The following is a 57671-nucleotide window of genomic DNA, read 5'->3' on the forward strand; positions in this document are numbered from 1 at the left end:
CATCGACTCGGTATAGCCGTCCGCTCCGCGCATCGCTTCAGTCTCAGTGTTGTCCGAATCTTTGTTTCAACGTTTACCCCTCCCGCCCGGATGACGTATGCGGGAGGTATTTCAACAGCCTGCTAGATCAAGGTGCTGGCGCCGTGACCCTCGCAAACGCGTGGGCGCGACGAGGTTTCTGACCCGATGAAAAGACCATCGTTGTCAGCGCCCTTAAGGTTGACCCAGAGCACATTGTCGGACCTCAGGTATAGCATCTCCATTTTCACACTATCGGCACAACTATCCATAGCCCGCTTCCAGATTGCTACAGACATCAATTTTACTTGCTTGATTTCGCTACAGCAGATTGCTATCGTCGATTGCATAGACATTCCGGCGCGGCATTTTCTACTGACGAGCAACACGTTATCGGCAACGAAATATAGGATCTCGCCCCGTTCTATCGAGATGCGTGCGTCACTTCCCGCCATCATCGTCTTTCGCGTCGATGCATTGCCATTACAGGAGAGGAATTCATGAAAAACTGCGTCGCTTCTTCAAAAGTACCATCGACGACCGTCGATCTACTGTATGACTATGCTCCGTTTTTGGACCGGGGCGAATCTGTAGGGGCCATCGGAACTCTCTCCTCGAATATCGCAAGTCCACGCGTTGCTATTGTGGGAGCTGGCATCAGCGGCCTTCTGGCCGCGAACGAACTGATGCGAGCAGGTGTATGCGACGTCACTGTGTTTGAAGCTCGCGATCGTATTGGCGGCAGGTTGTGGTCACAGGCGTTTGATTCAGAGCACCCACATCTCATCGCCGAAATGGGCGCAATGCGGTTTCCCCCAAGTTCGACCGGTCTTTTTCATTACCTCGACCGGTATGATATTCCCACCACAGCATCGTTCCCCGATCCTGGAGTCGTTGATACGGAACTGCATTATCGCGGCGTCCGCCATATCTGGCCGGCCGGAAATCCACCACCGCCTCTATTCAGGCGTGTACACGAAGGGTGGAGAGCTCTTTTGCAGGATGGATGCGTGATCAATGGCACATCTCTCGTCGCGCCAGCCGAAATTACTGCCATGTTAAAATCGCAGCGCTTGAACGAAGCACGCACCGCGTGGCAAACATGGCTGGATTTATTTCGCGACAGCTCGTTCTATGCCGCCATCGTCACCATTTTCACGGGTCCTTGCCCGCCTGGAGGTACCGCTTGGGAAAGGCCGTACGACTTCGAACTGTTTGGGTCACTTGGGATTGGCTCAGGTGGTTTTCTCCCTGTCTATCAGGCCGGATTCACTGAAATTTTGCGTCTCGTCATTAACGGTTACATGGACGATCAACGCCTCATCTCGTGCGGAATTTCAACACTGGCTGAACGCATTGCAGGCGAGAATATTTATGGCAACACCGTTTCCGAACGAGTTCGCTTCAGCGGCGTCGGTCGCATCTACAAAGAAGGTTCAGAGATCAAGATCGTGACCGACGATAACGAAATTTCGACCTTTGACCGGGTGATCGTCACCAGCAACAACAGGGCGATGCAGATGGTTCATTGCTTGACAGATGATGAAACGTTTCTCAGCCGCGACGTATCCAGAGCAGTCAGAGAAACTCATCTGACCGGATCGTCAAAACTCTTCATGCTCACCCGAGACAAGTTCTGGATAAACAAGAAACTGCCCATAACCATCCAGTCTGACAGCTTCGCACGAGGCGTATACTGCCTTGACTACGAACCTCACAACCCAGATGGTCGGGGTGTGGTTTTGCTCAGCTACACTTGGGAGGACGACGCTCATAAGTTGCTGAGCGTTTCGGACAAAAAAGAGCGATGCGAGTGCTTCGTCGACGACCTGTCAACCTTCCATCCAGAACTTGCGCGTCACCTCGTCCCTGCAGATAAGGACTATGAACGCTGCGTCCTCCATCATGACTGGCTGACCGACCCGCATTCGTCCGGCGCCTTCAAGCTCAACTACCCCGGCGAGGACGTCTATTCGCAGCGTCTCTTTTTTCAATTTCAGACGGCAAACGATCCAGCAAGCGATACAGGACTCTACTTGGCAGGATGCGGCTGTTCTTTCACCGGTGGGTGGGTTGAGGGAGCCGTGCAGACAGCGATCAACAGCGCATGCGCCGTTATACGTAGCGTCGGGGGTGATCTTTTGCCTGGCAACCCTCTTGACGATATACGCAGTGCCTACAGCTACTAATATCGCACTCCCCGACCTCCCACTTGCAAAATTTCATGCATTTTCACAACACTCTTGAATCACTTCGCGACGTCATAAGGTCTGGAGCAGTTACAGCGGAAGAGATCCGGGATCGCGCACTGAACGCAGACGCTAACCAGACACATCTAAACTGCTTCATACGTGCTCGCAGTCCGGAGGCTCACTTCGCGAGGGCGAGGGACAATCTGCGAGGCGCGCCACTCTACGGCATTCCTTTTTCTACAAAAGACAATATTTGCGTCAAGGGACTCCCTGTAACCGCCGGGACACCGGGCATGGTAGATTGTATAGCCACACGCGACGCACTTGTGGTCAGAAAGCTCAAATCCCTCGGTGCCGTCGTCGCCGGCAAGAACAACATGCATGAACTGAGCTTTGGAATCACGTCCGTCAATCCCCATTGGGGAACCGTGGGCAATCCGGCGGCTCCGGGCCATTTGGCCGGCGGAAGCAGCGGCGGCTCCGCCGCAGCTGTGGCAGCCGGTATTGTCCCGATGGCGATCGGAACCGACACTGGCGGCTCGGTGAGGATACCCGCAGCCTTTTGCGGCATAGTCGGTTTCAGACCAACAAGTGGCCGGTGGTCTTCATCCGGGATCATTCCGGTTTCACGCACGAAGGATTCACCGGGCCTCCTGACGCGTTCGGCAAAAGACGCATTGTTTCTATACGACTTGCTGAGCTCCGATAGCCAAAGCCCGTCAAAACAAACAAATACTCGCTGTCGAATCGGTCTTCCAAGCTCCATGTGGAACGACTTGGATGATGATGTTCGGAAGCATTCCTGGCAGGCGATCAGGCGCCTCACTCGTGCAGGCTTTCAGTGCGTCGACCTCGATGACGCTGTTGTTTCAGAATTAAATAAGTTCGGCACTTTTACTATTCCAGTTTACGAATTTTTTACGGACTTTCCGCGCGCACTGCTCTCGTTTGGATGGGGAAGCAGGGTTAATGCTGTGTTCGACAACATCCATGACAAGTGCGTGAGGAGCATCATTCATCAACACCTTGACGGAAGTCTGATTTCCGCGAAAGACTATTCCGCCGCAGTGCAGAACATTAACGACTTGCGGCTACAAATGAATGCGCTGCTCAACGCTCGATGGATCGATTTTCTAGCTTATCCCACTGTCCCGCGCAGCACTCCTCACGTTAGCGATGCACAGCGTCCGGGACTGTTCGCAGACGTAATACGCAACACCGACCTCGCAAGCAATGTCGCAATGCCCTCCATTACCTTGCCTGTGGCGCCGAACGATGCATTACCCGTGGGATTGAGCCTTGATGCCGCACGTGGCCAAGACCGCCGGCTCCTTCTGATGGCGGCCGCTGTGGAGGAGATTCTTGCTTCGTAGCGTACGCGACTCTCAACCGCGCTGGCGCTGGACTTCCAAACGCTCACGCACTGCCAGGAGGTAAACAGTTCATGCAGATTTCGTTGCAAAGAGTTGGCATGCTTTTTGATGCGGGTAGCTTTGTCGAACATGATCCAAGAGCGGACGCCCACTTCCTCTGCGGCGAGGGACTAATCAATTCGGTCAAGTCATTTCTGGTCATGAATCGTGGACAAGACTGTATGTTCAATGGAACCGGACAATGGCGTACTGCCGAGCAAATCATAAGCACTGTGAATCAGGCCCGGGACCAGCGGGCTCCGTTGATATACATTCAGGATCATCCGGGAGAGGTGGGCAGTTTCGATACAACGAAAGTAATTTCATCAGATATGTCGAGATTGCTTTTGTCTCCAGCAGGGATGGGCAGGGTCAGCGCGTCGCTCGCAGAGTTAGCAGAAGCCAATCTGCTCATCTCAGCAATACTAGGACCGACGTCAGGCCCGTTGGCTCTTCCGATCATGCTCGCCGATCTGGTTTTGATGACTGAGAAAGGGGCTCTATGTATGGGCCGTCCGGATATGGTGAAGGCGATGCTGGCTGAGCAGTCGGATCTTCATTCGCTTGGCGGAACAGACGTTCACTGCCGGGGCTCGGGGTCAGTTCAGCTCGCGTTCAAAGATGAACGCCATTTGTTTGAATGCGTAAGAGATTTTCTACGCTGCCTCGTCAAAGGCACACCGTCGACCACGCTTGAATATGAGGAACCCGACGCAGTCGATTTTGAAAATTTGATTCCGTCCAATCATCGCACCCCCTATGACATGCATCATTTGCTGCTTTCTTTTGTGGACAAAGGCAGCTTCACTGAAACAAACGCCGAATACGCACGAGAAGCATTGACGGGCTATGCGCGCATTAAGGGACATTTCGCGGCAATCGTGGCAAACAACCCGCGATTCAACAGCGGCGCCATCCACCGGAAATCCGCGGCCAAGATGGTAAAAATGATAAACATAGCTGCAAAGACCAGCATGCCAATCATCTTCCTTGCCGACGTTCCCGGGTTCATGATAGGCAGGGAAGCTGAAAGTAGCGGCATATTTTTGGCAGCAGCGGAGTTGTTCAGAGCACATGTCAGATGCCACGTACCTAAGCTACTCCTTGTCGTCCGAAAAGCCTACACCGGCGGTGTGTATGCGATGAGCGGCCCCGGATTCGATCCAATAGCCGTGCTGGCGTATCCGCACGCACACATCGGCGTTTTTAGCCCGGACACGATGGGCAAACTGATGTCTGGTGCTGAAGGCGCTATTAAAGACACGATGCGGAAGCTATCTGACGAGATCCAGAATCCTAATCTTTTAAAGGCTGATGGACTGATTACTGACGTAATAGGAGTGGAAGAGACTAGACAAGAGGTTGTCAGATATCTGTTTCCGACGTGACACGGTCCGTTCCTCACGGAAGATTTGAGCGGACGGTCGCGCGCAATGGCGCCTCGAAGAGGACCGTTCTGCGCCATCAAAATCCCTCAGAAAGTTTTAGTAAAATCGGGGCATCTGACGATGCGCAATTAGCCAGACCTGATCGCTTACGCGCACATAGAACCAGACTGCACTATCAGCCGCTAATCGTCGGCGTTGTCACGTTGTCAGTCCGGCACCGGGACTTTGGACATTTCCGCCCCGAGGACACCACGTCGCTGGACCATACAGGCCCCTTCACCGAACGGCCGTTGGCTCTTCCGCACTTGCCCATCCGCTCAACTATGATGTAGGGCGATATCGGTGCATCAGGCAGGGAAGTCAAATCGTTGAATGCCAGCTGTGGTTTCTCGCGTCTCCTAGTGCCCAGATGTCCTTGAGAGACGGACTCGCTGCTGTGGGTTTCGTGCCGCGCCAACCCAACTGTGACGGCATAGGAAGGACGGTCGGCCGCGATGAGATTGCCGTCCTATCCGCAGAAGAGCAGGATCGGTGAACAGTGTGGCAATCAACTCCTGCGGCAAGTCAGCTGTGGCTGAATGCCGCCAGTACTTACGACGGAAGCGAAAACGGCATTTAGAATACGAATGTTTCCTATCCAAACAATTGATTTTCGCAATGGCGCGAAGCGATGCATACTAAAACTTACCGTGCAGTCGTCACGGTTATAGTTTGATATGGTTTGAAGTACTACGGTACTGATGTTGCTTGATCTGCTAGGTGCAACCCGCGCACTACCACCCTCACATCGAATGGCATGCCGAATCGGTATTTATAGGACGCGCCGGACCAAATAGCTTCGGACCGGTGAAGCGACAGCTGTAAGGCGGCTGCCTGACGATTACCGCTTTAATCTAGGCTCGCGCATAGAGCGCCGATTCGCCGGAGCAAATGAATGCACGTTGTCGATATTGATCAGATGGCCCGGTTCTTCGTGAGCTCATTAGAGCTCGTGATGGTGTTCGCTAACGTCTGCGTCGTACTCGAGCTGATCTATCCGGCCTACCGCTACAGTTTTGCGTCATACATTCGAGGCGTGCGGAACTGGATAATCCGCATTGGTTGTGGTGCATTAATCTGGCACCTTTACGCTATGGGGCTGCAGTGGCTAGGGGTGAAACCGCTCCTGACAGTCGATTTTGGGGCGTTGTTCCATTCCGGCAACACGATTGTCGGCGTGTTTATGGCGGTTCTTTCTGGCGTCCTGGTTGCAATTGCCGGCGACTTCTTTTACTACTGGATGCACCGCGCACAGCACGCAATTCCGCTCCTGTGGCGCTTGCATGCCACTCATCACTCGATCCGCGAGCTGACCGCGTGGAACTGTAATCATCACATTTCCGAACCGCTTGTTTACGCGGTGTTTGTAGCACTGCCACTCGCGCTAATCCACTTCAATTCCGGTGTCGTGCCCGCGATTGCCATGACGCTAATTAGTTTTCAGGCACATCTTTCTCACTCTAGCACGCGCGTGAATCTCGGGCCGCTCCGATACATCATCGGCGATAACCAGTTTCACCGCATTCACCACTCAATGGAGTCGCATCACCGGCACCGAAACTATGGGTTCTTCACCACCATCTGGGACACGGTTTTTCGCACGGCATACTGGCCGGATAAAGAGGAATGGCCGGAAGTGGGTCTTCGCAACCAACCGGAACCGCATACGGTTCGCGACTACGTTCTGTTCCCGTTTGACCAACGCCGCTGGTTCCGACCGGCGGTCAAAAGTGGCAAACAGGATGAGTGAATGATAGTTCCGCAAAGTTACCGCTCATATCCCCTAAAAGCCAAGAGAGACCAATCTCGACTGACATCATCCACTGTATAGGAGACAGCAACCTTATGCCGCGAACGCCATTCCTCGCCGGCTGTGCCGCCACAGCTTTGATGGTTTGCAGTGCAGAAGCACAGGCCGAGGGCTGGTCTGCAACTTCGCCCGAAGCCTCGTCCTGCTATCCGGCCGATTTCCTTTTTGCTTCTAGCTCCTACGGTAGCTATACGTTCAACAATGACGTTTGGGCGCCCTGCCAAGGTGTCGCCGCAGGCAAGCAGACGATCTGGGCCAAGAGCAACGTTGACTGGGGCGTCTCTTCAAAACAACCCGACACCGGCCACATCAAGTCTTATCCGCACATCGGATACGCGGTCAACAAGCCACTCAGTTCGCTTAACTCGCTGACCGCTGTCGTCTCAGCGACCACGCCTTACGGCGGCGCTTGGGAATCGACCTTCGATATCTGGGCCGGAAACAATGCGCACGAAATCATGGTCTGGCTCAACTATACCGGATTGCCTGATGGCTGCGGCAACGTCAAACCGATTTCCGCGAACTGGACGTTCTCCGGCTGTGCGATCCCAATTCAGAAAGATGTCCCGCTGTCGGGTGGTACCTGGAATGTCTACGTGGGCAGCAACGGCCGTAACACGGTCTATTCGTTTCTTCGCACAACAAAGACCGACCACACCACGCTCGACGTGCTGGCGTTCATGAATTACCTCAAGTCGCGGAATTATTTCGATGACGTCGTGCTTGGTGAGGTTCAGTACGGCTTCGAGATCACGTCGTCGCCTAGTGGTCTGTCTTTCGCGTCCAAAAACTTCGCCGTCACCACCGAGTGATGTGGCCGCCTCCCGTCCTCGCGTAAGCGTACGGTGCAGGCCGTTCTTGACACCGGTGAGTGCTTGAGGATTCTCAGGCGTGGTCGTTCTTGAGATGATCGGCAATTACCCACGGAAGCAGTTCGCCGACGCGACTGACTGGATGATCGGCGATACATGCAATGACGTAGCGCAGAGCTTCGGGGTCGAGGCCGTTCAGCTTGGCCGTGGTGACCAGCGCGTAGATTGCGGCAACCCTTTCGCCGCCACTGCCCGAGCCGAAGTGCAGGAAGTTCCGTTCCAGCGCTACCGTTTTGCGTCTTTGCCCTCATGCGATTTGCACGTTTTGATCAAACCATGCTAATCGCCCCCTTAGCGGGAGATGCCAGAATCGCTCGTGCGCTGGATCAAGTCATGCAGAAGATCGAGGTTTCTTTCCAGCGAACCCTTGACGGTGTCGAGACAAAAGGCGCGGCCCGCGGCCTCAGTGACCGTCTTGTTATAGCGGTCCGATTACCATTCGACGAAGCGGTTCCACACCGTCGTCGGCAGCGGGCCGTCGCGTTCGATGCCAAGATACAGTCGGCTGGCGTGGGCCTATGTCTGACGGCCACATCCGATGCTGGCCATCAAGCGCTGGCCGCCTGATCATGCCACCGACCCGCATACACCATTCTTGACGATTTCTCGCAGACCCGATCGGAAACACGAGCGCCACGAACCAGGGGACCTACATGCCGTCCTGCTGCGCAAGCGGCAGGACGCCGGCCAGCGCAAGCACGGGCCACACTGCATGCGGAACTTGCGGCTACCGACCGAAGGAGAGCGGCCCGAGAAAGCTGATGGCGACTGCAAGACCGAGTGACACGCACGCGCCGGACGGCTTCGAAGTAGCACAGCGTCATGCCCGCCATCGCACTACCGAGGACGATGGCGGCGATCCAGCGCCGCCGGAGAAGGTTGAAGCGGCGGTCGCACCACGATTGACGGTACCACGCCCGCGAAACAAAGGCGCACCCAAGTCGGGCTGAACGTACCATATTGTGCCATCACGGGCCGCGGCAACGCGGCACCAAGCTGTACGCTGCACATCGACGCGATGGCCATGATAGGCGCGGGCCCACTTGCACTACGATTTACGCGGACGGAATCCGATTCTTCGCTCATACACGGCTCAGTGACGATGAGGCACAAATCCTAGCAGCACCAATTCGCTTTATATAAATGGTTATTTCTTCTGGATACTTCAATCATATTGATGCCTCTTTTAGTCCATTGTATCGTTGAAAAAGCACCTTATTTGGTATCCAATGGAACACATGGAAAAGATGAACTTGACCACGCTTGGACGGTCGAGCGTCGCGCCAGGGAAGTTGCTGCGAGCCATGCTAGTCTGGATGCTTTACAGCGTTCGCTCGGAGCGCCAACTGATGGAGCAGGTGGCTACATACCGCGGAGAGTAATGCATGTTGCATGAGCACGCTGCGGGTTCGCGTGCCAAACGGCACCAAAACAAGACTTTTCATGTAGTCATGCAGAGCACTTTCCGAAATCTTAGTAGTCTTATGACCTCCGCAACTAAAAATCTGACAGATCCCTTCGGGCGTCGCTTGATTGTCTGCGCCGCCCTGTCGGTTATCCCTCGCCCAGTAGCCGGGGCCATTGAGCGTCTAACACGCTGTTGAAGCGTTTCGTCTTACCATAAATTGGCGTTGCAGATTATCTTGCAAAGGTTCACCCTACGACTGTCAAAAAATCTCACCGTCGATGGCCGGCTCTGCCTCGAACTAGCAGCTGCTTCATCCGCCACTTACGCTTCAGTCAAAAAGGACGCGATCATCCCTGCTCAGGATATCATCCTACCGCGCTCGGAATTCCGAGCGTCTCGCACAGTCCCTGCTCGACGCGTCGCAGCTCCGCGCGGCCCTTGATGGCCGTAGCGGGTTAGCTATTGTGCGTGACAGGACGGCGAATCAGGGAAACGGCCACAGGCACAAACCAAAACCGAGATGAACTCCGCGCGGCGGGCGCCTACGTGCGGCCGCACCTGGCCAGAGACTCGCAACGAGGCTCGACGTAGCGCAGGCCGAGAGAGTTAACCAGCGCGAACGGCCCGCAGCGTGCCGGCTGGTGCATCGTCGCTCTCGATGAGGAACAGACTGCGATCCCTGCCAGCGATCCAGGCCGGTTCACGGCCCCGGCCGCTCCACTCGCGGCCAGTGGCCGGGTCTCGGTACTTCGCGAGAACCGGCTTCATGTGGTACGTGCCACGTCGATATCGCCGGAGCTCGTTCGAAGTAATATCCCACTCGGTCATCTTCTCACGAATCTCCCGCAAAACGTTTTGCCGTTCGTCCTGCCTCGCACTCTCAATGCGCCGGTTCAACTTTTGCAACTCGGCGATGAGGTGCTTGTACGTATCGCCTTTCACCTGATTCTGTCCTCCGTGCTAGTCGATGCGATCAGTTCGAACCGGCCGCCTTCGGTGCGGTCGGCTTCCACGTCTGGAATGCCTTGTCTGGCTTTGTCAAGTTAAGCGATGAAGTTTGCCAAACCCCATTAACAATAGGCATCCTTATCAGATAACCATGCAGTTCGTACCAGTCCACTCAAACCAGCAGCGCAGGTGCGCCTGAAGTTCAGCTTTATGGCAGGCTGCGCTCATTTGATGCCGGGGCAACGCCGAAATGCTGACGGATCGGTCCGAAGCGCGTAAGAAACGCCTGCGTTCGGTGTGGATCGCGAAACCCCTGCGTTTGACACTAACGCCCGCGCGTGGGCTGGTGGCTATTCTCGGCGCGGTTGTTGACCCCGGCAGAGGCCTTCACGAAGAGGTGCTTCACACCGACCAGCTCGGTCACTTCCGCTTTGGCTGCCGGGTAGCTCCGCAACTGGTCGGTAACGATCTTCGTGGGCACCGGGGGTGCGAGCAGAGCCCCCCTGAAGAAGCGTTTGGCCGCAGCCTTGTCGCGGCGCTCTTGCAGCAGCACATCTAAGCTCTGCTCCATGTTCGTCCACCGCGCGTCACAGCACGTACGACTCGCCGCGCAGCTTCACGAACATTTCATCGAGATGCCAGGTGGAGCCAGGCTTTGCGCGCGCGGCTTTCCCGCGCCGCGTGGGCCCCGAACCGGTCGCACCAGTTTCGCACCGACTCGTAGCTGACCATCACGCCGCGCTCGAGCAATAACTCCTCCACGTCGCTCAGGCTCAGGTTAAAGCGGTAGTACCAGCGTACCGCGCAGCTGATGATCGCGGCCGGAAAACGCAAACCATAGTACGGCGTTTTGTTCCTCTTCACCCTCTCATTCTAACCGCCTTCGACTTGAAAAAGCCAAACAGACGGCCGCCAGCCATCGTTGTGTCTGCTGGTACACGAGTTGCCACGGCGTATAAATTGGTCGGCAGCACTCGCCACGCCGCCCAAGCGCGAGCCATCCAGCGCAACGCATTGAGCATCTCGCGCAAGATCGGTTGATCGCTATTCAATGCCTCCTTGCTTGCCGTCTCGCTCGTGAATATCTTTATCGGACAGATCGTGACGGCGGGCTTTGTCGCATCGATTATTCAGATCCAGACGACAGAATGGGCTCGCGAGGATATCCTCCACGTGACTAGTTGGAAATTGTGAGCGGAGCGCCACCCCAATTGCTTGCCAATTGGTAAAGGCACCGCTTTCGGCGAATTCGAAGGCCTTTTTTCGGATTCGCTCGCGCCGCTCCATCGTGTCGGTGTCGATCATGTTCTTCATAGTCGTCCAGCTTCAGTGCGAATTAAAACTTGAACTGCAACGGCGTGAGGCCCCGTACGGCTTGCGCCAGCCAGCGCATCTCCTCGGCAGTGACCTTGGCGCCCGGCCGAGGACCGGCTCGACGAGCAAGGCGCTTTGTCCGCCGTTGGCGAAGTCGGCCAGCCAACGATAGACGCTGCGTTCGTTCACCCCGCAGGCCGCCACTACACTCGCCACGTCCTGTCGTTCGCCAACGGCTTCACTGCTTGCTGGCGCATTGCCTGCAACCTCACGTGATCCAGTTTCCGGCCATAGGGATGACGTTTGGATTTCATGCTCGTACTGTCTCGTCATTGTGACAATACTTTGAAAATGTTAGTAAACGCGGTGCGCCACGCGCTAACGGCTTGCCGCACGCTTGCGCACCTGCATTCGCAAAGATACTCATGCGACTCGACATCGACGTTGATATGCATCATATGGTTCTTGGGAGACGGGCTCACCCGTAGAATTGGCGTTGTCACGTTAAGGTACGAGATGCAAGAGCGCACAGGACGTACATTCGCTCAGAAATTGGACGGATCTTGGGAGAGCCTAGTGAAGCGATGCCACCCGGCAGAGCGTGCGTCGAGCTGTTTGCGATAGAGTGCTGCACGCAGTAAATGTCGCTTGAGCGCGAAGTGCTGGCGAATCGGTCCGAAGCTCGATAAGAACGCTTGTGTGCGACCAGGATCGCGGAAACCACGCATCCGGCGTTCGCGCTCACGCGTAGGTTGATGGCTGTTTTCGGCACCGTCTCGTAACTGACAACGACAGCGCGCTCGAACAGCAGTTCTTCAATATCACACAGGCTAAATTGGAACCAGAAACACCACCGAACCGCGAGACTAATGATTGCCGCTGGGAAGCGGTGGCCGTGATAAAGCGATTTTCTTTTCTTCATCGAGACATCTTAAGTCACAGTGCCCTCGCTAGTCCTGATAGTCGGACATTAACGCAGTTGGGTCGACATCGGCGGTTATTCCCTTCGCGTCATGCCCACCCGCATGACGCGCCTTTTTTCGCTGCATTTACTCCTTGGCAGCATGCTTTCTGCTGAGGTGTGGCTGGCCTGCCGTTAAGAATCAAAACGCGGGTTAGCATCGCTCGCGCCGGGTTTTGACGGCGCCGCACCGATCGACTTCCAGCATGCAAGCATACAGTTCAACGCCATGTGGATAAGACGATTGTCACGCGCGGTGAACGCGAAACCGTCAACTGGAATATCTGAGCGGTCATCTCTCGGCGATGCAATGATTGCGACATTACTATAACTGAACGACATTTCAATTCTTTTGATATTAATTGCCTTGCGTCTCTACTGAACGCGAGGCACACTTCTGAAAGTGTGTATAAAGTATTAGATCCGTCGACGAACAATAGATTTGTCAACCCGAGGCCGAACCGCGAGTGCCTATTTGCGCGGGTCTTGCATTCCAACCACGCTAAGCGCACAGGAGGAAAACCCATGGTCCGGCTCACCAATCCCCCGCCTACAGCCACAATTGATGCTTGCAACATAAACCACAGAAATGAACGCACGCTGCCCGTCACAGAACCAATAGCATATAGACTGCAGCCGGGTAGGCGATTAGCACGAGAACCGCGTAATGCTGGTCAATCATGACGTAAGGCGCAACAACTAACCACCGCCGCACTGAACCTGTCATAGGTGAAGGCATGCTCGCTCATTTAATTAATCAGACACATGCTGAAACTAATGAAGCAAAGTAATGCTCTACACGAGTCAGATCGCCCGGTGCCAAAGGGGCATCAAGCTGAAATTCAAGCCCCCTCTGACGACGAGGGCCTGGAGATCTCGTCAGTTGCAGCCGGTCGGATCCTCGACGCGATTCGCGATCTTGCCCCGGACATGCTCGCGCGCGTAACCGAAATCGAAGCCGGACGATGCATGCCGTCCGACCTTATCGAGAAATTGCGATCGATCGGGGTGTTCCGCGTGTTCGTGCCACGCAGCCGTGGAGGATTAGAGTTAGATTTGCCTTGGGGAATGGAAGTGATCAGCGCGTTGGCTCGGCTCGACGGGTCAGTCGGCTGGACCGCGATGATCGGCATTTCATCGGCAATTATGAGCCCTCGATTGCCGAGACAGACTTACGATCTGATGTATCAGGAGAAGTCGGACATCATCATAGCTAGCGTATCCATGCCTGGAGGCACCGCCGAGAAAGTGCCAGGTGGGTGGCAGATCAGCGGCCGTTGGCCGTTCGCCAGTTGTTGCCGCAACGCCGACTGGATGGCGGGTCTGTGTGTCATGTCGGAAGGAGGAAAGCCACTCCTTGGCCCGGCAGGGGATGCCGGGCCAGCCTTGGTCCGGGGTGTCGCCTTGCCGGCCTCGGCTTGGCATATTGAAGACACTTGGCACGCCTCCGGCCTCAGAGGTACCGGCAGTCACCACATAGCCCTACAGAACGTACTCGCGTCGGAGGCCAATTTTTTCGACTTTCCGGCTGGCGCATCATGCGAACCGGGACCGCTTTATCAAGCTTGGCGGCACCTCCAGTCGGTGCTTATTGGCGCGGTCTGCATAGGCATCGCGGAGGGCGCGTTGTCGGATGTTGCCGAGCTCGCCCAAAGCGGCAGGCAACAACTTCGAGCGCCGGCTCCTATGCGCGACTCGGAGATGGTCTTGGGCGAGCTGGGCCGAATTGAGGCAGATGTGCGTGCGGCGCGGGCGGCCATGCAGGTTCAGGCGGAGAGTCACTGGCGGCACGCCTTGGCCGGCACGCTGAATGGCCAAGCGCTGTACAGCGAGGGCATACAGACTGGAATCTGGATTGCGACGATCTGTGCCCGCGCAGCGCATGCCTGCTTTACCCTGGCCGGCGGTGTCGCAGTGTATGAATCTTCACCACTTCAGCGGCGGCTGCGCGATCTGCAGGCGGCTGCGCAACACGCCATGGTCCACCAGCGGCACTACGCGGAAGCTGGTCGGATGATGCTGGAGCGGGTCGTATGAACGTCAAGGTCGGACAAATGGCCATAGAACGGATCGGGGAACGGCAGGAGGCTTTAGGAGTGGCAGGCCTGCGTATCAGCCTTCCGCATGGCCATACTCAGCGAATTCCAAGCGCGCCAACCTCCCGATCGGTCGGCTTTCCTCCTATATGGTTAGTTATCCGATCGGCGTTGGCAATGCCAGTTCAACCCCTCGCAAGCACACCGGGGCCGCACCATGATGACCGTTATAAGGCGCAACTAAGATGCAGAGTATCCAGCTCGCCCCAAACTACGAGATTTCACGAGTGATCCACGGAGGCTGGCAACTCGCGAGTGGCCACTGCACGCCCCGAAGCGAAGATCCCGTGGCGGACCTGGTGGCCTTCGCGGATGCCGGAATAACCACCTTCGACTGTGCCGACATCTATACCGGGGTCGAAGAACTGATCGGACATTTTAGAAGGCGCTATCGCGATCTGCGAGGGGAAGAGGCCCTCGCCCGAATCAAAGTCCATACCAAATTTGTGCCGCATTTAGACATACTACGGCGCATCAGCAAGTCTTATGTCGAGAGGGTGATCGACCAGTCACTGCAACGCCTCAACCAGGAGCGGCTCGACCTCGTACAACTCCACTGGTGGGAATACCGAGAGCCACGTTGGATCGAGGTGGCGCTGTGGCTCGATGATCTTCGCCGCGCCGGCAAGATTGATAAGATCGGCGGCACCAATTTCGACACTTACCATATGCTGGAGATCGTGAACGCAGGAGTGCCGTTTACCTGCATGCAGGTGCAGTATTCGCTGCTCGACGGACGTCCAGAGCGGCGGATGGCTGCGGCGGCAGTCGAGTACGGTATCCCCCTTCTGTGCTATGGAACCGTGGCTGGCGGCTTCCTCGCCGACAGATGGTTCGGCGCACCGGAACCGACATGGGAGCTGGAGAACCGTTCGCTGGTCAAATATAAGCGGATTATCGACGACATCGGCGGTTGGGATCTATTCCAGGCCCTTCTGACAATGCTCCGCCAGATCGCGGACCGGCACGGATCCGACATCGCCACAGTCGCCAGCGCTGCGATGCTCGACCGACCGGGGGTGGCGGCCGTCATCATCGGCGCGCGCGACCGCACTCATCTAGCCTCGAACGTCGCCATCTCAGGTCTCACCTTGACCGCCAAGGATATGGACCTTATCACCGGAGTTCTGGCAGAAGCGACGGAGCTTGAGGGGGATGTCTATGGGCTGGAGCGCGACGACCAAAACGGTAATCGCACCCGCAAACCCTGATTCACCTCAATCTAGGCCGGTATCCGGATATAAGTTGGAGAGAGTTGAATGAGAAACGCTTTACCGCCTAAGCGGGCCTTCGGCATCTTGGACGACGACGATTTGCGCAATTGGACAACAATACGTGGACCGCCTCGGGCTAGCCGAAGCCTGTCAACAGCGAGGCTTTTACGCCTACCCTCTGGCGGAGCACCATTTTACGGCTCATTGACGACGCCGTTCCTGTCGAGCGTCGCACAGCGCGCCGCGTAACTTCGTCTCGGCCCTCTAGTCATGCTGCTTATAGCCTTCGTCATCCGCTACTTGCGCTTGAAGAATCTGCATGCTTTATCACCTGAACGGTGGTGGGTTCGAAACAGCACAGGCTCGGCTCTCTTCCGATCAAGCTAGGTTACTTCGGGATAGATGTGGACGCGGTGCCAGAACGTTACTTCAAAGCAAGCGAGATTCTAATGGAGGCGATAAAAGGTAGCGCCCTTTCGTATCGGGACCACCGTTTTCAGCTAGACAACGGCCCTTTGACTGATGCCCCATCAAGGTCCGTGCCAACCGCCACCAACGGACCAGAGTCTGCGGACAGGGCCGCTGCAATCGGCGCAAATATCGCATCCGCAGCACCCGCGTCGTCTTTCGCAAGACGGCCCCTGGAAGGCGAAAACCCGAGGGCACATCACCAGGGGCCAAGACGAGAACATAACGGTTGCAAAAGCCGCGTCACTCAATCGAAATGAAGAATTCTCAATGAGGCAATATGGGTTACATCATAAAAACGGATGACAGTGCCAGGCTAAGACTCGGCATCCAAAGCCGGTTATACGAACAGTCCAGTGTCGACCTTATAAGCAGAGCCGGCACGCTTCGCGGAAGGAAGATCCTTGAAGTTGGCTGCGGTAGTGGCGCAATGACACTGAATCTGGCGCGCGCGGTTGGACATCAAGGAACGGTGACGGCTATAGATAACAGTCCGGCGCAACTAGATGCGTCCCGCGAATTGGTAAGAGAAAATGGTTTCAAGAATGTTCGCTTTTTCGAAGGTGACGTTAATTGCCTAGATCATTTGGATAATTCATATGACTTAGTCTATTGTCGGATGGTGCTCCATCATGTGGCGGATGCTGATCACGCGATTCGTGAAATGGTGAATGCGCTCCGCCCAGATGGCCATTTGCTGTGCGAAGAGCCGGTGATTCATGACGGCTCATTCTCTTTTCCACCGTCTGAAGCAATCGATGAATTTATAAGAATCTTAAGATCTTGTTTTATCGTGAACGGCCGTGATTACAATATCGCCTTCCGTATGGAGAGTGTTATCAGGAATCTCGGTTTGACAATTGAACATTACCGCTTATATCACCCGTTACTCAATTCAGCCCAAGATAGGTTGCTTTACGCGATGAGCTTGAGTGACCTCGTGCCGCAGATGATCAAAAACGGAATAATCGATCCTTCGTCAGCTTCTGAACTTCATGAGAAACTAGTACACGTGGCGAATTCTGAGACAACAATGACTTGGGCGAGGATGCACAGCGTTCTGGCACGGAATTGTTCAAAGGCTTAGAGACGGCTTCATAAAATTGTTTGGCTTGCTGAAAGGTGTTCCAGCAGATCACCCAACAGCCAGCTTAGAAGGCGCTTTGCAGCTCTGTTAAGGGCTGCGCAGTGGAAGAGAATAAGCAGGGAGAACACGACGAAATGCAAACCAGCCAAGGTTTTGGGCAAACCCTAGTAGTTTCCGGCCAGTCGTCTGAGGCGGTTGAGCCAGCCGAAACTGCGCTCCCCCACCCAACGACGCCGCAACAGTACAAAGCCTTCATTTGCCTCCGGCAACCTGACCACGCGAAGCTCGATGCCTTCATCGCGAGCGGCTTCTGTGGGCTCTTCGCCGGTGTAGCCTTGGTCAGCGAACGCGATTCTCACTGTCTCCCCCGTAGCCTGCTCGACCTGTCGCGCCAGTTCCCCGATCTATGCACGCTCCTGTTCACTGGGCGGCGTGACATGCGCGCCCAGTGGTTGCCCAAATGTACGCACGGGCAGGGTATATGAGCTTACTACCCGTCATAGCCTGCGCGTGGACCACGCTACCACTTCGACTGCAGAGCGCGTCCATCGAGAATGCCCCCACTGACCCCGGCGATCGTGCGTCACGCAGATAATCAACCGCAGACACTTACCATTTATTTGAAACAGCCTGCCTGGAACCAGCGCTGCGTCTACTGGTAGACCGTCTCCCAAGGCGGAAAGTCATTGGGGGTTAGTTTCCCCAGTCTGGCCTACTGCCGCGGCCCTCTCCCATAGCATCGGACGCCGGATTTCGACGAAGTAATACGATTGATTCGCGAATTATCAACTTCACAAGTCTAACGGACTCCTAGTGTCTGACTATCAAAGCATCCTTGTTTATTACGACGGATCGGAAGAAAGCCAGCAAGCTCTGAATCGTATTCCCGAGCTGCGCTGGCAAGGAGCGGGTGAACTCCATGTGCTTGCTGTTGCCGACATTTCCACTGCACTCATATCGACAGCTGGGATCGTGACCGACCTTGCTTATTCAACATATGTAAGCAATACATCACAGTTGCTGAACAACGCGCTTTGTCGTCTGAAAAGCGAAGGCATTAGGGCGAGCGGCTACCTTTCTCACGGTACAGTGGTCGACAGTGTCGTGCACTACGCGGAGCGATTGAATGCTGGTTTGATCGTGGCGGGATTTCGCCATCGTCAAGGAATTTCGAGGCTATGGCGTGGCCGCCCTTGGCAATTCGATTTGATCGAGCGTTTGGTTGGCCGAATGGTTGTTATTGTCTCTCAAATCTGACGCCAGCATTGAGGTTCCCTCGGTTTTTCGCATTCCAGAGTTTTCTGGTTACGCGGCCACATCCTTGGCCTGCTGAGCTTTGATGCAGTCTTGCAGCAACTGAACCGGCGATACAAAGCCGAGCGACGAATGAGGACGACCGCGGTTATAAAACACTTCAATGTATCCGAACAGGTCCACCATCGCTTCCTGATGGGTACGGTATCGCGTAGCATGCCCCCGTTCGTTCTTCAGGCTGTTGAAGAAGCTCTCCGTCGGGGCGTGTCCCAACAGTTTCCCTTGCGGCTCATCGAGCAGCACATACCGTATTGCGCCAGCTTGCGCTGGAAGTCGTCGCTGGCATATTCGCTACCCCTGTCCGAATGGTGCAGCGCGCCGGGCTCGGGCTGGCGTCGGAACCATGCCATTGTCAGCGCGTCCGTCACGATGTCAGCCGTCATGCGCGGCTTGATCGTCAGCTGACAACTTCCCGCTTAAACAGGTCCAGCACGATCGCAAGATACAGCCAGCCCTCATCGGTCCAGATGTACGTGATGTCCGATGTATAGACCTGATTCGGCGCTGTCCACGTGAAAATCGCGCCCCAGCAGATTTTCCTGCGACCGGGAGCTTGTGCTTCGCGTTCGTCGTGACAGGGTAACGTCGCTTGTGCCGAGCCCGCATGCCGTTCTCGCGCATGAGCCGCTCGACCCGCTCCTTGCTGGCCGGAAAGCCGCGTGCGCAAACTTCCTCGGTCATCCGTGGCGAGCCATAGGCGTTCTTGACCTCGGCGTGGATAGACTGGATCAGGGCGAGCAACTTGGCCTGTGTGAGACGCTCGCGCCCGGGCGTGCCGCCGCGCATCCAGGTCCGATACCGACAGGACCCGCACAGCGCCGACAGCGGATAGTGCCGGCGATGCGAATCAATCCGGGCATACTTCACAGTAGGTCCTTCACGAACAACGCCGCCGCTTTTTTCCGATTTCAAGTTCCATCTGCAGACGCTTGTTCTCAGCCCGCAGGCGTGAGAGCTCCATCTGTTCCGGCGTGGCAGCCTTTGTCCCCGGGACATTGAGCGTGCCGGCCTCATCGGCCTTGACCCAGTTGCGCAGCGACTGGTGGGAAATCCCCAGTTCACGAGCAACATCCCGCGCGCTTTGCCCGTCCTTCACTCGCTTTACCGCGAGCGTCCTGAACTCAGCGGTGTATGCCTGCTTTGGTACCTTGAACATCGATTCTTTCCTTCCTTCGGGTCGAGTTTACACATGACCTACTGGAAGGCGAAAATTCTGGGGAAGCTCAATTATCCTTATGTCTTACTGTGTCACATAATTAGTTGCGCGCTCTATTGCCGCGCAGGAAGAGAGCCATCGTTGCATGAGTCTTTGTCCAAGCAGGATGCGCAACGTAGTGATGGAATCAGGAATGTGGCGTTGAGCGCGCTGGACTGCCCCGTGGGATGTAATCCGGAGGAAGGGCAGGCAGCGCGCGTTCAAGGAAGTTTTTTTATCGCGTCCATCTGGTCGCATTCGGAGTCGCTGAGCCATCAGAAACCCATACGAGGCGATACTCAGTGTGGCGTGGTGGTGAAAGCCACGCCAGCCCCTCCCTTCATAATGACCGAGCCCAAATTCCTGTTTCAGGTCCTGATAGTCGCGCTCGACGCGCCAGCGCATCTTGGTCACGAACACAAGCTGCTCAAGTGTCGCTTCCCCGGGGGCGGTAGCGAGAAAGTATTTGAGCGGCTCCGTTTTGCCATCGGGCCATTCGATGAGCAGCCATTCTTCGTCGCGGACGGCGCTTCGCCAATAGTCGCGATGTGCGGGACGAACCCGTACAGCGGCAAAGCGTGAGGATAGTGCTGCGTTGCTGCCTTCCCGCCAGGTTACGGATTGCCAGGCGTTCACGGGTAATTGCATGTCCAGCTCCTTCACGGCGACCGGCTCGTGGCCGGGCGCACGGCGCAACAATGTCGGCGGCTTGCCGCGCCCGCTCCAGGGCTTGGGCGGAAGCGGCTCCATACCGGGCGCCCACACTGAAGTGCCAGGCCGGATCCCTACCGCATACAACAAACCCAGTTCAGTTATGCTTTCCCGAAAAGCGGTTTTATCGCCGTACCCGGCATCTGCGAGCACAATGCCCGGTGCAATGCCGGATGCTATAGCCTCTCGAAGTTGGGCCAGCGCAATCTGTGGCTTCGTCTCGAAGGTGAGATCGTCGGGAGTGCCGGCATAACGCGCTCGTTCACGGTCGTCAATCCATTCCTTGGGGACATACAGCTGCCAGGCAATCGGCAGACTGCCGCGTTGCGTCGCGATCGACAGGCTCACGGCGACCGGACAGTTGTCCTGCTTTCCGAGCTGCCCGCAGTACTGACGTGCCACCTCGACCGAATGACGTCCCTTCTTTGGAAAACCGGTGTCGTCAATAATCCAGTAATAACCGTTCTCTTCGGCTGCGTGTGCGTCTAACGCAGGCATCACCCATTCTCGTACCCGCTGCAAGACCGCACGGTCAGACCAGTCTACCCTGGCTACAAAGTGGTGGAGAGACTGGTGCTTCGCACTCGCGTGAAGTGGGTCAATGTGCGCGGCCATTGGCTCGACACTCTTGCGCGACAGGGGCAAAACCAGGCCCGAACAGTTGCCGCTGAGGCCGGCATGCCCTAACGCCTGCCCAAGATGATTCGGATATGTCTCAAATTCGTCGACATCTTCTCTCATCGATCGCCCGAAGTCTATAGTATTCAATACGATCAGGTATCGCTTTGCTGCAAACAGATTTTGTGACACAGTAAGACTTCTATGGTGCAATGGAAGTCAAGCCCTTTCGCGATCCGTTTTCCCGTCAGTTATCTCCCGAGCGCGACAGGTGGTTATCCACGGCCGGCCGTCGTGGTCGTCTGTTACGACCACGACGCTGGCCGTGGACAACCTGCTCGATCAGATGTTTTGCAATCCTCCATATCAAGCGAGAACAGTAGTGAGGTCGGGGGGTCTGAAGTCCGGACACTTGACCGGACCAACTTCTATCCGTGCCGGCACGAGACCGGGCACCACATACCGCATGCGCAAGGCGCTGGAACCGCCCCTTATGGACGCGCCCCATCTAGAACTACGGTTACCTGCGAAGGTGACCCGCTTACTGTCCGGGCGGGCCGAACCTTCAAACGCTGCTGCCGCTCGACGTTGGCTACTCAGGTCGCTGTCACCTTCTTCGCAGGGGGCTTGAGGGTTGCCCCGAGGGGAATCTCGCCGAATTCCAGATAGCGCCATAGCGCGACCGCCAGACGTCTGGCAATTGCCACAATGCCGATGCGTCGCATACGCTTGTCGCCGCCTGCAAAGCGCTCGTTGAACCAATCGCTTAGCTGGCTGCTGGGCTGGAAGCGCAACCAGTTCCACCATCAGCCATCGCGCTCGCTTGTTGCCGATCTTGCTGATGCCCTGCTCAACTTCAATGGTGCCGCTGGCATAGGGCGTCGGGGCTAAGCCCAGGCAGCCGGCCACTTCACGGCGGTTGTGAAACTGCCGCCAACCAAACAGTTCCCTGATCAGGACCCAGGCACTGCCGGTGCCGATACCCGCAAGGAGCGCGAGCCGCGCAATCGCGGCTTGCGCACCGCTGCGCACCTCGCGCTGCTGCTGTACCTCGAGCGCCCTGATCTGGCCTGGCAGCGAGCAACAGCCGTTCGAATTCGCGTTCGATCTCGGAGCGCAGGGCAGGCAACAGCTGTGCAGTGTGCTGCGTCCACCAGTGCGCCCACGCGCGGCCACCGATTCGCTCGGGCCGCAGGAGTACAGCAGCGAGCGGATGCGGTTGCTATGGGCAGTGCGCTCCTGCCTCAGGCGAGCGAGTTCACGGTGTACCCGCCGCTCATCTTCCTGTTCGGGGGTGGGCATACGTGCGACCGCCCAAACCCGGCGCTCACCACCGTAGTAACGCATCAGCATCGACAGAAGCTTGTCGCTGTCGAGACGGTCGGTCTTGACGCGACGTCTGCGCCGGTTCACTTCGATACTGGCTGAATCCACCACCAGGTTCGTGATCTGATGTGCTTCCAGGCAGCGGCGAAGCCAGAAGCCGTCACGCCCGGCTTCATAACAGCTGCGCACCGGGGCATCGATGGTCAGATGACAGCGCGCTTTGGCTTTTGAAATCGCCGTAAAGACCGCGGCCGTATCGCCAGCGGCCACTGTGCAGCGGCTCGGGAGTGCACTCCATCGCCCAGCGAGAGCTTCCAGTTCTTGTCACCCAGTTCAAAGGCGACGTACAGCGATCCGGTGATGGTTGTATCCTGCCCATGAAGGGCCGTGCGAGGCGCATTCATTTGCGTACCACCTCGGAAAACGGGTGTCGGAATCCTCGTTTTACTCCAGGAGGCTTACTTCCGCGGCCCTTCCATAGTATCTAGCAGGCTGTTGAAATACACCTCACTGATGCGCGGGATGCCTTTCCAAAGAGTCGCTGCGTCGGTTGGGTTTGTGTCGATTTGTTACCGGGCGCTCCCGCGCAAGCCCACTCCTGCCGAGAAGCGTGCGGTCGGTTCCGTCACTTCACAAGACGTGCATTCTAGCGCTCCGATCTTACCGCGACAAAACCATTTACCTGCAGAACAAGCTTTTTTCTGGATCGCGAATCATCGATATGATTGATGCGCTCAAAAATATTAATGGCTCATACGAAGCGGATCTGCGCTGTTAGGATTCTCCCGTCGTTGCCACGGAGCCGAGTATGAGCGAAGATTTAGATGCCGTCCAAGCGAATCGTATCGACACGGGGCTTGAGCCAGTTAACGGCGATGCGTTTGATGCTAACGCCCTTGGTTCTGAGCCGTCTTCGCAACGTTTTTCCAGCGTGCTCGCGCCTGCCATGGCTATCGCATCGATGTGCAGCAGCGTGCAGCTTGGTGCTGCATTGTCGCGACCCGTGATGATCCGATACGGTACGCTCAGCACGACTTGGCTGCGTCTTTGTTTCGCGGGATTGGTACTCGCGATCGCGATGCGACCGCCGCTCCATGCTTACTCCCGACAGCGCTGGATCGCCGCTCTCGTTCTCGGTAGCGCCATGGCCGGCATGATGCTGTGCCACTTCGAAGCCGTGCAACGCGTGCCCCTTGGTCTCGGAGTCGCCATCAGCTTCATTGGCGCCCTCTTCGTCGCGATGGCCGGCATCCGCAAATTCCAGATGCTAGTGTGGTGTGGCCCATGGTGGCGATGGTCGGCGTCGTCCTGATTGCGCGGCAGGGCGGCATATGGACCACCTCGCTCGCCGCGCTGGTCTTTCCGATTGGGGCTGCGCAACCTACATCGTGATGATGAAACGAGTCGGCACGCTGTTCGATGGCCTACAGGGGCTCTCAATGTCGCTGATCGTCGCGGCCCTTGTCACCACGCCGTTTGGTCTTGCGCAAAGCGGTGGCCATCTGCCCCGCCGCTCAACTGATTGACGCCGCAAATCTCGCGGTACTCGTGTCGCTCCTGCCCTACGTACTCGAAATGTTCGCGCTGCGGCGCATGACGGCGTCCGCGTTCGGCATTCTGATGAGCGTCGAACCCGCCATTGCCGCCGCAATCGGTTTTATCGTCCTCGGTCAGCCTATGACGGGCTTGCAAAGCATCGGCACGTTGCTCGTGGTCTGCGCCAGTATAGCCTGCTGTCGCCAAAAATAGGCCGGTGTTGCCGGCAATTGGATCGTCGTCTCGCACTGCATTTTCTTCCAAGTCTTCGAATGTTGCCGAGACACTAACTAGGGATGATTCGCTTCGTCGTTGTATGTGTCGCGCTCGCGATGCTGTTTCCCTTCATGTAGTTTTACTGGAGACTGAAAATGGCCCACCAAGATCGTGCCCGTTTCGAACCGGTTGCAGACTGTGAAATGCAGGCGCTCTTTTCCGCCTCGCCCGACACCGCCGCGTTTCACCGCGGCGAACGGATCGACCGCGAATACTATCGGCGGCATCTCGTCGAGACAGTGCTGCGCATCCGCCTGAACAATGAAATCGATGCATTCGCGTTCTGCAAGATTGGCTTCAAGGACAATCAACTCGCGCAGATCCTCTCGCAATACCTCGCCGAGCAATACGGCCACGAAGGACTCTTTCTGCGCGACATCAAAAAATTTGGCCTCACCGCCGAACAGATTGACACCATTCAGCCGCTCCACTCGACCAGCAAGCTGATCAATTACTTGTATCTCAGCATCGAACGCGATGGCCCGTTGCCGACGATGGTGTGGAACTGGTTCGTCGAATGGTATTCGGGCCGCTACAATAAGACGATCACCGAGGCTGCGGGTCGAGCCTTCGGCCACCACACCGTTAAGGGTTCACTTGGCCATATCCAATACGACGAACCGCGCGACCGCGACGGTCTGATGTGCGCCTCCCTCCAGCGGGCGATCGACGGATGGGGTGGCATCGACAAGGCCGAAATGCATCTGCGCAACTTGCTTGGTCGGCGATTACTTCGACGAACTGAAGGCAGAAACCGGGCGCCAGTCGGAGGTGGTCGTCGCATGAGGAGCGCATCATGGCTACTGTCGTAGTAGAGCCCGTCTCATCGGGCACCGCGCCGGTCGCTGCAGCGCAGCGGCTCGGGCATCCGGTACACGCGTTCTGCGCAGATACTCGCATCGTGCCGCCAACGCACCTACGGACCGTCGCGTCGCTGACGAGTGTCGACACTGGCTCGGCTGATGACGTCGCTGCGGCGGTGCGGACAGTCGGAGGCATCGACGCGCTCGTTGCCGGCTTTGAGTACGCGGTCGACATCGTCGCGCAGACGGCCGCACAATTGGGCTTACCTCATCTAGCGCCCGAAGCGGCCGCGCTCACAACGCGACAAATACCGTTGCCGTCGGCGACTTAGCATGTCCAGGCTCGCCGTCCCGCGTTTCGCGTCGATCGCGAAGCGTGGCGACGTCGCCCGCGCGGCGGCGCACGTCGGATTTCCTGCCATAGTGAAGGCGGTCGATGGTTGCGGCAGCCTACTGGTGCGCCGCGTCGATTCCCTCGCGCAGTTGCACGCGATAATCCGCAGCGTTGCGAATCGATCTGTGCCGGACATGGGCCGCGAAGTCGGTCAAGCGATGATGCTTGAAAGTATCTCGACGGCCCCGAGTACAGCGTAGAAGGCTACGTCGGTCCACTCGGTCCGCGCGTGCTTGCCGTTACCGAAAAGATCCTCGGGCCCGAGCCGTACTTCGTCGAGATGGGACATGTGGTCGACGCTGCGCTCGACGAGCGCGACCCAGCTCGGCTGAGCGCGTATGTCGAAACGGTGGCGAGACAGATCGGCTTGACGCTGGGCGTGTTTCATGCGGAAGTGCGCATGACGCGCGACGGTCCCACGCTGATCGAAATCGCCGTGCGGCTCGGTGGCGACCGGATCTATCGGCTCGTTGAGCTAGCGAAGTCAATCTCGATTACTGTCAACGCTACGCGCAGACCAGTACTGCCGATGTTCTTATTGGATACACGGCTGCCTGTAGTCGCTGAACGCCTCCCCATGTCAGAGCTCCGCATTGCAGCTCAGAAACCACAATGAGGCCCGGCGCAATAGCTACCAGTATTCGTCTTCTCGAACATTCCAGTGCTTGCACTCCACGCTGGCTCGCCTGTTGCCCACCGCCTACAAGGCAACACCGTCACCGAAAGACCCTTCTTCCCCGGAATCAGTTGACCGCGACAGTTCGCTTTAACGTTGTCCGAGTTTTTGTCGAAGAAGTGCCACATTGCGCGTTATCTATATAACAATCCAGACATTCCCGCCTAGTGCATTCAGGTCGCGGCAGACGCGCTAACTCATTCGGAATCAAGGATCGGGGGCTTGGGTCTGTGGTTATGCCGGCAGACAGAACAATCCCTCGACGAGAAGGACCCGGGACGCACTCTCAGTTAATGCCGAGTGGATTCGGTCCTGCGAAAAAAGACCGGGTACCGGCCTTGTGTCACGCGGCAGCTTTCGCGCTTGCCCGCGTTGCTGGTTTTCTAACTCCTCGCCCGTGGAAACTAGCGCATTCGGATCGCCCCCCCGGCAACGGGCGCGTATATCTTCGATCTCCCTTTCCCGGGACTTCTTCCTCGCCGATGCAATCAGGTCGGCACATTGGCACCGATTTTGCTCTGAGGTAACCCGCCCGGCGGATGCAATAGTGCTCCGGCAAACCAAATCGCGACTTACGAAGGAGACTTGACCATGGCGTTATTGGAACGCGTCGACTGGTACGACATCGCCCGCGCCAACAATTGGACCCCGTCCTACGTGTCGGATTCGGATCTCTTTCCCGACATCATGTCTGGCGCACAAGGTATTCCGATGGTCCAATGGGAGAGCTACGACGAGCCGTACAAGACGTCGTATCCCGAGTACGTCCGTATCCAGCGCGAAAAAGACGCTGGTGCCTATGCTGTGAAGGCAGCCCTGAATTGCTGCCGCAGCTTCGAGGATACCGATCCAGGCTGGCTTTCCATCCTTAAGGCCCATTACGGCGCCATTGCACTCGGCGAGTATGCGGCAATGAGCGCCGAAGCACGCATGGTTCGCTTCGGCCGTGCACCAGGGATGCGCAACATGGCCACCTTCGGCATGCTCGACGAAAACCGTCACGGGCAGTTGCAGCTCTACTTCCCTCACGACTACTGTGCAAAAGACAGGCAGTTTGACTGGGCGCACAAGGCCTGTCACACGAACCAGTGGGGTGCAATTGCCGCCCGCAACACATTTGACGACCTTTTTATGTCCCGCAGCGCGATCGAGATCGCGGTTATGCTCACCTTCGCGCTCGAAACGGGCTTCACCAATGTACAGTTCCTCGGTCTGGCAGCCGACGCAGTCAACGTCGGCGATTTCACTTTCGCAAGCCTGATCTCCAGCATTCAAACGGACGAATCGCGACATGCGCAAATCGGCGGCCCGGCGCTGCACATTCTGATTGCAAACGGCCGTAAGACGAAGGCCCAGAAGCTCGTGGATGTCGCAATCGCACGGACATGGCGCCTGTTCTGTCTGCTCACGGGATCGTCGATGGACTACGCCACGCCGATCGAGCACCGCAACCAGTCGTTCAAGGAATTCGCGCGCGAGTGGATCGTCAGTCAGTTTGAGCGGACACTCATCGATCTCGGCCTCGATTTGCCCTGGTACTGGGACCAGTTGATCAATGAATTCGATTACCAGCACCACGCCTATCAGCTAGGCATCTGGTTTTGGCGTCCCACGGTTTGGTGGGACCCCGCAGCTGGCGTGACGCCCGAATGCCGCGACTGGCTGGAAGAAAAATATCCCGGCTGGAACAACTCGTTCGGCAAGGTATGGGACGTCATTATCGAAAACCTGCTCCTCGGCCGCCGGGAACTTACGATGCCCGAAACGCTGCCTGTCCTCTGCAACATGAGCCAGTTGCCCATTTGCGCCATTCCGGGCGATGGCTGGAACGTGAAGGACTACCCTCTAGACCATAACGGCCGCAGGTATCACTTCAATTCGGAAATCGACCGCTGGGTCTTCCAGCAGGACCCGGTTCGTTACCGCGATCACCTCACGCTCGTCGATCGCCTCCTCGCCGGTCATATCCAGCCACCCGACCTGTTGGGCGCGTTGAACTACATGGGGCTCGCGCCGGGCGAAATGGGCGACGACGCGCACCAGTATGCATGGGTCGAATCGTACCGAGGACCCGTGACAACAAAACAAGCCGCCTGAGGCTGCCACGCAAACGAGGACGACATGGCACTCTTCCATGTGATCTCAAATTTTCAATACGACTTCGTATTGCAGCTGTTGCCGGTGGATACCGGCAACACGATGGATGAAGTTGCGGCCGCCGCCGCGTTCCATTCCGTGGGCCGACGCGTCATCCCACGGCCTGACAAGGTTGTGCGCGTGCGGCGCCAGGGCGCCGGGCAGTTGTACGCGCGCGACGCAAAGCTCGGCGAGACGGATATCAAGCCGATGGAAACGCTCGAATTCATCTTTTGCGACGAATGAGGTCGAAATGAAGTACCAGAAAGTCTGCACGCTCGACGACCTTTGGGCAGGCGAGATGATCGAAGCGGAGGTGGATGGCCGCGTGATTGTGGTGGTGAACTCAGAAGGCGGCGAGCCGCACGCCTTTCGGGGCGCTTGTCCGCATCAGGCGATTCCGCTCGGGGAAGGAAAGTTCGACGGCCGCGTGCTGATGTGCCGCGCGCATCAATGGACCTTCGACGTGAATACCGGCAAAGGAATCAATCCTGGCGACTCCCGGCTTCGCGAATACCCCGCAAAGATCGAGGGCGAAGACGTTCTCGTTGCGGTGGGCAGCGTTGAAACCCTCTTTGCCCATTCCTGAACGTCACAGAGAACCGATCATGACCATCGAAACCACCGCCTTGGCTTACCGCAACAACCGCGTGGGTCCCGTGCTTCGTGCGGGCAGCATTACGGCGGGCGTCATCGAAGCCGCGCACGAAGACAACCCCGGCAAGACGATCCGCGTGGACGACAAATTCGCGTATGTGCGCATCGATACGGATGGCGAACTGATCCTCCGCCGCTCCACGCTTGAGGAAACGCTTGGCCGACCGTTCATGATGTGCGAGCTGGAAGTCAGCCTCAGCTCGTTTTCAGGCCGCATCGAAACAACCGAATGCTACGTGCGATTTTACTACGAGAAAACGCTTTAACCGGAGACGAGCATGACTGAGCCCGAAGTCCTCAAGCCGCTGAAAACATGGAGCCATCTAGCCGCGCGGCGGCGCAAGCCAAGCGAGTATGAGATCGTCTCGACGAACTTGCACTATACCACCGACAACCCCGACGCCCCCTTCGAACTGGACCCTAACTTCGAAATGGCGCAATGGTTCAAGCGCAACCGCAACGCCTCGCCGCTGCGACATCCCGACTGGAACGCATTTCGTGATCCAGACCAGATCGTCTATCGCACGTACAACCTGCTGCAGGATGGTCAGGAAACTTACGTATATGGTCTCCTCGACCAGTTCTCCACGCGCGGTCACGACGCCCAACTCGCCCGGCCATGGGCGGCCTCGCTCGCACGCGTCTATACCCCCGCTCGCTTCCTGTTTCATGCGCTGCAGATGGGCTCGGCGTATCTGGTCCAGATGGCCCCCGCTTCCACGATCTCCAACTGTGCCGCATACCAGACCGCTGACTCTCTGCGCTGGCTCACGCACACCGCGTATCGCACCAAAGAACTGTCCCTGACTTTTGCGGACCTCGGCTTCGGCAGCGATGAGCGGCGCCGCTGGGAACTCGACCCGCCTTGGCAGGGCTGGCGAAAACTAGTTGAAGAAGCACTCACCGCGTGGGACTGGGCTGAATGCTTTGTCGCGCTAAATCTCGTGGTACGCCCGGCAGTGGAAGAGACCGTATTGCGCGGCCTCGGCGTCACGGCGCGCCAAAACGGCGATACCCTACTCGGCCTTCTTACCGATGCGCAGCTCATTGACACCGAGCGGCATCGGCGTTGGGCCAGGGAGCTCGTTCGCATGGCCATCGAACAGGAAGGCAATCACGCCGTGCTGCGTGCGTGGGTGCACAAATGGGAGCCGCTTGCCATTGACGCCATAACAGCATGGTGCGCCGTCTTGCCGGACGCACGCGGAGCTAGCGCACGCGCGAAGGTAGCCACGCGCGAATTCCGGCGTTCGATCCGACTGTGAGTCAATAGGCCTTGAATGAAGGAAGTGTCGTCGGAAGCCCGCCCGCTCCGACAATTTGGGGAACGTCAAACGTAACAACACCTAGAGCGGAGCTTTAGATCATGAGGACAATCCTTGCAGCTTCGGCGATTGTATGCACCCATCTGCACGATTACCTAAGCCAAGACCATCGGCAGCGGGCTCACGGAGGCGGCACGCTTCGAGCAAATGTATCGGTGTCGTGGCTTGGTGATCCCGGTTAGCCCTTGCTCCGAATGAATGATGTTGCGGCGTGAGCCCGAGCCAAGCGGCAAGTTTCCCTGGGCGTGTCGATGTCTATCGTTTATAGGATCCGTCCGGCTGCTCCGACATAAGCGACGGGCTAATTAATCAGTATTTCCTTTCCAAATAGGAAAAATATGAGAGTTCTTTGTGAAATTATTATTCGTGGCACGTTGCTGCTATCTTTTCTTTATGGGGTGCCGGCCTATGCTTGTCTCTCAAAAGTTATCCCGGAAGCGGATCGAAGATACGACGTATTGAATAGCAAAATATTCTATACAGGGCCCGTTACAATTCAAAAGGCGAATGACTTGATAGCGGCGCTGGACGAGTTGAACGCGAAGTACCCGAAGCTAAAATCGATCTATCTATACATCGACAGCGGTGGTGGAGATACGGACGCGGGGTATATTACTTACCGCGCCATCCAGAGTTCGAGGGTTCCGGTAATAACAGTTAATTTAGCCACGGTGATGTCGGCTGCTACGATGATGTTTTGCGGCGCTCAGGATCGCCTCTCCTTTCCTGGGGGACGCTTTATTCTGCACCCGCCAAGCATAGACCTGAGCAACAGGTTTCAGCCGGATCAGCTCAATGTTGCCACGGAAAATTTGGATACCGTCAAGCAAATGCTTTCAGATATCTACAGAAGTTGCACCAACCTGAACGGCAAGGAAATAAATTCAATGATTTACAGTGAAAATAACAGAAAGGTTCTCAGTCCAGATGAGGCTTCTGCAAATGGAATGGTGACTGGCATAGCTCATGAGATTATTGATGCACCGGTGTCCTACTATGTAACGGATCGCGCAAAGTAAGCTTTCTGGGATGGACTGGCTTCCGGTCGCTTTGTCATTAAACAAATCGAACTTGCGCCGGCATTCATGTGACCGAATGCCGGCTCGATCGCACCGCAATCTTGTGGCCCCAATGAATAAATGCGCGCCGGCAAGCTGTTTGCGATAAAGTGGGGCACGTAGGACGCGTCGCTTGAGAGCGAAATGCTGATGGACCGGACTGAAACAATCGCCACCATCACGGAACGCGGTTTCCAGCCGTTCGCATTGCGCTAGGCGATCCTCGATCGTGTTGCGGTGTTCATTGAACGCCAGCCGCTGTCGAACTTGCGCTTGCTCAAGCGGCGTCGGTGTTTCGGCCCCCAATCCGCACGTCCAATGTAGTTCACACCATGCTGGAGCAGGAACGATTTCAGCCCGCATCGCAGCTGTTTAAGGTCTTCTCGCGCCGATGACCAAGCACTGGCCAGATCGCGACACGCTTCATCTTCCACCGCATGGCACATGCACCGCGGACAGATCGCCCGCTCGCAGCGAACGCACCAGCTTGATGGCGTCACGCCGGTCGGTCTTGACGGGCTCGCCTGGTTTGCGCGGGATGAGCGATGGTGCACATACAACATGTCGAGGCCTTCTGCATCAGTCGCCGGCAAAGGCCATAGCCGCGTGGAACTGCTTCGCAGACGATGCGGATGCGCGTCGCTTTGAACTGCAGTCGTTTGCATAAGCGATCATCTTCCATCTGTGACGTGCCGATCTTGCCGAGCAGTTCCACATCGCTCATACCGACCGCATAGGCAACCATGATCGAATCCTTATGAACGTCGCGCCCTACATACAACGTGCTATCGTCTTGCATGCTAGCTTCCGTGCCGGAAACAGTACCTGTTTGGCACCAGTCCCCCGTCCAGGCAGCACACTCGCGCCCGCCGCGAAATGCCTTCTTGACATTCCTGTCTTCCTTTTTCCACTCGCGCATACGTCGCTCGATCCGGGCGATTTGCTCATCAAATCCGCTCAATCCGTTCCACTACTAGCGCAGCGTGTCCGTCCACGCGGCAGGCATCCGCCGCGCTACGTAAGGCAGTAGACCTTGCTCACCGTTCCCTGGAACAGTGCTTCGCGCTCATCGGCGCCAGCTTGCGCAGTCAATTTCCTGAAAGCGTTCCAACCGTTTCTGAATGGGTGGCATCCTTTATCGACAGGGAAATTGCTCTCGCACATGCAGCGCTCCGCACCGAACGCTTCGATACACGTATGCATCCAAGGCTTCCACGCGTGCGCCAGCTCATCCGATGACGGCGGACGTTCGCCCTTTTCAAACGCGAAGCCATTCATACGCATGCCGAGGCCACCAAGCTTCACATAAACATTCGGCAACCCGGCGAGCATGCGCATCGAACGGGACCAGGCATCGAACACTTCCACGCGCTGATTCGCATAGCACGCGATGCGGACGACACCGCCGCAATGGTTGATGATGAAAGGCGTATCCGGAAAGGCCTTTGCCATGTCGAACAGCTCCGGCAATTGCGGAAAGAATAGCCATGCGTCGTACGACAGGCCCAGCGGAGCCAGTTGTGCAACGCCCGCCCGATAGTCGGGGTCAAGCAGCAGCCCTCGCGGCGGCGCCGAAAAGGGATTGGCGAGTGTCTGGTCCGCGTCCCATGTAACGAGATGTCGAATGCCACAGAACCGGCCATCGCCGGCGTGCAGTTCCGCTTCGAGAACATCGCGCACCGCCGCGCCCCGTCGAAGATCCGCGTAGCCGATCATACCTTTCGCTACCTGTGGCTTGCCGCCTTGCAACGCCGCGGTGACGCCAGCCACGTATTCGATTTCGCCGACCGGGCGCAACGACTCCGGACCCGAGGCGCGATACCGTGTCAGCGCCTGCATGAACACGGAGGCGGTGATGTTATGATCCGTGCGCTCGTCCTCGAGGTACTCGTCGAGAAGGTAGGTCCAGCCCGGTCGTTCGTAAAAGTGATGATGCGCGTCGATGATCGGCATATCGGGTTCGAGCGCCCCTTCGCCACCGGAGGCGAGCCAGTCGGCACTAACGGGGCAGCTAGTTGTTGGTTATACTCACGGAATGCGTTTCCTCTTTTGCAAATGCAAGACGCGCGCTGATAGCGGGCAACAACATCGATGTTGCGAGAGCGCCGAGGACCTGAGGGCGTCGGAACGAGGGACGTGGCTCCATTCTTAATCTCCGCGACCGAAGGCGTAGAGGGAAAAGGTCAGCAAGGTCGTGATACCCAGCACGATCGAAAGACCAGAAGCCGGCCTCGCCGATGCCCAGCAGCAGCCGGATCGCGTAAAAGCTCTTTGGGCCCACGGCCAGCGCTGTTGCCGCTGCGAAGAAGCCCCACGTGATCACGATTCGCGCGAGCCAGCGCGGCCCACCGAAGCGGTACAACGCCAGGTTGCTCGGAACCTCGAACACGCAGTACCCGGCGAACATGATGCCCGCGCCCCACCCGAACTGTGTGGCGGTCAAACCAAGATCGCGATTCATCGTCAACGCCGCGAAACCGACGCTCGTGCGATCCAGGTCGTTGAAGAAGTACGCAAGCGCGATCAGCGGAATGAAACGCCACGCCGCCTTCCTGACCGCGGACTGCACATGAGCGGACGCGAACGCGCTGCCGTTGCGATGTTTGATGAGATGGATGTCATGTCGTTTCTCCGCGCGGCGGCCTCTCCTGCTTCCGCGGCTCGATGATTCCATGTGTCTTTCGTGTTACGTGGCTGCTTCAGGCGCTGGCGAGTTCGTTCGCCGAAGGCTTCGACGCATCGCCAGGCTGCCTGTACGCACACTTGAGGACACCGAACTCGGTCAATTGCCTCACATCCTCCGGCCTGTATTCGAGACCCATCAGAAGCGCTCGCGTGTCCTGACCCAGTGAGGGCGGTCCCGCGCGCAGTTGCAAGCGCTCGCCGCCGAGCGTCAAGGGCCGCAGCGGCGTCCTCGTCTCGATGGGCCGCCCTGCGCCACTGGCATCGGACGGCAAAGTCACCTCGGCGAGCCCGAAAGCGTCGCAGAACAGTGCCCATTGGGTATCGGAGACCACCACCAAAAAATCTGCTCGCCGTTCTTGACCGAAAACACGTCGTAGACAGCCCACGCGAAAATGCGGTTCGGCATCGGCGCCGCGGCCTGGCCCGTCACGGCAAACTGCATCATGTGCTGGGCCACGAGGAACACATTGTTCTCGAACAGCGCGCTAGGCACTTCCTGACCGCGGCCCGTGCCTTCGCGTTGAGCCAGCGCCGCCATTGCGCCGAACATACCGCCCATGATGTCGTTGACGCTCGTCCCGGCGCTTAGCGGTCTGCCCTCGGGCCCCGTCATGTAAGCGAGTCCGCCCATCATTTGCACGACTTCGTCGAGCGCGGTGCGATGATCGTACGGGCCGGGCAGAAACCCCTTGTGCGACGCATAGACGAGACGTGGATTGACCCTGGAAAGCGCGACATACCCGAGGCCTAGCTTGTCCACTCTTGAAGTTTTCGCTGAACACCGCAGCCCCGGCAAGCAGCTTGTGGACGATTTCCACGCCACGCGGGTCTTTCACATCGACCGCAATGCTTTTCCTGTTCCCGTTGAACGTGCCGAAGAAGCCCACTCCGGAGCCGCGCAAGGCACGTTCGCTGGCACCGATCCCTGCCCCCCGCGAAATCAATACTTCCCCAACCGGTCGGATAATCCCAGCCTAGGCCGACGCGGTACCCGTGACCCAGAAAGCCGTGGTTACCTTTGACTACATCGTGAAACGCCGGCGGATTAGCGGCCGCAGTCTTATATATCGATGCGCCGGGGAAACCGAATGTATTGTCACTGGCTGACAGCAAGCGAGCGAAGAGCCCGACGAATCTCGGTGAGGCCAAGCTTGTTCCGCCAAACGGCGAGGCATTGCCGTGCCGTAGATAAGCGCCCCAGTTTCCGCCTTTGCATCAAAGGGAATGTCGGGCACGCCGCGCCCAGATGGACCCGCAGAGGACCTTAGCGCAGATTGCCACGGCGGCATTGGTCCGTAGGGGCGAGTGCCGCCCCCTGTCGCCCACAGGACTCCTTCTTCCACCCATCGTTCCAGACGCATAAGCTCCGCTATGAGTTGTGTAAAGCGCTGTTCCGCCAACAGAAATGACGTGCGGGGACGAAGACGGCAATGAAAGCATCGAAACCGCTCCTATCCGCTCGCCAGCCGGACTTGAGGCTGCTGATGGACCACTCCCGGCAGATGTTCAAAAGACAAGTCAACCGAAGTTCACAACGTGCATCAAGCGATGAGTCGCATCGTGACGACTCAGACAAGCACCAATATGACTCGCTCACCAACTTCAATTGTTAGCCCGAGCCGGCAGGGATTCACGCAGGCTATCAAGAGAGATATGACGCTCTCCGTCGGCTTCCTGAAGAACTCTGAACACCTTTTGCTCAGCGGGCGTGGAAATGACAAAGTCGTTGTACGCTTTCAGCAGGAGATTTCGATAAACCAAGAATAAGGTTGCGTCGTGATCCGCGGACAGGTCCTCCGACTGTCTGATGTACTGGAAGAAACGCCTTAGTATATGTAATCGACTTACGTCCACCACCTTGTCGTCATATGAGATGGCGAAGAATCGGAAGAAGTCCTCAGCCGACGAAAGCCGGTGCAGTTTATCGATCAGTACTTTCATGTTGTTGCTCCGCATGACAAAGTTGGCCGCAAAGCCGTGCGTAGCGAGGCGGCGAGTTTTATATGCCATCGTTAAGCGCTTTCAAATTGACGAAAGGTATTAACTTGTCTGCGCCTTCTAACTTAGCGGCCGACGGCACGCAAGGTCCGTGCCTGTCCCACCTAAACCTGGAAGGTGTTGTGGCATGCATCGCCATTCCCGATCACCGTAACAGGGGGGCCGGTCTCACGTTGCCTTTGTCTGAATCGTCGGGATTGTCTGGATTGTGACAGCGTGGCGCGTTGCGCGAAGCGCATCCAGTCCGCTTCGGTTGCCGGCGAAACTTTACTGAACATGAGTTGGGACGTTGCTGGCGCAACTCAGTCTGCTCGGGCCACTAAGAACGGACTTGGTCGCCGGATAGGTCAATAGTTTATCCGTCACGAGTTTGGTCTGCGAAAGCCAGCGGGGCGATTCGAAGCGTGACGTTTGGTTACGACTAGAACCTGTCTGATGAGTGACACAGGTCAAGACTACCTTTCCAAGCGTTTGCGGTTACAGTGGTATCGCCTGCGTCGATAAGACTTCCTTTAACACCTTGAAGCTATGCAGTTCCCGTACTCCCGGCAGGTGCAACGCTTGTGCAGCATGCAACCGGTTGAAGCTTTCGTTGCCGCGTGCTCGAACGAGCAAGATATAGTCAAACCTCCCGCTCACTGCGTGGCACGCTACGCAGCCAGACACCTTCTGCGCCGCTTTCTCGAATGAGGCAAACGCCTCGGGCGTCGAGCCGTCCAGCACGATCCCGATTACGGCGAACATGCCCGCGCCTAGAGCCTTCGCGTCGAGCAGTGCGACGACTCTTCGTATCAGTCCCGTCTCCTTGAGTCGTTCCACACGCCGCAGGCACGCAGGAGCACTGCGTTTCACTTTCGCTGCAAGGCTGACAATCGATAGCGAGGCGTCTTGCTGCAAGTGTCTGAGGATCGCGCGGTCTACGGAATCCAAGACGGCTATGCCCTTCTGGGCGACGACTGGATGCTCTATCAATTTCATTTCACTCATCTCCCATCCGAAGAATTAGATGTCATCCGAAAAATGTATCGTTGTTTCATGCGTTATCCGTGCAACTCGCTCTCCCCAAGCGAGAGTCGCCTGCGCCAACCATTCTATTTCTGCTAACTTCGCGCCGTTGTTCCGCCTGCGTTTCCCGAGCGTGGCGCTAGTTTCTCTGTGTATAGGATAAACTTAGTTTAACGTCGAATGTAGACGTCCAAGATCGCAAACTTCAACTGGTTAAAGAGAACGTGTATCGACTCGCGATGAGTCGCAAGGCTCGCGCCGCGGATCTCGCTCACTTGTTTGCTATGGCGCAAGGAGATCTCCACCTTGCCGTTCCGCGCATTGCTTCACTCTTGCACACTCACCTCAGCAATCTAATTCCGTACCTGAGCGATAGTATTGCGAGGCGATGTGGCGCAGTACTTGCTTTCCTTCCTCGTGCAGATTCACATTGTAGAGACGGATATAGTTCTCTATTAATTTTCCAGGAAAATCTATGATCTCCCAACGATCAAGCATATCGACAGAACCCGCGTGTGAATTTTTTACGTTCACGGCCCGAGCAGCAAAAGAAGCCGCCGAGCTTGTCGCGCAGAGCCACGAAGCGCCGCTTTATATTCGACTGCGTGCCGAATTTCATGCGGGAAGACAGCCGGAATATTTTATTGTCCTGGTTGACTCCGTAAGCGATTCCGACACGAAGGTGCTTACACAGGGCCTCACTGTGTTCGTGGACGAGACTAACCTACGTTATTTTATCGGCACGCAGATCGACTATGAGGAAGATACCCCGCTTCCGCGCTTCGTGATTGAAAGTCCGATCGCATCAACATCCTGCGGCCGAAGTGAATCATTTTCCTCATGTCCGCGCTAACATCGTATGCACGTGGTCTCGATGCAGAACAAGATGGTGAAGCGGCGACGCGCGGACCACCGAATGCAATGAGAGTCGTGCAAGCCTAGGTTGGTTTGCGCGCTGGTATCAACAGTACCAGAATGAACGCACTTACGGGTTCATTCAGTCACCTAACACCCGTTGCCCAGCCATATGTGAGTACCGCTGGGCAAGCAATCATGCTGGCATCAGCCTGCGGAGCACCAGTCGCAACTGCGCTGGATTGACGCCATACCGTGGTGCGCACACGCGTACCGGGTTCAATCTCGATGCCAGACGCTATCGGCAAGAGCCGCGGACTCGACAAGGGTCTCGTCGCTCGCCAGCTTTGATTGGATCCGCAATGCACAGAACCTGATCCTGACAGGGCCACTGGCGCCGGAAAAGACTGCTTGCCTGCGCCTTCGGCCAGCAGACTTGCCGACACGTGCCTTTCCGTGCTTTACGTGGGCTTCGCCCGGCTATTTGAGGTATTGAAGCGACAATCACGCCGGCACGCGGTACTCGATCATTACCAACCAATTTCCCCCAAGCACTGGCGCGCCCGGCTCAAATCGCCCACGCTTCCCGATACGAACTGAGCATCCATTGAGCTCCCAAGCTTGCAGCGAAGAGGCGATTCGATGTGCAAGAATGACGCGCCTAGTCCGATCTCGAACAGTCGCGGTAGAATTGAACTCTACGCCGCACTCCCCCTAGCCTGGTCGACTTCACCAAAACGGCCGCTCAACTCGCCGGAAATAGGCAGCTGCACCTCAGTCCTGGACGACGGTTCGAAATCGCAACAAACTTCACGGCGATCAAATTGATCGGGATCGACGTGGCGAACGGGCGGAGCTTCCAGTTCTTCTCGCCCAGCTCAAGAACCATGTCCAGGCGGACACCTAGCGTCGTATTCGTCCACGGAGGGCTGTGTCAGACGCGTCCGTTTGCGTGCTCCTCGGAGAAGATGAGCGCGCGAATCCCGCTCTACACCAGTAGGGCTTACTTCCCCTGCTCTCTTTCATTGCATCAAGTCAATTCATCGAGATTTACAACTTCCAGCAGGGGCTTTTAGTACTACTGTGTCACAAAAACAGTTGCGTGCTCTATTGTTGTACAGGAAGAGTGCCATCGTTGCATGAGCCTTTGTCCAAGCAGGATACGCAACGTAGTAATGGAATCAGGAACGTGGCGTTGAGCGCGCTGGGCTACCCCGGGGGATGTAATCCGAGGGAAGGGCAGGCAGCGCGCGTTCAAGGAAGTTTTTTTTACCACGTCCATCTGATTGCATGCTGAGTCGCTGAGCCATCAGAAATCCATACGCAGCGATACTCAGTGTGGCGTGGTGGTGAAAGCCACGCCACCCTCGTCCTTCATAATGACCGAGCCCGAACTCCTGCTTCAGGTCCTGATAGTCGCGCTCGATGCGCCAGCGCATTTTGGTCACGAACACAAGCTGCTCGAGGGTCGCCTGCTCGGGGGCGGTAGTGAGAAAGTATTTGAGCGGCTCCGTATCGCCATCAGGCCATTCAATAAGCAGCCATTCTTCGTCGCGAACGGTACTTCGCCAATAGTCGTGATGTGCGGGACGAACCCGCACGGCGGCAAAGCGTGAGGAAAGTGCTGCGTTGCTGCCCTCCCGCCAGGTTACGGTTTGCCACGCGTTCATGGGCAATTGCATGGCAAGTTCCTTCACCACGAGCGGTTTATGGCCGGGCGCACGACGCAACAATTTCGGTGGCTGACCGAGGCCACTCCAGGGCTTGGGTGGAAGCGGCGCCGTACCTGGCGCCCACACAGAGGTGCCCGGCCGGATCCCTACCGCGTACAATAAACCCAGTTCAGTTATGCTTTCCCGGAAAGCGGTTTCGTCGCCGTAGCCGGCATCAGCGAGCACAATGCCCGGCGCAATGCCGGATGCTATCGCCTCGCGAAGCTGGGCCAGCGCAATCTGTGGCTTGGTCTCGAAGGCGAGATCGTCAGGAATGCCCGCGCGATGCGCTCGTTCCCGGTCGTCGATCCATTCCTTGGGGACATACAGCTGCCAAGCGATCGGCAGGCTGCCGCGTTGCGTCGCGATCGACAGGCTCACGGCGATCTGGCAGTTATCTTGTTTGCCCAGTTGCCCGCAGTATTGCCGCGCTACGCCGACTGAATGCTTGCCTTTCTTCGGGAAGCCCGTGTCGTCAATAATCCAGTAATAGCCGGCCTCTTCCGCAGCGTGCAAGCCCAACGCGGGCATCACCCATTCGCGTACCCGCTGCAGAACCGCCCGGTCAGACCATTCTGCCTTGGCCACAAAGTGGTGGAGTGACTGGTGTTTCGCGCTCGCGTGAAGGGGGTCGATATGCGCAGCCATCGGCTCGACGCTCTTGCCTGACAACGGCATTACCAGACCCGAACAGTAACCCTTGAGGCCGGCATGGCGATCGGCGTGCCCCAACGCCTGCGCCAGATGGTTCAGATACGCGTCAAATTCGTCGACGTCTTCTCTCATCACGGTCGCCCAAAGTTTGTATTATTCAATACTACCAGGTATCTCTTTTCCGCAAACATCTTTTATGACACAGTGAGATTAGAGGATAGTTGCTAATCGGACTACGGAGCGCGGCCATACCCGCGTGCTGTGGACAACTAGTAAAAAAATCGTGCGGACCGCGATCCGCCGAGCGGCCGCGCACGATCGCCCACGTCGAGGGGCTGGGCAAACCAAGTCTAGGCAACAATCATTCTGTCATCAGCGAACAATGTCATAACTGTAATCAGTCTTTGCAATGTCGATTGTACTTGCATCGAGCTTTTCGAAGAATTCGTCAAGTAGTGCCAATAGAACGCGCAATCCTCCCTCATATCCCCACGTCGGGAAACGGTGATAGTGGTGCCGGTCAAAAATAGGAAACACGAGTCGCACTAGCGGTGTTCGCGTATCACGCTCCAAGTATTTCCCATGAGTGTTGCCGATCAGGAAATCGACTGGTTCGGTAAATAGCAGCGAGCGCAGATGCCAGAGATCGCGCTTCGGATAGGCGCTGCATCCCGCACCGTATGGCGACGCGTCCAACAACGCCTTGACCTTCTCGGCCCAGCCGTCGTTACCGTTTGTCGACACAACATGCACCGGCTCTGCACCGAGCTCGAGCAGGAATTGCGTGTAACCTAGCATCTGATCGGGATCGCCGTAGAGCGCATAGCGTTTGCCATGGAGAATAGCCTGACTGTCCGCCATTGCATCAACGAGTTGCCCCCGCTCCCTTTCCAGTTCAGGCGGAATCGGTCGGCCCGTGACACGCGATATCTCCATGAGGAAATGGTCGGTACCAGAAACGCCGACTGGCGAATTAAGCACAATTACCTCTTGGCCGTGTTCCGCGATATACTTCGCCGTCTTTTCGCAGCAATATTCTTGAAAAATGAACGTTGCTTTCGCATTCAGGGCACGTTCAACTTCTTCCTTCGTGGTCCCACCCTCGTACATGCGGAATTCGCCATCCGTTGGTGTGTTCCATGTGTCGGAAGGATCGCAGATGATGTTGACGTTCACGCCGAACAGATCGAAGATACGTCGAACCTCCTTGATGTTGCCCACCACGAAACCGTCAAAGCCACCGATAAAGTTTACACTCTCGTCCTGCACACGTATGAGTGGTGTTGCGGTACCGGCCTTGCCGTCCCAGAAGTGTTTGAGAATGCCCAGTAGAGCGTTGTCGTAACCCGTCACATGACTGCCGACAAACGCGGGCGTATGAGCGAACGGCACGTCGTAGTCTTGCGGAACGCTTCCCTTCTGCTTACTATTCTTGATGAATGCATCGAGGTCGTCACCGATGACCTCTGCCATGCAGGTCGTCGATACGGCGATCATCTCGGGCTTATAAAGGTTGTATGCATTCGCCAGACCGTCGATCATATTATTGAGACCCCCGAAAACCGCCGCGTCTTCGGTCATTGACGAACTCACGCACGACGTCGGCTCCTTGAAGTGCCGCGAAAAGTGTGAGCGATAATAGGCCACGCAGCCCTGAGAGCCGTGCACGAACGGCAGTGTCTTATGAAAGCCGTTTGCCACAAATACCGCCCCCAGAGGCTGGCAGGCCTTCGCTGGATTGATGGTTAGCGAGTCGCGCGCGAAGTTTTTCTGCTTGTAGTCTTCAGTCTTTGTCCATTCGGCAACCTCTCTCACCGCCTCACCAGGATGGTTAAACTCAAAATGTTGCTTCTTGTTTCGCAAAAGCGCCTGATATTCCGGCTCGCGAAAGAGCAGTTCGTGATCGAGAATTTTGTCGCTTGATTGGGGCATGACTCGCTCCTGAATCGATTTCCTGAAGAGCCGTCCGGCGACACGGCCGTACCGCCAACGGGGCCACCTGGCTCAAGCTGCCTTTTTCCAAGGTGACTTGGAGAGATTCCAGACAGGACTCGAAATTGCCATGTCCATGTCGCGCGCAAAGATCGCGAATCCGTCGTAGCCGTGGTACGGTCCTGAATAATCCCAACTGTGCATCTGGCGGAAAGGAACACCCATCTTCTGAAAGACGTACTTTTCCTTGATTCCTGAACCTACGAGGTCCGGCCGCATGCATTCGACGAACCGCTCGAATTCGTAGCCGGTCACGTCGTCGTAAATTAGCGTGCCGTCGTGAATGTGATGCGTAGTGCGCTGATAGTCATCGTTGTGGGCAAACTCGTAGCCTGTGCCAATGACTTCCATGCCGAGGTCTTCGTACGCCCCGATGACGTGGCGCGGGCGAAGGCCGCCTACAAAAAGCATCACTTTCTTACCCTCGAGGCGTGGCTTATATCTCGCGATTACCGCATCCGTGAGCAGACGGTATTTGGCGATCACTTTCTCGGCCTTGGTCTTGATCGTGTCGTCAAATCGGCTCGCAATCTCTCTCAAGCTCCTTTCAATCATTGTGGGACCAAAAAAGTTGTATTCGAGCCAAGGGACACCATACTTCTCTTCCATATGCCGGCTTATGTAATTCATTGACCGGTAGCAGTGGAGCAGGTTAAGCTTTGAGCGCGGCGTATTCTCCAGTTCAGCGAGCGTGCCGTCGCCCGACCACTGCGCAATAACGCGCAAACCCATCTCCTCAAGGAGAATGCGGCTTGACCATGCGTCGCCACCGATATTGTAGTCACCGATGATCGCAACGTCGTACGGAGTTGACTCGAGCGCGGAATATTTATTCGGATCGACACGGTCGAACACGCAATCGCGAATCGCATCGTTTGCGAGATGATGCCCAAGCGACTGCGATACGCCGCGAAATCCCTCGCAGCGTACGGGTACGATTGTGTGCCCGCCATACTGTGCGCTCTTCTTCTTCGAAACTGCCTCGATGTCATCGCCGATCAGACCGATCGGGCATTCGGTTTGAACTGATATGCCTCTGTTGAGCGGAAACAGCTCCTGAATCTCATCGACGATTTTGTCGAGTTTCTTGTCGCCACCGAACACAATGTCCTTCTCCTGAAAGTCAGAAGTAAATTGCATTGTGACAAACGTATCGACTCCGGTTGTTCCGACATAATAATTGCGGCGCGAACCCCACGAATACTGGCCGCAGCCGACTGGTCCGTGACTGATGTGAATCATGTCCTTGATCGGCCCCCAGACCACGCCCTTCGAACCGGCATATGCGCAGCCGCGAATCGTCATCACACCAGGCAACGACTTAATGTTGGACTTCACCCCACAGTCCGGCTTACCCTGCTCGAAAGTGCATAAATGCTTGGCCCGCCGCTTGGCCATCTTCTCCGGGTAAGCTCGCAGCACTTCGTCAATGAGAGCCTTGTGAGCGGCCTTACGTTCTTCAACCGTTTCGGTCATTACATATCCATAAGTGGAGAAATGGGATCGCCGGGATCGGTTGCCGTACGCCGCACGGCAACCGTCATCCCCGCAGCCGTCAAGCGGTCAGCTCAGCCGCTGTCTTGCCAACCTTCGCCTCATCGACCTGCGACATGATTCCTTTTTCCATCAGGAGATCTTCGAGTTCGTCCATCGTGATCGGCGTTGGGATCACGCCATTGCCGGCGTTGTTATGCACCTTCTCTGCAAGCGCACGATACTGGCCGGCCTGTGCGCTCTCTGGCGCGTACTCGATCACAGTCATGCGGCGTAGTTCCGCATGTTGCACGACGTTGTCGCGCGGCACGAAGTGGATCAGACGTGTGCCGAGCATCGCTGCGAGCGATTCCGCAAGCTCGAGTTCCTTGTCGGTCTTGCGCTCGTTGCAAATGAGGCCGCCCAAACGCACACCACCGCTGTTGGCATACTTGAGAATCCCTTTTGAGATATTGTTCGCAGCGTACATAGCCATCATCTCGCCTGACATCACGATATAAATCTCCTGTGCCTTGTTCTCGCGAATTGGCATTGCAAAGCCTCCGCACACCACGTCGCCCAGCACATCGTATGAGACGTAGTCCACTCCGTCGTAGGCGCCATTCTCCTCCAGGAAATTGATCGACGTAATCACACCGCGACCCGCGCAGCCGACACCCGGCTCGGGACCGCCCGACTCCACACAGCGTATGTCTTTGTAGCCAATCTTCATGACATCCTCGAGTTCGAGGTCCTCCACAGAGCCGGCTTCCGCCGCGAGAGAGAGAATTGTGTCCTGCGCCTTCGCGTGCAGTATCAGCCGTGTCGAGTCTGCCTTCGGATCGCAGCCGACAATGAGGATCTTTTGCCCAAGGTCGCTGAGCGCCGCGAGCGTGTTTTGCGACGTGGTCGATTTTCCAATCCCGCCCTTTCCGTAGAATGCGATCTGCCGAAGTTGAGCCATCGTGGTACTCCATTGAGATAGAAGGATTAAACCAAGGTTGCCAATCAAGGCTGCAAAGCCGCGATCATGTCCTCAGCGTGCAGTGTCCATATGATCTTCTTCTGTGGAGTCACGCATTGGCCGGATGGTGTCCGCGCGGATCGCTATAGTGCAGTTTCTATGCCAACACTCCAGAATCGTTGAAATGCCATGCACATCGCGCTTTGAGAAAACATGTCGGCATGGCGCCTACCGACGTTCGCAGCGTCGGCTTCCTGACAAATCGTGCGTTGTTGTCGCAAACCAGATTTTCACCACCATTTTCGGCCCACCTCGCTCAATGGCAGTGGGCCAGAAAGGGAGGGAGGGAGGGAGGGAGGGATGTGGTGGTACGAAAGTTGCAAGTGAAACTCCATCCTTCTTGACCGATTGCGAACTGTCACTGCCAATTCACAAGTTATTCAAACTTAAGAGGAGAACCTAATGAACGATATGACTATTGACAAGGAACTTGACCAGACCGTTTTCGCCCGCTTGCAACTCGAGGGCCGTTTACTCAATGCAGTGTTCAAGGGTCCCACCAGTACACCTCGGCGCATCGGTTTTCGCGGCGAACTCGCGCTGCGCTTCGGACCGCAACTCGCTGATGAAGCGCGCCCGCCAGAGCTGTCTTGCGAGCAGGTCATGGCAGTGGCCGACGTCGGCAACCCGCATCTCATATTTTTCGCGGGGTGGTTGTTGAGCTTCGAACATCTGAAAGACGTCGCCGAAGTGTTGGGAGACGCACTCTCGCCCAACGGAAAGTACTTTCTGTTCTGCGACAACATCGATCTCTCGAGTCGCTATCAGGCGCACTATCAGGGCGCAGTATTCTATGTCCTCCCTATCGTGCAATCGACGGTCTACAACGAAATACTTGAGCTCCTGTATCTCGACAAGGCAGAGCTGAAGAAAAAGGACACAGCGGGAAAACTCGACGCCGTCGCCGACGCCGGGTCGAAGTTCGACTTGTGTTTCGATCCCATCAGTTACGCGCATGGACTCGAACTGATGGGCCCAGTCCGTGATCCTAACGAAAACAGACCGGTCTAGGTTGCATTCCGCAGCGGTGCTTCCTCATGAAGAATCCACCATGCACACAAGCTATCACAACGCTCACGTAATCTAACTGGAGAATTTCCATGGCACTGCTAATCGATGATGCCGCACGTCGAAAAGGGAACGCTCAAAGCCTCCCGCACGCTGATGAGGGTCTGCAAGCTCGTGCACGTTCGTCAGTCGCTAGATGGCTGTCGGCACACGACTTTCCGGATGCCCATTCCTGCAGCGTTGACGGAATAACGCCGCTGATGCTCGCAGCGATGCATGGGGAAGACCGTATCGTCGCCGCGTTGCTCGACGAAGGTGCACCCGTCAGTGCGCTCGACGACAACGGAAACGATGCGCTATGGTACGCATGTCTATGCGGAACGCCCGGACCGATTCTACGGTTGATCAGTGCCGGTCTTAATGTCGATCATGCCAATGCGCACGACGTCACATACCTGATGCAGGCAGCCGCCAACGGCAGAGTCGACGTCATGTGGTTGCTAATATCCCTTGGTGCGAGTAACAGCTTGGTCGCGCCAGATGGGCGAACCGCTTTCGACATGGCCACGGATTTTGGACTACAGCTGCTGCTAACGGTAGACCGACTCAAAAACGGCATGTGCGAATCGTCGCGTTTCGCCGATGATGCTCCGTCGCACAACCTTGCCCATTGAGGAAAACTTCTCATGCCGCTTTACGACTATGTATGCCGCAACTGCAATTTTCGGTTCGAGACACTTGTACGCACCAATTCGGTGGCGTCTTGTCCGCGCTGTAGCAGTAATGCGATGGATAAGCAGGTCAGCGCACCGTCCGCCCCTCCACGCAACAAGGCACTCATTACGGCAGCACGCCGCCAGGCCGCTCGTGAAGGGCATTTGAGCAATTATTCCGCGGCTGAGCGCATGCAATTATTGAATCGACCTTGAAACGCCACAATGAGCCGGCGCCTGTCATTCCATATCTGGCTTGCAAAAAAGTTAAGTCCAAGGAAAATCATATGTCGCCGCAGTCTATTTACCTCTGTGCACAAGAATTCCTCGTTGTAAATCCTCGCAACGGGAAACAACTCGGTAGACTTGCAAACACAATTCAATATGTCTCTTCTGCGTTCCTGATCGGGATATCAACATGGACAATGCCCGCATACTCGCAGAGCATGGATTCCCATATGGAATCATTTGACAGATTCATGGCTGACACGAAAGCTGCCGCCGCTCAGGATTTTATTGGTCACCCTTGGCTAGGGTCCGGGGCGCATCTTGAGTCAGACAATCAGCCTCCAATATCGCGCACCTACAAAGTCAATGATCCGTCTGCTTTCGAAGTGATGCGCCAAGCGATTATTGAACGTTACAACGGAGTACACGTCTCAGGGAGCTTTATTGCGAACGGCCAAACCTATGACTGCGTTCCGGTGATGGAGCAACCTGCTGTCCGGAGATATCAAATAAGGAAAATCGCAACACCTCCACAGTTAGCGTCAGCGACAAACCTCAACGGTGACTTATCCAGCCGATCGGTAGGGTCGTCGGAACAGTTGCAAAACGGCGTGAATACGCCAAGCTGTGGTACGGGCAGCGTCCCCTTGAATAGAGTCACACTGGAAGAGCTTAGTCGATTTACGACAGTAGATGCATATCACAGAAAGGCGCCTCCACCGATGACCAGGCTCCCGTCAAGCAGCGAATCAGCGAATGCACCCTTTATCGCGAGTCAATTACTCTCCGCGGATACCTATACACACAAATATGCGACATTCGAGCAAAACGTCGAGAATCTCGGGGGCAACGTCACGTTCAATGTCTGGAATCCGAAAGTGGATGCTGCGGCGGGTCAGTTCTTTAGTTTGTCCCAGATCTGGATTATTGGTGGAGACAGAGCCGGCGGTGCAAACCCTTTACAGTCAGAAGAGACTGGCTGGGTAGTCTCGCCTTCCAAGTTTGGGGACAATCTGCCGCACTTCTTCATCTACAGCACCGCCGATAACTACGTGAACACCGGATGCTGGAACAACAGCTGCGGGGATTTCGTGCAGGTTTCGGAGAAAGCGGTACTCGGGGGCGCGTTAGTTGACATCAGTTCTCCCGGCGGTCAACAGCACGAGTTCAGTGCCGGATATCATCGCGACGCACACGGGAACTGGTGGCTCTTTCGTGACGGCGTGGCGATTGGTTACTACCCCGCGGAGTTCTATCAAGGCGGACAGAACAGTCATAACGCGACCTTGATTTCGTTTGGTACAGAAACAACTGGGCTTACGTCTTGGCCAGGCGCCGGTAGTGGTAATTGGGACAGCCCACTATATGGCCACGCAGCTTATCAGCGCAACCTCTACTACTACAACCTCGCTGACACTGCTGCCTGGGATTATCCGCACTTGTCGGTGCGATCGACCTGCTACCACGCGGCCGGTCCATTCAGCAACGGAGATGGCGGTTATATTTCCGCCGATAACCACAATCCAAGTTGGTGGACCCGATACGTCTTCGTTGGCGGCCCAGGCGGAACACAGTGCAGGTGAAGACGGCATAGAGCGCGTGATTCCTATTGTTCTATGATGCATGCATAGCACCGCCTAACATCCCGACGCCTCGCGCTAGCGAGGTTTCCACATGTTGCGTTTGGCAGTTGGTTCATCGAGGCATCCTACGTGCGCGATGCCGAACGAGGCGGCGAGCTGACCCGGAGCCAGCCTTAAACGGCACACGAAAACCGCGAGACACCGACGGTCAACCCACCTTCCCGTGACCGAAAACCGGTATTGCAATTCGTAGGCCAAGCGTTCGCCGTCACTGACTAATTGCGTACGTCCGCTCACCGATATTCTGCACTGTCCTCCTCACGTCGAGGCAGTTGATATCGGCAAATACAGGCTAGGCCCTAAGCCGGCCAAGATAATTCCATGTGCAATCTATGGGATGAGATGTGCAGGGTGCGCTGGTAATTGCGTCACCCAGCCCGATGCCCAGCACACGCAGGGTCATCGAGCTGCCGAGCGTCGATTCACCGCGACAACGGCATCGCTGCGCCGAGCGACCGTAAGCTCGAACGAATCGAGCGTCGGACCACCGCTCCAACGACTCAAAAGCCCGGGAAAACACTAGATCGCCGTAGTGTGGTATGCAAGCTCGCAAAGTGCGAATTCTTCAGTCGCCATCGCAAAACGCCTCTTCTGCCAATATTAGCATATCCGCTTGCGCTGCCTCCGTGGTCACATTAATGCAAAAGCCGGTCCATGTCGCTAGATAGACCCGGCGACCACGGAACTCGAGGAAGGGCTTCTCATCGCTTAACTCGACTGCGGTGATCCGAATGATACGCACATCGGGATAGCGCTTTCGCCAAATTACCGCGGCTTCCTGCAGCGTCGGTTCGGTACAAACCAGCTCAGTTATCGCATGAATCTGTTCCACAGTAAGGCCCATGTCATTCCCACCCGCCTGACACGCGCCGCGCCTCGACAGTTACCGGAAGCGAGGTGTCGCTCGCAAGTTCGGGCAACTGAAACTCCCAGCCGTTAGCAAGCGTAATACGTCCACCCCATAGCTGCGCTCCATCGATGTAGACGATTGGCTCCTCGACATCCTTCTTCGGAACATAGGCCCTGAATACGCCATTGTCATCCTTTCGGATTGTGACCTTCACGTTGATATCTCCCGGGTTGGTTAAGCGATTCGCGCCACCAGACGTATGGCTGCAACAACCGGCGGACATGCCGCACGTGCGCAGTACGATCCCGCCTTATCCCACACAAACTGGCTGAGTTAAGGGAGTCCACCATCATCGAACGGCTCGCTAATGCGCTCAGCGCTTAGCGTCGGCATCTGCGCGCAGTTCTCCTTCTCCATATCGGCGTGCCACGAACCGATCCAGCGAAGCGCGTCGGCGCGCCTCCCCAGCTGGGCGAGCACGTCCTGCGGCAGGCGATCGAGCGTGCAGAGCTCCTTCGCGCGCATTCCAACGCGGCGGTCTCCTTCGAAAAAGTGAACCGCATAGACGTAGAACCGCTGCAGAAACGTGCCGATTGCAGTGACATAACCGGCATCGCCTTGGCTCACGAGCAGCTCCCCCATAGCCTTACCGTTGTATGTACCGTCGTTACGAATCACGGCACGTGCAATCACTCGCTCGCCAACGGCGAACCGTGGTGGAAAAGCAAGTTCGACTGCATCGTCGCTCTCGACGTCCCTCACGCCCAGCGCATTTAAATACCGGGATGCACGCTTCATGACACCTCCCGTGGCAATGAGTTACGTCGGCGTCCGATCGCACTCGCGTCGATGCGCGAGACGCTCAACTCGCCTGCGCCGCCGCGCGCGCGCGGCGGCGCCAAATGCATGATTGCCGTTGTTGAATGCAAGGCCACACCTGTCTTGTGTTTCGACGAAGTCGACGGTAAAGCCGTCGAGCAACAGCCGAGTTTCTGCCGGCAAGAAAATCCGCAGTCCATTGATCTCCGTAGTCTCATCACCGGGCTGCGCATCGGCCGTGGCGCTCAGTTCGGCTTCGTATCTGGAGCAACCGCAAGTACTCACACAAATACGAACGCCCGCACCGGATGGCAGACCGGAAAAGCGCACGATACGGTGAAGGAACTCTTCGGCGGCGGGTGTCACTGCAAAATTTGGCAACATGCTTTAAAAATCGTCGAATTGAACAATCGTCGGGTACACTGCGCAAGGCAAGCGGAACAGAGCGCTAGGCCGGCACGATGCATCCGTCCACAGGGCACGCCGCCACGCATTGCGGACTATCGAATTGCCCCTCGCACACGGTACATTTTCTCGGATCAATTGCGAAGACGCCGCCTTTCTCGATGATGGCGACGTTTGGGCATTGTGGCTCGCAAGCCGAGCAGCCAGTGCAGGCGGAGGAAATGATCTTTAGGGCCATACCATGCACTCCTTGTGATGATTTTCGGTGTAACCGAGCACGTCAGGACGACTGCGCTACCTGCCGCTCAAACAGGGGCGTCTTCTCCCACCCTAGTCAACCCGATCTGTGGGATTGTCGCGTCGCCGCGGTCCGCGTGGTCAATTTCGCCAGTCGTGAGACGGCCACAATAATCGGTGAGCCATGCAAGCGCGGCTTTTTCGATTGGTTCGTGGGCGTACATATCCACGGGTTCGATTCCCGCTTCTAATAGCGACTTCCGTGGGCACAAGCCAATCTTTGCAACCAGCACAGCATGGCAATCGTTGATCGCGTGTACGATCTGCCGCAAGTCATCCTCATCGCCATCGCCGCCGCGGCAATAGGCGCCCACGCGGCGGTGCGCGACAAAGAGGGCTCCAGCGGCGCTGACCTGGAAAATCTGGAACTCGGAAGCGTGGCCGAAATGTGCGTTGACGAGCCCATCTCCCTTCGTCGCAACGGCAATCCGCACCTCGACATCGCCTAGCACCTGGGTCGCTCCTGACAAGCTTCGTGTCTTATGTTTCATCTCGCGCTCTCCATCGCTTGCGGCGTCCACGCGGCGTTGACGTGTACTGCCAAGATCAAGCTTGTCCACGGCGTCTATGTGTTCGATGCTTGCAAGCGAAAATTCGTGATGGCGGTCTTCGCCCAGAAGGCCTACGGCATCTGCACGACATTGCCGGCAATGGCGCATTAGGGCCGCGCCGCCCATGCAGGCGTCCTGCACGGCCTTCAACTCGCGAGCGGTAGGCTCGCGCTGGCCACGGCCACCGAAATACGTGCCGTGCGTAGGATCCGAGATCAGCGGCATGATGTTGTGCAAAAACGCACCCCGCCTCTTTACTTCACGATTCACTTCGACCAGGTGCTCGTCGTTGATGCCAGGGATGAGTACCGAGTTGATCTTCGTAAGTACGCCACGCGCGCTCAACATGTCGAGCCCTAGCATCTGCCGCTCGTGCAGAATTCGCGCGGCCTCTTCGCCCGTGACTCTGCTGTGATCCCAAAAGATCCATGGATAGATCTTTTCGCCGATGACAGGGTCGACCATGTTGACAGTGATCGTCACGTGATCAATGCCGTAATCGCAAATTTCGTCGACATAGTCAGGCAGAGAAAGGCCGTTCGTCGAAAGACATAGCTTAATTTTCGGCGCGAGTTCGCGAAGCATACGAAAGGTGTCGAACGTTTTGTTCGGATTGGCCAGTGCATCCCCCGGGCCCGCGATCCCGACGACAGTCAATTGCGGAATCCTCGAGGCGACGGTCATCACCTTTTTCACGGCCTGATCCGGCGCGAGCTTCTCTGATACCACACCAGGCCGCGACTCGTTCGAGCAATCATACTTTCGGTTGCAGTAGTTGCATTGGATATTGCAGGCGGGCGCCACTGCGACATGCATGCGCGCATAATGGCGATGCGCTTCCTCCGAATAACACGGGTGATCTCTGATCCTTTCCCACACCTCCGCATTGATGTTCTCTGGTGCGTCGGTCGAACAGCAACTTGACCCGGCTGGTGCGCCATTTGAATCAGGGCGGCCGTATCCGGCAAGTGGATCCGCGGCCGACACCGATGGCATGATGTGTGTGACTCTGGCGCCGTCGGCCAAGATCAGAGCGCCGGCATTCGCGCAGTCGTGCATGGTATCTCTCCGCAATGAACGGTGGGTGTGCCATTGCTCCCAGCGAAATCCATGCCATCGCGAAAACGCACGATGTGCGAGTGGACGATACTTGAAGCCGAGAGCATCGCCGTGTGCTCCGTCACCATGACACATGGGTAGTCCAGCCACGCTGGCGCTGTGTCTCAGTTCTTATTCATTTGAATTACTCGCGATCAAAGCAACCGCTTTCGCGTTCGCCGATAACCCGATCGGCCAGATTCAAGCGCGACACTGTTGGGAATGGCACATTCCCGACGCGACTTATCACACCAAGTACTCCGAATCCCGACATGATGCCTTTCAGGTTCAAACAGAACCATACTCCGGCCGGAACGTCCCATTGGCACGATGTTTGCGGCGCAATCGACTCCTCTGGAGAGACTTGACATGCATCTTCCAATTATCAATGACACGACGCTCCGCGATGATGAGCAGACTGCAGGAGTCGCATTTCGCGCCGAGAAAAAATGCGCGATCGCGAGCGCCGTGTCTCAGGCCGGCGTGACGGAACTCGAAGTCGGGGTTCCCGCAATGGGCGACGAGGGAATGGCGTGCATAGCGGAAATTTCCGGCTTAAGTCTCGACTCTCGTATAGTCGTTTGGGGACGCCTCACCGAAGGCGACCTCGCGGCGGCATTGCGTTGCAATGCCGATATCGCTCACCTCTCCATCCCTGTTTCGGATATTCATCTGCGCCACAAGCTGCAGCAGTCCCGTACGTGCGTTCTGCGTCAAATTGACCGCATAGTCGACATAGCAATCGGAAGTCGCGCAACCATTTCTCTCGGCATGGAAGACGCCTCGCGCGCGGATCCTTCCTTTGTCATCGAAGTGGCTCAATGCGCACAGCAGCAAGGGGTTCAACGCTTGCGTTTCGCAGACACGGTCGGCGTGCTGGATCCGTTTAAGACATACCAGGCGATTGCGGCGCTGCGCGTTGCCGTGGACCTCGAGATCGAAATCCACGCGCACGACGATCTCGGGCTTGCCACAGCCAACACGTTAACGGCCCTTGCAGCAGGCGCAACACATGCCAGCACCACCGTCAACGGTCTAGGCAAGCGAGCCGGCAACGCGGCGCTAGAGGAAGTCGTGATGGGAGCACGTCATCTTCTGCGACGAGATACCGGCGTCGACACTAACGCGCCGCCCGGTATTTCGTTGCTGGTCGAACATGCGTCGGGCCGAGCCGTCTCCTTTGGAAAAAGCATCATCGGTCGAGGCATTTTTACTCACGAAGCGGGAATTCACACAGACGGCCTTTCCAAACACGTCGCAACCTACGAAGGATTCGATCCTGCAGAGGTCTGCCGGCAACGGTCTACAGTGCTAGGCAACCATTCTGGGTCTCAATGCGAACGTGACGCATATGACGCTTCGGGCCTGAAGGTATCGGAGCGGCTTGCGCCGCTACTGCCGCCGCACATCCGCGCCTTCGCCACGCGACATAAGAAGGCGCCTACCGCAATCGATCTCCGCCGCTTTTTGAGTGAGGTACGGAGCACGCGAGTCAGAGCGTCCTGGAGGCCGCTCATAGCGAGAAACGGACTTAGGAGGAGCAAACCCATGGAAGGACTTATCCGAGACTTCGTCCATTTTCATCGATGGAGGATTTCCTCGTCTCTTTTGCATTGCCCTCGACAAAAGGATAGTGAAGTTGAACCGCCTGCACATCATGAAACGTTTCTTTCGGTACATCGAACAACAGGACGACGCGCCGCCCTCCACGACGGCTGATCTATCACGGCTTGCTGCGGAAGGCCTGCGACGACTTCGTTGTATCCGCGCCCCCTGAACAACGAGTGTTTAAAGTCTTTAGAAGGCCGCCGACCGCCATGTCGTCTTCCTGAAAAGCCTGTGCGCGTCGCAGTCGGCACCCAGCGGCGTCTGATTAGGAGAATCTCAATGCATATTGTCGTTTGCATCAAGCAAGTACCGGATTCTGCCCAGATTCGGGTTCACCCTGTGACCAACACCATCATGCGGCAAGGCGTGCCGGCAATCGTCAATCCTTACGATCTCTTCTCGCTAGAAGAAGCGTTACGGCTAAAAGACCGCTTCGACGCATGGGTCACGATACTTTCTATGGGACCACCACAGGCCGAGGACGCACTGCGTAGATGCATCAGCTACGGTGCAGACGACGCCGTGCTCATCACCGACCGGTCGTTCGCCGGCGCCGACACGCTCGCCACTTCTTATGCGTTGGCCGCCGCGATCCGCCAGATCGCGAGTGAACGCTCAGTGGATATGATCTTTGCAGGCAAACAAACGATCGACGGTGATACAGCCCAAGTCGGCCCGGGCATCGCGACGCGCATGGACATCCAACTGCTTACCTACGTGTCGAGAATCCTCGAGATCGACCTCGGCAGACGCACGATCATGGCCGAACGCCGTGCTGAAGGGGGCGTTCAGGTACTCGAGACTGCGTTGCCGTGCCTTGTCACGATGCTTGAGAACACGAACGATCTGCGTTTCGCAACACTGCCCAGAGTAATCCATGCCGCTGGCTTCCCCGTGCGCAAGTGGAACCGCCAGCAGGCCGGGATCGATGACGCCAGCAAGATCGGGCTGAAGGGTTCACCTACCGTCGTACGTAAGGTGTTCGGCGCAACGCCGCGTGCAGAAGATACCGAGATGATCGAATTCGACGAGTCGAGTCTCCAGGACGCGGCGGCTCAACTTGTGCGTAAGATCTTTACTCGCCATCCGACGCTAGAGATGGACCTGCGGCTCACGGAGAGGAATGCATGAATTCGCTTGTTGCTTGGAAACAAAAACCGGCCGAGCCGATCGCACACGCTAACGGCTGCAACGTAGAACTCCCCGACCGTATGAAAGACTATCGGGGCGTGTGGGTCTTCATCGAGCACGATCGTGGCCGTGCACACAGCGTATCGTGGGAACTGGTCGGTGAGGCTCGCAAGCTCGCCGATAAACTCGGCAGCGACGTCGCTGTCGCGGTACTCGGTGGTACTGAAGAGCCACTCGAGCAGTTTGCCGCTGAGGCGTTCACCTTGGGTGCGGACAAAGCGTATGTCATCCACGATCCGGTGTTGCGCGGTTATCGCAACGAACCGTTCACGAAAGGCCTGTCAGATCTGGCTAGCAAGTACTGCCCCGAGATACTGTTGCTCGGTGCAACTTCAATGGGCCGAGATCTCGCGGGCTCTGTCGCAACACGGCTTCTGACTGGCCTTACAGCCGACTGCACTGAGTTGAATATCGATCCCGCCTCGCGTGTACTAGCTGCGACGCGGCCGACCTTCGGCGGCTCTCTGCTTTGTACGATCATGACGCTCGAATCCCGCCCTCAGATGGCGACTGTGCGTCCACGAGTCATGCCCATGCCGCCGGCGCAGCAAGGCCGCAGTGGCGAGATCGTGCAGGAAACGCTCGGGATGATCGAGGCCAATATAGTAACCAAATTGCTTGACTTCATCCCTGACGAGACAAGTGATCAAATCAACCTTGCCTACGCGGACGTGATCGTGAGCGGCGGCAAGGGACTCAAGAATCGCGAGAACTTCATGCTGCTATTCGAGCTGGCGCAGGTGCTCGGTGGCGAAGTCGGCGCGAGCCGCCCATGCGTTCAGGCGGGTTGGGTCCGAGCCGAACGCCAGATCGGACAGACCGGCAAAACGGTCAGGCCCAAGCTTTATATCGCCGCGGGAATCTCTGGTGCGATCCAGCATCGGGTCGGAATGGAAAGCTCTGACGTCATCGTCGCGATCAACACCGACCCAAACGCACCGATTTTTGATTACGCACACTACGGCGTTGTGGGGGACGCAATGCGCGTACTACCGGAACTAACACAGGCGTTTAAGCAGCACCTGATACCGCAGCGGCTAGACTCGTAAGGAAAACAAACATGATAACCTCCCCCAAATTCGACGCCATTGTGGTCGGAGCTGGACCATCAGGCAACGCCGCAGCCTACGTTATGGCGAAAGGCGGCCTGAAAGTGCTTCAGATTGAACGCGGCGAGTATCCCGGAAGCAAAAACGTTCAGGGCGCGATCCTTTATGCCAATGCACTGGAACAGATCATTCCGGACTTCCGTGACGATGCCCCTCTCGAGCGCCACATCATCGAGCAACGCCTGTGGATGCTCGACGATACCTCGTTTGTGGGCACGCACGCGCGCAGCGAAGACTACAACAATCCCCCATATAACCGTTACACGATCATACGGGCACAGTTCGACAAGTGGTTTTCGTCGAAAGTACGTGAAGCAGGCGCTTTGCTGATCTGCGAGACCACCGTGAATCGCCTGATAATGGACGGAGACCAGGTTGTCGGCGTGCAATGCGACCGCCAACACGGTGAAGTTTATGCGGACATCGTGGTCCTCGCGGACGGCGTCAATTCGACATTGGCGCGTAAGGCAGGTTTTCACGGCGAAATCAAGGCGGGCAATGTCGCGCTGGCTGTGAAGGAGATTCTCTTTATGCCTGAGGAAACAATTTGCCAGCGGTTTAATGTTGCCGATAACGAAGGCGTCGTCATTGAGATGGTCGGCCGAATCACCGATGGCATGGCTGGAACCGGCTTCTTGTACACTAACAAGGAGTCGCTGACAATCGGCGTCGGCTGTATGCTGAGCGACTTCAAAAACAACTCGAACCGTACAAGCCCATATGTGTTACTTGAAAAAATGAAGCGTCATCCGTCCATCGCCCCGCTCATCGCCGGCGGTGAAATGAAGGAGTACTGTGCGCATCTGATCCCCGAGGGGGGCTTCAATGCAATCCCGGAAGTGTACGGGAACGGCTGGATGATCGTCGGTGATTCCGGTGGCTTCGTCAATTCCGTACATCGCGAAGGTTCTAATCTTGCCATGACGACAGGACGTCTCGCCGCGGAGACCGCGATAGCCGCAAAAGCCTCCGGAGGCCACAGCTATCGGGCTAGCGCCCTCTCCGGGTACAAGGTCGCGCTCGACAAGAGTTTCGTGATGAAGGACCTGTTCAAGTACCGAGACATGCCGAAGATCTTGCATCACAATCCGCAGTTTTTCACCACATATCCTGATCTAGTCGCTAAAGCGGCTCGGACAATGATTACGGTCGACGGCGTGGACAAGCAGACAAAGAAAGTGGATGTCATGGCGAGCTTCCGCAAAAGTCGCTCACTAACAGGCCTGGTGGGCGACGCATACAAACTCTGGAGGGCCTTCCGATGACCAGACTTACTGTGAACATCGACGAGAAGCTATTCCAAAACCGTTACCGCGTTGACGTTGGCCGGCCACACGTCCAAATAAGAAATCCCGAAACCTGCATTAATGAATGTAGCGATAAAAGCTGTACGTTCGTCTGCCCCGCTTCCTGTTATCGGAATGAGAACAACGGCGCCGTGACACTAATTACCGACGGTTGCCTTGAATGCGGCAGTTGTCGCATTCTATGCGGGGAACAC

General features: G+C 56.6%; 46 protein-coding genes and 16 pseudogenes (1 of these 62 running past the window's edge). 34 read left to right on the forward strand and 28 right to left on the reverse strand.

Annotated elements, in window-relative coordinates:
- The first annotated feature begins 518 nt into the window (after window positions 1–518).
- The 5 genes from AB3X98_RS39815 to AB3X98_RS39835 all read left to right on the forward strand — a co-directional run bounded on the left by AB3X98_RS39815 (window position 519) and on the right by AB3X98_RS39835 (window position 7671).
- A complete protein-coding gene (locus tag AB3X98_RS39815; protein ID WP_368606432.1) occupies window positions 519–2207 on the forward strand; it encodes an NAD(P)/FAD-dependent oxidoreductase in 1689 nt (562 codons plus the stop codon).
- A gap of 35 nt (window positions 2208–2242) precedes the next feature.
- Complete coding sequence (locus tag AB3X98_RS39820) at window positions 2243–3583, forward strand: amidase family protein (protein WP_069268319.1); 1341 nt, start codon at window positions 2243–2245, stop codon at window positions 3581–3583.
- Between the two features lie 71 nt (window positions 3584–3654).
- Window positions 3655–5010, forward strand: coding sequence for a carboxyl transferase domain-containing protein (locus AB3X98_RS39825; protein ID WP_368606433.1), 1356 nt, complete (start codon window positions 3655–3657; stop codon window positions 5008–5010).
- A 934-nt stretch (window positions 5011–5944) separates the two neighbouring features.
- Window positions 5945–6799, forward strand: coding sequence for a sterol desaturase family protein (locus AB3X98_RS39830; protein ID WP_368606434.1), 855 nt, complete (start codon window positions 5945–5947; stop codon window positions 6797–6799).
- A gap of 95 nt (window positions 6800–6894) precedes the next feature.
- The gene (locus AB3X98_RS39835) at window positions 6895–7671 is read left to right on the forward strand and encodes a glycosyl hydrolase (RefSeq protein ID WP_368606435.1); all 777 of its coding nucleotides are present in this window, start codon (window positions 6895–6897) and stop codon (window positions 7669–7671) included.
- A gap of 73 nt (window positions 7672–7744) precedes the next feature.
- Here the strand turns inward: AB3X98_RS39835 and AB3X98_RS39840 are convergent.
- Window positions 7745–7948: pseudogene (locus AB3X98_RS39840) on the reverse strand (transposase domain-containing protein); the annotation flags it as partial.
- 116 nt (window positions 7949–8064) lie between these two features.
- Here AB3X98_RS39840 and AB3X98_RS39845 point away from each other — a divergent pair.
- Together AB3X98_RS39845 and AB3X98_RS39850 are read left to right on the forward strand one after the other, a co-directional pair.
- Window positions 8065–8298, forward strand: coding sequence for a hypothetical protein (locus AB3X98_RS39845; RefSeq protein WP_176732985.1), 234 nt, complete (start codon window positions 8065–8067; stop codon window positions 8296–8298).
- A 698-nt stretch (window positions 8299–8996) separates the two neighbouring features.
- Window positions 8997–9092 (forward strand): annotated as a pseudogene (locus AB3X98_RS39850) (transposase); the annotation flags it as partial.
- Between the two features lie 653 nt (window positions 9093–9745).
- On the opposite strand, the gene AB3X98_RS39855 reads toward AB3X98_RS39850, so the two are convergent.
- The 6 genes and pseudogenes from AB3X98_RS39855 to AB3X98_RS39880 form a co-directional block, all read right to left on the reverse strand.
- The gene (locus AB3X98_RS39855; RefSeq protein WP_368606436.1) at window positions 9746–10081 is read right to left on the reverse strand and encodes an H-NS family nucleoid-associated regulatory protein; all 336 of its coding nucleotides are present in this window, start codon (window positions 10079–10081) and stop codon (window positions 9746–9748) included.
- A 147-nt stretch (window positions 10082–10228) separates the two neighbouring features.
- Window positions 10229–10951 (reverse strand): annotated as a pseudogene (locus tag AB3X98_RS39860) (IS6 family transposase).
- Window positions 10952–11003: 52 nt separating this feature from the next.
- A pseudogene (locus tag AB3X98_RS39865) lies at window positions 11004–11118 on the reverse strand (transposase); the annotation flags it as partial.
- A gap of 13 nt (window positions 11119–11131) precedes the next feature.
- On the reverse strand, window positions 11132–11392 hold the full coding sequence (locus AB3X98_RS39870) for a hypothetical protein (protein ID WP_368610426.1): 261 nt from the start codon (window positions 11390–11392) through the stop codon (window positions 11132–11134).
- Window positions 11393–11426: 34 nt separating this feature from the next.
- Window positions 11427–11715: pseudogene (locus AB3X98_RS39875) on the reverse strand (helix-turn-helix domain-containing protein); the annotation flags it as partial.
- Between the two features lie 231 nt (window positions 11716–11946).
- Window positions 11947–12323: pseudogene (locus AB3X98_RS39880) on the reverse strand (transposase).
- Window positions 12324–13139: 816 nt separating this feature from the next.
- Here AB3X98_RS39880 and AB3X98_RS39885 point away from each other — a divergent pair.
- The 3 genes from AB3X98_RS39885 (at window position 13140) to AB3X98_RS39895 (ending at window position 17227) form a co-directional block, all read left to right on the forward strand.
- Entirely contained in the window at window positions 13140–14399 is a 1260-nt protein-coding gene (locus AB3X98_RS39885) for an acyl-CoA dehydrogenase family protein (protein WP_368610427.1), read from the forward strand.
- A 244-nt stretch (window positions 14400–14643) separates the two neighbouring features.
- The gene (locus tag AB3X98_RS39890) at window positions 14644–15669 is read left to right on the forward strand and encodes an aldo/keto reductase (protein WP_069268311.1); all 1026 of its coding nucleotides are present in this window, start codon (window positions 14644–14646) and stop codon (window positions 15667–15669) included.
- A 751-nt stretch (window positions 15670–16420) separates the two neighbouring features.
- A complete protein-coding gene (locus AB3X98_RS39895) occupies window positions 16421–17227 on the forward strand; it encodes a class I SAM-dependent methyltransferase (RefSeq protein WP_368606438.1) in 807 nt (268 codons plus the stop codon).
- A 77-nt stretch (window positions 17228–17304) separates the two neighbouring features.
- Here the strand turns inward: AB3X98_RS39895 and AB3X98_RS39900 are convergent.
- A pseudogene (locus AB3X98_RS39900) lies at window positions 17305–17927 on the reverse strand (transposase); the annotation flags it as partial.
- Between the two features lie 113 nt (window positions 17928–18040).
- On the opposite strand from AB3X98_RS39900, the gene AB3X98_RS39905 reads away from it, so the two are divergent.
- Entirely contained in the window at window positions 18041–18484 is a 444-nt protein-coding gene (locus AB3X98_RS39905; RefSeq protein ID WP_368606439.1) for a universal stress protein, read from the forward strand.
- A gap of 48 nt (window positions 18485–18532) precedes the next feature.
- Here AB3X98_RS39905 and AB3X98_RS39910 read toward each other — a convergent pair.
- The 3 genes and pseudogenes from AB3X98_RS39910 to AB3X98_RS39920 all read right to left on the reverse strand — a co-directional run bounded on the left by AB3X98_RS39910 (window position 18533) and on the right by AB3X98_RS39920 (window position 22661).
- Window positions 18533–19697, reverse strand: a pseudogene (locus tag AB3X98_RS39910) (IS3 family transposase).
- A gap of 187 nt (window positions 19698–19884) precedes the next feature.
- Window positions 19885–21188: pseudogene (locus AB3X98_RS39915) on the reverse strand (IS701 family transposase).
- Window positions 21189–21431: 243 nt separating this feature from the next.
- Window positions 21432–22661, reverse strand: coding sequence for a transposase (locus AB3X98_RS39920; protein ID WP_368606440.1), 1230 nt, complete (start codon window positions 22659–22661; stop codon window positions 21432–21434).
- A gap of 538 nt (window positions 22662–23199) precedes the next feature.
- On the opposite strand from AB3X98_RS39920, the gene AB3X98_RS39925 reads away from it, so the two are divergent.
- From AB3X98_RS39925 to AB3X98_RS39980, 12 genes are all read left to right on the forward strand, one after another.
- Entirely contained in the window at window positions 23200–23703 is a 504-nt protein-coding gene (locus AB3X98_RS39925; protein ID WP_368606441.1) for a DMT family transporter, read from the forward strand.
- A 19-nt stretch (window positions 23704–23722) separates the two neighbouring features.
- The gene (locus AB3X98_RS39930; RefSeq protein WP_368606442.1) at window positions 23723–23917 is read left to right on the forward strand and encodes a hypothetical protein; all 195 of its coding nucleotides are present in this window, start codon (window positions 23723–23725) and stop codon (window positions 23915–23917) included.
- Between the two features lie 22 nt (window positions 23918–23939).
- On the forward strand, window positions 23940–24140 hold the full coding sequence (locus AB3X98_RS39935; RefSeq protein WP_368606443.1) for an EamA family transporter: 201 nt from the start codon (window positions 23940–23942) through the stop codon (window positions 24138–24140).
- A 158-nt stretch (window positions 24141–24298) separates the two neighbouring features.
- Window positions 24299–25015 carry a hypothetical protein gene (locus tag AB3X98_RS39940; protein WP_368606444.1) on the forward strand — a complete coding sequence of 239 codons (717 nt, stop codon included), beginning with the start codon at window positions 24299–24301 and terminating at the stop codon, window positions 25013–25015.
- 324 nt (window positions 25016–25339) lie between these two features.
- On the forward strand, window positions 25340–25600 hold the full coding sequence (locus tag AB3X98_RS39945; protein ID WP_368606445.1) for a hypothetical protein: 261 nt from the start codon (window positions 25340–25342) through the stop codon (window positions 25598–25600).
- 29 nt (window positions 25601–25629) lie between these two features.
- The gene (locus AB3X98_RS39950) at window positions 25630–26016 is read left to right on the forward strand and encodes an ATP-grasp domain-containing protein (protein ID WP_368606446.1); all 387 of its coding nucleotides are present in this window, start codon (window positions 25630–25632) and stop codon (window positions 26014–26016) included.
- A 651-nt stretch (window positions 26017–26667) separates the two neighbouring features.
- Window positions 26668–28173, forward strand: coding sequence for a toluene monooxygenase (locus tag AB3X98_RS39955; RefSeq protein ID WP_368606447.1), 1506 nt, complete (start codon window positions 26668–26670; stop codon window positions 28171–28173).
- Between the two features lie 24 nt (window positions 28174–28197).
- Window positions 28198–28458, forward strand: coding sequence for a toluene-4-monooxygenase system B family protein (locus AB3X98_RS39960; protein WP_368606448.1), 261 nt, complete (start codon window positions 28198–28200; stop codon window positions 28456–28458).
- Between the two features lie 7 nt (window positions 28459–28465).
- The gene (locus AB3X98_RS39965) at window positions 28466–28801 is read left to right on the forward strand and encodes a Rieske 2Fe-2S domain-containing protein (RefSeq protein WP_069268304.1); all 336 of its coding nucleotides are present in this window, start codon (window positions 28466–28468) and stop codon (window positions 28799–28801) included.
- A 19-nt stretch (window positions 28802–28820) separates the two neighbouring features.
- Entirely contained in the window at window positions 28821–29135 is a 315-nt protein-coding gene (locus AB3X98_RS39970; RefSeq protein ID WP_342925259.1) for an MmoB/DmpM family protein, read from the forward strand.
- Between the two features lie 12 nt (window positions 29136–29147).
- Entirely contained in the window at window positions 29148–30134 is a 987-nt protein-coding gene (locus AB3X98_RS39975) for an aromatic/alkene monooxygenase hydroxylase subunit beta (protein WP_368606449.1), read from the forward strand.
- Between the two features lie 398 nt (window positions 30135–30532).
- Complete coding sequence (locus AB3X98_RS39980) at window positions 30533–31213, forward strand: ATP-dependent Clp protease proteolytic subunit (RefSeq protein ID WP_368606450.1); 681 nt, start codon at window positions 30533–30535, stop codon at window positions 31211–31213.
- A 228-nt stretch (window positions 31214–31441) separates the two neighbouring features.
- Here the strand turns inward: AB3X98_RS39980 and AB3X98_RS39985 are convergent.
- From AB3X98_RS39985 to AB3X98_RS40015, 7 genes and pseudogenes are all read right to left on the reverse strand, one after another.
- A pseudogene (locus AB3X98_RS39985) lies at window positions 31442–32051 on the reverse strand (IS110 family transposase); the annotation flags it as partial.
- Between the two features lie 42 nt (window positions 32052–32093).
- Window positions 32094–32282: pseudogene (locus tag AB3X98_RS39990) on the reverse strand (IS110 family transposase); the annotation flags it as partial.
- A pseudogene (locus AB3X98_RS39995) lies at window positions 32267–33398 on the reverse strand (amidohydrolase). The pseudogenes AB3X98_RS39990 and AB3X98_RS39995, both read right to left, overlap by 16 nt.
- Before the next feature lie 72 nt (window positions 33399–33470).
- Window positions 33471–33874 (reverse strand): annotated as a pseudogene (locus AB3X98_RS40000) (MFS transporter); the annotation flags it as partial.
- Window positions 33875–33951: 77 nt separating this feature from the next.
- Window positions 33952–34857 (reverse strand): annotated as a pseudogene (locus AB3X98_RS40005) (CoA transferase); the annotation flags it as partial.
- A 682-nt stretch (window positions 34858–35539) separates the two neighbouring features.
- Window positions 35540–35878 carry a nitrogenase stabilizing/protective protein NifW gene (gene nifW, locus AB3X98_RS40010; RefSeq protein WP_069268345.1) on the reverse strand — a complete coding sequence of 113 codons (339 nt, stop codon included), beginning with the start codon at window positions 35876–35878 and terminating at the stop codon, window positions 35540–35542.
- 534 nt (window positions 35879–36412) lie between these two features.
- On the reverse strand, window positions 36413–36913 hold the full coding sequence (locus AB3X98_RS40015; RefSeq protein WP_342950302.1) for an Lrp/AsnC family transcriptional regulator: 501 nt from the start codon (window positions 36911–36913) through the stop codon (window positions 36413–36415).
- A 502-nt stretch (window positions 36914–37415) separates the two neighbouring features.
- Here AB3X98_RS40015 and AB3X98_RS40020 point away from each other — a divergent pair.
- On the forward strand, window positions 37416–37793 hold the full coding sequence (locus AB3X98_RS40020; RefSeq protein ID WP_083245583.1) for an iron-sulfur cluster assembly accessory protein: 378 nt from the start codon (window positions 37416–37418) through the stop codon (window positions 37791–37793).
- A gap of 1183 nt (window positions 37794–38976) precedes the next feature.
- Here AB3X98_RS40020 and AB3X98_RS40025 read toward each other — a convergent pair.
- The 4 genes from AB3X98_RS40025 to nifH form a co-directional block, all read right to left on the reverse strand.
- Window positions 38977–40293: an IS701 family transposase gene (locus AB3X98_RS40025; RefSeq protein ID WP_368606451.1), complete on the reverse strand. Its 1317-nt coding sequence runs from the start codon at window positions 40291–40293 to the stop codon at window positions 38977–38979.
- Between the two features lie 240 nt (window positions 40294–40533).
- Window positions 40534–42093, reverse strand: coding sequence for a nitrogenase molybdenum-iron protein subunit beta (gene nifK, locus AB3X98_RS40030; RefSeq protein WP_368606452.1), 1560 nt, complete (start codon window positions 42091–42093; stop codon window positions 40534–40536).
- Window positions 42094–42165: 72 nt separating this feature from the next.
- A complete protein-coding gene (gene nifD, locus AB3X98_RS40035) occupies window positions 42166–43629 on the reverse strand; it encodes a nitrogenase molybdenum-iron protein alpha chain (RefSeq protein ID WP_069268296.1) in 1464 nt (487 codons plus the stop codon).
- 79 nt (window positions 43630–43708) lie between these two features.
- A complete protein-coding gene (gene nifH, locus AB3X98_RS40040; protein WP_069268295.1) occupies window positions 43709–44590 on the reverse strand; it encodes a nitrogenase iron protein in 882 nt (293 codons plus the stop codon).
- A 462-nt stretch (window positions 44591–45052) separates the two neighbouring features.
- Between nifH and AB3X98_RS40045 the strand changes: the two genes are divergently transcribed.
- The 4 genes from AB3X98_RS40045 (at window position 45053) to AB3X98_RS40060 (ending at window position 48182) form a co-directional block, all read left to right on the forward strand.
- Window positions 45053–45661 (forward strand): hypothetical protein, encoded by a 609-nt coding sequence (locus AB3X98_RS40045; protein ID WP_368606453.1) that lies wholly within the window; start codon window positions 45053–45055, stop codon window positions 45659–45661.
- 89 nt (window positions 45662–45750) lie between these two features.
- Complete coding sequence (locus AB3X98_RS40050; protein ID WP_069268293.1) at window positions 45751–46332, forward strand: ankyrin repeat domain-containing protein; 582 nt, start codon at window positions 45751–45753, stop codon at window positions 46330–46332.
- A gap of 12 nt (window positions 46333–46344) precedes the next feature.
- The gene (locus tag AB3X98_RS40055) at window positions 46345–46587 is read left to right on the forward strand and encodes a zinc ribbon domain-containing protein (RefSeq protein ID WP_368606454.1); all 243 of its coding nucleotides are present in this window, start codon (window positions 46345–46347) and stop codon (window positions 46585–46587) included.
- A complete protein-coding gene (locus AB3X98_RS40060) occupies window positions 46584–48182 on the forward strand; it encodes a neprosin family prolyl endopeptidase (protein ID WP_368606455.1) in 1599 nt (532 codons plus the stop codon). The genes AB3X98_RS40055 and AB3X98_RS40060 overlap by 4 nt, the downstream gene beginning before the upstream one ends.
- 625 nt (window positions 48183–48807) lie before the next feature.
- On the opposite strand, the gene AB3X98_RS40065 is transcribed toward AB3X98_RS40060, so the two are convergent.
- The 6 genes from AB3X98_RS40065 to nifB form a co-directional block, all read right to left on the reverse strand.
- Window positions 48808–49086 (reverse strand): hypothetical protein, encoded by a 279-nt coding sequence (locus tag AB3X98_RS40065; RefSeq protein ID WP_069268291.1) that lies wholly within the window; start codon window positions 49084–49086, stop codon window positions 48808–48810.
- Window position 49087: 1 nt separating this feature from the next.
- Window positions 49088–49306, reverse strand: coding sequence for a putative nitrogen fixation protein NifT (gene nifT / locus AB3X98_RS40070; RefSeq protein WP_069268344.1), 219 nt, complete (start codon window positions 49304–49306; stop codon window positions 49088–49090).
- Between the two features lie 119 nt (window positions 49307–49425).
- The gene (locus tag AB3X98_RS40075; RefSeq protein WP_368606456.1) at window positions 49426–49890 is read right to left on the reverse strand and encodes a nitrogen fixation protein NifZ; all 465 of its coding nucleotides are present in this window, start codon (window positions 49888–49890) and stop codon (window positions 49426–49428) included.
- Between the two features lie 21 nt (window positions 49891–49911).
- The gene (locus AB3X98_RS40080) at window positions 49912–50295 is read right to left on the reverse strand and encodes a HesB/IscA family protein (RefSeq protein WP_368606457.1); all 384 of its coding nucleotides are present in this window, start codon (window positions 50293–50295) and stop codon (window positions 49912–49914) included.
- Between the two features lie 64 nt (window positions 50296–50359).
- Window positions 50360–50554 carry a 4Fe-4S binding protein gene (locus AB3X98_RS40085; RefSeq protein WP_083245579.1) on the reverse strand — a complete coding sequence of 65 codons (195 nt, stop codon included), beginning with the start codon at window positions 50552–50554 and terminating at the stop codon, window positions 50360–50362.
- A gap of 67 nt (window positions 50555–50621) precedes the next feature.
- Window positions 50622–52223, reverse strand: coding sequence for a nitrogenase cofactor biosynthesis protein NifB (nifB, locus tag AB3X98_RS40090; RefSeq protein ID WP_368606458.1), 1602 nt, complete (start codon window positions 52221–52223; stop codon window positions 50622–50624).
- 408 nt (window positions 52224–52631) lie between these two features.
- Between nifB and AB3X98_RS40095 the strand changes: the two are divergent.
- The 6 genes and pseudogenes from AB3X98_RS40095 to AB3X98_RS40120 form a co-directional block, all read left to right on the forward strand.
- A pseudogene (locus AB3X98_RS40095) lies at window positions 52632–53750 on the forward strand (homocitrate synthase); the annotation flags it as partial.
- A gap of 145 nt (window positions 53751–53895) precedes the next feature.
- Window positions 53896–54094 (forward strand): annotated as a pseudogene (locus AB3X98_RS40100) (nitrogenase-stabilizing/protective protein NifW).
- 55 nt (window positions 54095–54149) lie between these two features.
- Window positions 54150–55001: an electron transfer flavoprotein subunit beta/FixA family protein gene (locus AB3X98_RS40105; RefSeq protein ID WP_069268289.1), complete on the forward strand. Its 852-nt coding sequence runs from the start codon at window positions 54150–54152 to the stop codon at window positions 54999–55001.
- Window positions 54998–56110, forward strand: a complete 1113-nt coding sequence (locus tag AB3X98_RS40110; protein WP_368606459.1) for an electron transfer flavoprotein subunit alpha/FixB family protein — start codon at window positions 54998–55000, stop codon at window positions 56108–56110. The genes AB3X98_RS40105 and AB3X98_RS40110 overlap by 4 nt, the downstream gene beginning before the upstream one ends.
- A gap of 11 nt (window positions 56111–56121) precedes the next feature.
- Complete coding sequence (locus tag AB3X98_RS40115) at window positions 56122–57435, forward strand: FAD-dependent monooxygenase (RefSeq protein ID WP_342950280.1); 1314 nt, start codon at window positions 56122–56124, stop codon at window positions 57433–57435.
- A protein-coding gene (locus AB3X98_RS40120; protein ID WP_083245578.1) for a ferredoxin family protein crosses the window boundary here: on the forward strand, window positions 57432–57671 show its 5' portion. Its footprint extends 60 nt past the window's final position; 240 of the gene's 300 nt are visible here — the first part of the coding sequence; its start codon is at window positions 57432–57434; its stop codon lies off the right edge, out of view. Before AB3X98_RS40115 ends, AB3X98_RS40120 begins: the two co-directional genes overlap by 4 nt.

The sequence above is a fragment of the Paraburkholderia sp. BR14312 genome, assembly GCF_040948675.1.
Taxonomy (GTDB): Bacteria; Pseudomonadota; Gammaproteobacteria; order Burkholderiales; family Burkholderiaceae; genus Paraburkholderia; species Paraburkholderia nodosa_A.

Bases quoted from the DNA above. Each gene is read 5' to 3' on its own strand.
- AB3X98_RS40080 (WP_368606457.1), bottom strand. From the start codon at position 50,295: ATGTTGCCAAATTTTGCAGTGACACCCGCCGCCGAAGAGTTCCTTCAC.
- AB3X98_RS39940 (WP_368606444.1), top strand. From the start codon at position 24,299: ATGGCCCACCAAGATCGTGCCCGTTTCGAACCGGTTGCAGACTGTGAA.
- nifD (WP_069268296.1), bottom strand. From the start codon at position 43,629: ATGACCGAAACGGTTGAAGAACGTAAGGCCGCTCACAAGGCTCTCATT.
- AB3X98_RS39945 (WP_368606445.1), top strand. From the start codon at position 25,340: ATGTCCAGGCTCGCCGTCCCGCGTTTCGCGTCGATCGCGAAGCGTGGC.
- AB3X98_RS40115 (WP_342950280.1), top strand. From the start codon at position 56,122: ATGATAACCTCCCCCAAATTCGACGCCATTGTGGTCGGAGCTGGACCA.
- AB3X98_RS39970 (WP_342925259.1), top strand. From the start codon at position 28,821: ATGACCATCGAAACCACCGCCTTGGCTTACCGCAACAACCGCGTGGGT.
- AB3X98_RS39960 (WP_368606448.1), top strand. From the start codon at position 28,198: ATGGCACTCTTCCATGTGATCTCAAATTTTCAATACGACTTCGTATTG.
- nifK (WP_368606452.1), bottom strand. From the start codon at position 42,093: ATGCCCCAATCAAGCGACAAAATTCTCGATCACGAACTGCTCTTTCGC.
- AB3X98_RS39845 (WP_176732985.1), top strand. From the start codon at position 8,065: ATGCAGAAGATCGAGGTTTCTTTCCAGCGAACCCTTGACGGTGTCGAG.
- AB3X98_RS39870 (WP_368610426.1), bottom strand. From the start codon at position 11,392: ATGATCGACACCGACACGATGGAGCGGCGCGAGCGAATCCGAAAAAAG.
- AB3X98_RS39890 (WP_069268311.1), top strand. From the start codon at position 14,644: ATGCAGAGTATCCAGCTCGCCCCAAACTACGAGATTTCACGAGTGATC.
- AB3X98_RS39965 (WP_069268304.1), top strand. From the start codon at position 28,466: ATGAAGTACCAGAAAGTCTGCACGCTCGACGACCTTTGGGCAGGCGAG.
- nifB (WP_368606458.1), bottom strand. From the start codon at position 52,223: ATGCACGACTGCGCGAATGCCGGCGCTCTGATCTTGGCCGACGGCGCC.
- AB3X98_RS39980 (WP_368606450.1), top strand. From the start codon at position 30,533: ATGAGAGTTCTTTGTGAAATTATTATTCGTGGCACGTTGCTGCTATCT.
- nifH (WP_069268295.1), bottom strand. From the start codon at position 44,590: ATGGCTCAACTTCGGCAGATCGCATTCTACGGAAAGGGCGGGATTGGA.
- AB3X98_RS40110 (WP_368606459.1), top strand. From the start codon at position 54,998: ATGAATTCGCTTGTTGCTTGGAAACAAAAACCGGCCGAGCCGATCGCA.
- AB3X98_RS40075 (WP_368606456.1), bottom strand. From the start codon at position 49,890: ATGAAGCGTGCATCCCGGTATTTAAATGCGCTGGGCGTGAGGGACGTC.
- AB3X98_RS40055 (WP_368606454.1), top strand. From the start codon at position 46,345: ATGCCGCTTTACGACTATGTATGCCGCAACTGCAATTTTCGGTTCGAG.
- AB3X98_RS40015 (WP_342950302.1), bottom strand. From the start codon at position 36,913: ATGAAATTGATAGAGCATCCAGTCGTCGCCCAGAAGGGCATAGCCGTC.
- AB3X98_RS39895 (WP_368606438.1), top strand. From the start codon at position 16,421: ATGGGTTACATCATAAAAACGGATGACAGTGCCAGGCTAAGACTCGGC.
- AB3X98_RS40105 (WP_069268289.1), top strand. From the start codon at position 54,150: ATGCATATTGTCGTTTGCATCAAGCAAGTACCGGATTCTGCCCAGATT.
- AB3X98_RS40020 (WP_083245583.1), top strand. From the start codon at position 37,416: ATGATCTCCCAACGATCAAGCATATCGACAGAACCCGCGTGTGAATTT.
- AB3X98_RS40045 (WP_368606453.1), top strand. From the start codon at position 45,053: ATGAACGATATGACTATTGACAAGGAACTTGACCAGACCGTTTTCGCC.
- AB3X98_RS39815 (WP_368606432.1), top strand. From the start codon at position 519: ATGAAAAACTGCGTCGCTTCTTCAAAAGTACCATCGACGACCGTCGAT.
- AB3X98_RS39975 (WP_368606449.1), top strand. From the start codon at position 29,148: ATGACTGAGCCCGAAGTCCTCAAGCCGCTGAAAACATGGAGCCATCTA.
- AB3X98_RS39820 (WP_069268319.1), top strand. From the start codon at position 2,243: ATGCATTTTCACAACACTCTTGAATCACTTCGCGACGTCATAAGGTCT.
- AB3X98_RS39885 (WP_368610427.1), top strand. From the start codon at position 13,140: ATGAAGCAAAGTAATGCTCTACACGAGTCAGATCGCCCGGTGCCAAAG.
- AB3X98_RS40085 (WP_083245579.1), bottom strand. From the start codon at position 50,554: ATGGCCCTAAAGATCATTTCCTCCGCCTGCACTGGCTGCTCGGCTTGC.
- AB3X98_RS39925 (WP_368606441.1), top strand. From the start codon at position 23,200: ATGAGCGAAGATTTAGATGCCGTCCAAGCGAATCGTATCGACACGGGG.
- AB3X98_RS39930 (WP_368606442.1), top strand. From the start codon at position 23,723: ATGGACCACCTCGCTCGCCGCGCTGGTCTTTCCGATTGGGGCTGCGCA.
- AB3X98_RS39955 (WP_368606447.1), top strand. From the start codon at position 26,668: ATGGCGTTATTGGAACGCGTCGACTGGTACGACATCGCCCGCGCCAAC.
- AB3X98_RS39825 (WP_368606433.1), top strand. From the start codon at position 3,655: ATGCAGATTTCGTTGCAAAGAGTTGGCATGCTTTTTGATGCGGGTAGC.
- AB3X98_RS40050 (WP_069268293.1), top strand. From the start codon at position 45,751: ATGGCACTGCTAATCGATGATGCCGCACGTCGAAAAGGGAACGCTCAA.
- nifW (WP_069268345.1), bottom strand. From the start codon at position 35,878: ATGAAAGTACTGATCGATAAACTGCACCGGCTTTCGTCGGCTGAGGAC.
- AB3X98_RS39830 (WP_368606434.1), top strand. From the start codon at position 5,945: ATGCACGTTGTCGATATTGATCAGATGGCCCGGTTCTTCGTGAGCTCA.
- AB3X98_RS39835 (WP_368606435.1), top strand. From the start codon at position 6,895: ATGCCGCGAACGCCATTCCTCGCCGGCTGTGCCGCCACAGCTTTGATG.
- AB3X98_RS40065 (WP_069268291.1), bottom strand. From the start codon at position 49,086: ATGGGCCTTACTGTGGAACAGATTCATGCGATAACTGAGCTGGTTTGT.
- AB3X98_RS40025 (WP_368606451.1), bottom strand. From the start codon at position 40,293: ATGAGAGAAGACGTCGACGAATTTGACGCGTATCTGAACCATCTGGCG.